This window comes from Halocatena pleomorpha (assembly GCF_003862495.1).
Classification (GTDB): domain Archaea; phylum Halobacteriota; class Halobacteria; order Halobacteriales; family Haloarculaceae; genus Halocatena; species Halocatena pleomorpha.
The window spans coordinates 56,249-98,837 of record NZ_RRCH01000008.1 but is presented as its reverse complement, the minus strand read 5'-3'; the positions used below and the strand labels follow the sequence as shown (position 1 = coordinate 98,837).

Annotated in this window: 26 protein-coding genes, 2 tRNA genes, 3 rRNA genes and 5 pseudogenes; 19 read left to right on the top strand and 17 right to left on the bottom strand. The window is 57.5% G+C overall.

What is annotated here, in order from left to right; genetic code table 11:
- From EIK79_RS04830 to EIK79_RS04815, 4 genes and pseudogenes are all read right to left on the bottom strand, one after another.
- Window positions 1-232: pseudogene (locus EIK79_RS04830) on the bottom strand (phosphate ABC transporter permease subunit PstC); the annotation flags it as partial.
- 31 nt (window positions 233-263) lie between these two features.
- Window positions 264-1,271: a PstS family phosphate ABC transporter substrate-binding protein gene (locus EIK79_RS04825; protein ID WP_124954000.1), complete on the bottom strand. Its 1,008-nt coding sequence runs from the start codon at window positions 1,269-1,271 to the stop codon at window positions 264-266.
- Between the two features lie 171 nt (window positions 1,272-1,442).
- Window positions 1,443-3,281: a PhoX family protein gene (locus EIK79_RS04820; RefSeq protein ID WP_124953999.1), complete on the bottom strand. Its 1,839-nt coding sequence runs from the start codon at window positions 3,279-3,281 to the stop codon at window positions 1,443-1,445.
- Window positions 3,282-3,333: 52 nt separating this feature from the next.
- Complete coding sequence (locus EIK79_RS04815; RefSeq protein WP_124953998.1) at window positions 3,334-4,518, bottom strand: aspartate kinase; 1,185 nt, start codon at window positions 4,516-4,518, stop codon at window positions 3,334-3,336.
- A 145-nt stretch (window positions 4,519-4,663) separates the two neighbouring features.
- On the opposite strand from EIK79_RS04815, the gene EIK79_RS04810 reads away from it, so the two are divergent.
- Both EIK79_RS04810 and EIK79_RS04805 read left to right on the top strand, forming a co-directional pair.
- Entirely contained in the window at window positions 4,664-5,047 is a 384-nt protein-coding gene (locus EIK79_RS04810) for a hypothetical protein (protein ID WP_124953997.1), read from the top strand.
- Window positions 5,048-5,480: 433 nt separating this feature from the next.
- Window positions 5,481-6,248, top strand: coding sequence for a S26 family signal peptidase (locus EIK79_RS04805; RefSeq protein ID WP_124953996.1), 768 nt, complete (start codon window positions 5,481-5,483; stop codon window positions 6,246-6,248).
- Window positions 6,249-6,284: 36 nt separating this feature from the next.
- Here the strand turns inward: EIK79_RS04805 and EIK79_RS04800 are convergent, their stop codons facing one another.
- On the bottom strand, window positions 6,285-7,778 hold the full coding sequence (locus EIK79_RS04800) for a Cdc6/Cdc18 family protein (protein ID WP_124953995.1): 1,494 nt from the start codon (window positions 7,776-7,778) through the stop codon (window positions 6,285-6,287).
- 1,270 nt (window positions 7,779-9,048) lie between these two features.
- Here EIK79_RS04800 and EIK79_RS18690 point away from each other — a divergent pair.
- From EIK79_RS18690 to EIK79_RS04765, 9 genes and pseudogenes are all read left to right on the top strand, one after another.
- Window positions 9,049-9,768, top strand: a pseudogene (locus EIK79_RS18690) (Hint domain-containing protein); the annotation flags it as partial.
- A gap of 3 nt (window positions 9,769-9,771) precedes the next feature.
- Window positions 9,772-10,302 (top strand): annotated as a pseudogene (locus tag EIK79_RS18685) (GTP-binding protein); the annotation flags it as partial.
- Window positions 10,303-10,307: 5 nt separating this feature from the next.
- Window positions 10,308-10,682, top strand: a complete 375-nt coding sequence (locus EIK79_RS04790; RefSeq protein ID WP_124953993.1) for a DUF2073 domain-containing protein — start codon at window positions 10,308-10,310, stop codon at window positions 10,680-10,682.
- Window positions 10,683-10,696: 14 nt separating this feature from the next.
- Window positions 10,697-11,380: an OapC/ArvC family zinc-ribbon domain-containing protein gene (locus tag EIK79_RS04785; protein WP_124953992.1), complete on the top strand. Its 684-nt coding sequence runs from the start codon at window positions 10,697-10,699 to the stop codon at window positions 11,378-11,380.
- A gap of 78 nt (window positions 11,381-11,458) precedes the next feature.
- Window positions 11,459-11,584 (top strand): hypothetical protein, encoded by a 126-nt coding sequence (locus EIK79_RS18955; protein ID WP_267900524.1) that lies wholly within the window; start codon window positions 11,459-11,461, stop codon window positions 11,582-11,584.
- A gap of 85 nt (window positions 11,585-11,669) precedes the next feature.
- Window positions 11,670-13,181, top strand: a complete 1,512-nt coding sequence (gene pheS / locus EIK79_RS04780) for a phenylalanine--tRNA ligase subunit alpha (RefSeq protein ID WP_124953991.1) — start codon at window positions 11,670-11,672, stop codon at window positions 13,179-13,181.
- Between the two features lie 225 nt (window positions 13,182-13,406).
- Entirely contained in the window at window positions 13,407-15,116 is a 1,710-nt protein-coding gene (pheT, locus tag EIK79_RS04775; RefSeq protein ID WP_124953990.1) for a phenylalanine--tRNA ligase subunit beta, read from the top strand.
- Window positions 15,117-15,211: 95 nt separating this feature from the next.
- Window positions 15,212-15,493 (top strand): annotated as a pseudogene (locus tag EIK79_RS19215) (AbrB/MazE/SpoVT family DNA-binding domain-containing protein).
- Between the two features lie 3 nt (window positions 15,494-15,496).
- Window positions 15,497-15,901, top strand: coding sequence for a type II toxin-antitoxin system VapC family toxin (locus EIK79_RS04765; RefSeq protein WP_124953989.1), 405 nt, complete (start codon window positions 15,497-15,499; stop codon window positions 15,899-15,901).
- A gap of 16 nt (window positions 15,902-15,917) precedes the next feature.
- Here EIK79_RS04765 and EIK79_RS04760 read toward each other — a convergent pair whose 3' ends face one another.
- Both EIK79_RS04760 and EIK79_RS04755 read right to left on the bottom strand, forming a co-directional pair.
- Window positions 15,918-16,973, bottom strand: a complete 1,056-nt coding sequence (locus EIK79_RS04760; RefSeq protein WP_124953988.1) for a quinone-dependent dihydroorotate dehydrogenase — start codon at window positions 16,971-16,973, stop codon at window positions 15,918-15,920.
- Window positions 16,973-17,173, bottom strand: coding sequence for an AbrB/MazE/SpoVT family DNA-binding domain-containing protein (locus EIK79_RS04755; protein WP_124953987.1), 201 nt, complete (start codon window positions 17,171-17,173; stop codon window positions 16,973-16,975). Before EIK79_RS04755 ends, EIK79_RS04760 begins: the two co-directional genes overlap by 1 nt.
- 179 nt (window positions 17,174-17,352) lie before the next feature.
- Between EIK79_RS04755 and EIK79_RS04750 the strand changes: the two genes are divergently transcribed.
- From EIK79_RS04750 to EIK79_RS04725, 6 genes are all read left to right on the top strand, one after another.
- Window positions 17,353-17,667: a non-histone chromosomal MC1 family protein gene (locus tag EIK79_RS04750; protein WP_124953986.1), complete on the top strand. Its 315-nt coding sequence runs from the start codon at window positions 17,353-17,355 to the stop codon at window positions 17,665-17,667.
- 710 nt (window positions 17,668-18,377) lie between these two features.
- Window positions 18,378-19,849: ribosomal RNA gene (locus tag EIK79_RS04745) — 16S ribosomal RNA — on the top strand.
- A 101-nt stretch (window positions 19,850-19,950) separates the two neighbouring features.
- Window positions 19,951-20,022, top strand: a tRNA-Ala gene (locus EIK79_RS04740).
- A 213-nt stretch (window positions 20,023-20,235) separates the two neighbouring features.
- Window positions 20,236-23,151 (top strand): 23S ribosomal RNA (locus EIK79_RS04735).
- 98 nt (window positions 23,152-23,249) lie between these two features.
- A 5S ribosomal RNA gene (rrf, locus tag EIK79_RS04730) occupies window positions 23,250-23,368 on the top strand.
- Together the 16S, 23S and 5S rRNA genes with 2 tRNA genes alongside form the textbook arrangement of a ribosomal RNA operon.
- Window positions 23,369-23,561: 193 nt before the next feature.
- A tRNA-Cys gene (locus EIK79_RS04725) sits at window positions 23,562-23,636 on the top strand.
- A 136-nt stretch (window positions 23,637-23,772) separates the two neighbouring features.
- Here EIK79_RS04725 and EIK79_RS04720 read toward each other — a convergent pair.
- The 7 genes and pseudogenes from EIK79_RS04720 to EIK79_RS04690 all read right to left on the bottom strand — a co-directional run bounded on the left by EIK79_RS04720 (window position 23,773) and on the right by EIK79_RS04690 (window position 34,725).
- Window positions 23,773-23,952 (bottom strand): hypothetical protein, encoded by a 180-nt coding sequence (locus EIK79_RS04720; RefSeq protein ID WP_124953985.1) that lies wholly within the window; start codon window positions 23,950-23,952, stop codon window positions 23,773-23,775.
- 185 nt (window positions 23,953-24,137) lie between these two features.
- Window positions 24,138-24,346, bottom strand: a pseudogene (locus tag EIK79_RS19210) (ATP-binding protein); the annotation flags it as partial.
- 174 nt (window positions 24,347-24,520) lie between these two features.
- Window positions 24,521-27,979 carry an ATP-dependent helicase gene (locus EIK79_RS04710; RefSeq protein ID WP_124953984.1) on the bottom strand — a complete coding sequence of 1,153 codons (3,459 nt, stop codon included), beginning with the start codon at window positions 27,977-27,979 and terminating at the stop codon, window positions 24,521-24,523.
- Window positions 27,976-28,881 carry a RecB family exonuclease gene (locus EIK79_RS04705; RefSeq protein ID WP_124953983.1) on the bottom strand — a complete coding sequence of 302 codons (906 nt, stop codon included), beginning with the start codon at window positions 28,879-28,881 and terminating at the stop codon, window positions 27,976-27,978. The genes EIK79_RS04710 and EIK79_RS04705 overlap by 4 nt, the downstream gene beginning before the upstream one ends.
- The gene (locus EIK79_RS04700) at window positions 28,878-30,938 is read right to left on the bottom strand and encodes a DEAD/DEAH box helicase (protein WP_124953982.1); all 2,061 of its coding nucleotides are present in this window, start codon (window positions 30,936-30,938) and stop codon (window positions 28,878-28,880) included. Before EIK79_RS04700 ends, EIK79_RS04705 begins: the two co-directional genes overlap by 4 nt.
- Window positions 30,931-31,974 (bottom strand): hypothetical protein, encoded by a 1,044-nt coding sequence (locus tag EIK79_RS04695; protein WP_221621684.1) that lies wholly within the window; start codon window positions 31,972-31,974, stop codon window positions 30,931-30,933. Before EIK79_RS04695 ends, EIK79_RS04700 begins: the two co-directional genes overlap by 8 nt.
- 63 nt (window positions 31,975-32,037) lie before the next feature.
- The gene (locus EIK79_RS04690; RefSeq protein WP_124953981.1) at window positions 32,038-34,725 is read right to left on the bottom strand and encodes a Piwi domain-containing protein; all 2,688 of its coding nucleotides are present in this window, start codon (window positions 34,723-34,725) and stop codon (window positions 32,038-32,040) included.
- 258 nt (window positions 34,726-34,983) lie between these two features.
- On the opposite strand from EIK79_RS04690, the gene EIK79_RS04685 reads away from it, so the two are divergent.
- Complete coding sequence (locus EIK79_RS04685; RefSeq protein ID WP_124953980.1) at window positions 34,984-36,657, top strand: AAA family ATPase; 1,674 nt, start codon at window positions 34,984-34,986, stop codon at window positions 36,655-36,657.
- Between the two features lie 65 nt (window positions 36,658-36,722).
- Window positions 36,723-36,959, top strand: a complete 237-nt coding sequence (locus tag EIK79_RS04680; protein WP_221621683.1) for a hypothetical protein — start codon at window positions 36,723-36,725, stop codon at window positions 36,957-36,959.
- Window positions 36,960-37,022: 63 nt separating this feature from the next.
- On the opposite strand, the gene EIK79_RS04675 is transcribed toward EIK79_RS04680, so the two are convergent.
- From EIK79_RS04675 to EIK79_RS18410, 3 genes are all read right to left on the bottom strand, one after another.
- Window positions 37,023-40,583 (bottom strand): AAA family ATPase, encoded by a 3,561-nt coding sequence (locus tag EIK79_RS04675; protein WP_124953979.1) that lies wholly within the window; start codon window positions 40,581-40,583, stop codon window positions 37,023-37,025.
- Window positions 40,576-41,862, bottom strand: a complete 1,287-nt coding sequence (locus tag EIK79_RS04670) for a metallophosphoesterase family protein (protein WP_124953978.1) — start codon at window positions 41,860-41,862, stop codon at window positions 40,576-40,578. Before EIK79_RS04670 ends, EIK79_RS04675 begins: the two co-directional genes overlap by 8 nt.
- Before the next feature lie 310 nt (window positions 41,863-42,172).
- Window positions 42,173-42,364 carry a hypothetical protein gene (locus EIK79_RS18410; RefSeq protein WP_221621682.1) on the bottom strand — a complete coding sequence of 64 codons (192 nt, stop codon included), beginning with the start codon at window positions 42,362-42,364 and terminating at the stop codon, window positions 42,173-42,175.
- Window positions 42,365-42,589: the final 225 nt, after the last annotated feature.

Genomic DNA, 42,589 nt, shown 5'->3' with positions numbered 1-42,589 from the left:
GCGACCACGTCGTACCGAGCAGATACTCCGTAAACTGTACGGTCTGTTCGGGCGCGCTGCCGAGAGGTACCGCTGTTGCCCGGAAGAACTCCACTGCACCGAGCAACAACACCCCGATGATCCCGAGAGTGACGACGACAGAGACCGAAGCGCAGGCGAAAAAGAACCATCGCGCGATACGCTCGCGCGGAGCGGTGTTAGTCTGCCGTGTTACTCCCAGTTCGTCGCTCATCGATCCTCACCTGTGGATGGACACAGCTCCATCATTGTTGTTGGACGCTCTCGATCGCTTTATCAAGCTTCGTGAGCTGTTGGTTCATCTCTTTGTCGGTGTTCGGAACGTAACCAACTTGCTCGGTGACGATCTGCTCGTTCGTGCTCTGTTCAACGAAAAACCGGGCGAAGGAAGCGACCTGTGGCTTCTTGAGTGCGGCCTTCGAAACGTACGTGAACAGCGGTCGAGACAGTGGCTGGTAGTCCCCTCTTTTGGCCGTGTCGATCGAAGGGACAACACACCCATTTCCGTCGTCGATAGCGACCGCTTTTACCGCGTCCTGATTCGATTGATAGTACGCAAATCCCAGATACCCCATCGCGTACCGATCGCCCGAAACGCCTTGTATGATGGTGTTGTCTTTCTCGGTTGCTTGGTAGTCGTCTCGGTGTTTGCCCTCCTCACCGACGATAGACTCGGTGAAGTAGTCAAACGTTCCGGAGGTGTCTGCTGCACCGTACAGGTTGATCGGTTCGTCCGGCCACTCCGAACGAACGTCGCTCCACTGCTTTGCGCCGTTTGGCTCCCAGATCTGTCGCAGCTCCTCGACAGTCATACAGTCGACCCAATCGGCGTCGTTGTTCACAACGACAGTGACCGCGTCCGTGGCGACACGAAGTTCCAACGGTTCGACACCGTTGTCCTGACACCGCTTGCGTTCACCGTCTCCGATCGAACGGCTCGCGTTGTTGAAATCGGTTTTTCCCTGACAGAAGAAGTTCTCGAAGCCGCCGCCAGTACCTGTGCTGCTCAATGATACCTCTACATTCGAATGATTATTTTGAAACGCTACCGCGATCGCCTTTGCAAGCGGAAACACCGTTGAACTGCCGGCGATGTTGATAGCACCCGAAAGCGTTTCTGACGAACCATCAGCAACACCACCGTTTGTGTTCCCGAGGTTCGGATTCGTCGTACACCCTGCCATGGCACCAATACCAGCCACGCCAACCCCCGCGACGAATCGTCGCCGTGTCACAGGCCGTTCCGCTGCCATTACATGTATTTGCTCCGGAACGGATTATGAGACTTGCGGATTTTGTATGTAGTTCCTACGTTTCTATATATACCGTGCCACAACGATATATCGATAACAATTGTCATACTGAGATACCGACGTGTCAAGCACTGGTTGCGGCAGCGAAAAAAGACGGAAAGCGTCAGTAGTTCACGCGGAACGGCCGGGGTCGTACACCCACAGCATGTTCGGTTTGTGGATAGCGCTGTCTTCCCCGATGATCACGCGACCGTCTGGTAAGACCACGATGTTGTCTGGGTTTGCGATGGTGTGTTCCGGATCGACCGAGGTGGATCGTTCAGTCAGCGACGCCAGACCGCTCCCGAGAAGCGAGGTTGCTCCGTCAGTCACCCTGTTAACGCCCTTCGAATCTGAGGCGGTCGAGGCGGATGTTTCGTCGTCGGAAGACGGGTTAAACGCACAGTCCTGACAGACGGTAGCGTTTGAGTTAGGGCGGGCGTCGTATGGACAGCCACCGCAGATAGTGGCATGATCACCGCCGACGACGGCCGGCTCCATCCGGTGAACGTCGTAGTTTCCGTCGAGCCGAAGACGGTACACTGCTCCGGCATCCTCCCGGTCGAGGTGAATATCGTCTTGAGGATCGTCGAATTCGTCGGTGTCATCGTTCGAACGCATTGTTTCGTTGAGCTCAGACATCGCAAGATACAGATGGTCGCCGGGTGTCGCGTTCGGACGAACGTTAACGCCCTCCATCTTGCGGAACTCATTGGTTGCGCCCTTCGCAGCAGCGGCTTTTCGGGATTCGAGAAACGCCACGCGATCGTCGGCCGCGTTGCCGTTCGCCCACGCCGTGATCTCGTCGTCGGTGATGTAGGTCGGATCGGTGGACGGTTCCTGATCGTCGTAGTCAGCGATCCACGATTCAACCGCTTTGTCGGTAGCATGGGCTAGCTCGATCCACTCCAGTTTGAACGACACGTCCCGCGGATCCGTGCTTCGGCCTTGCTGTTTGGCCGCTGCGGCGTACAGCGTTCCCGCGGACAGATCTCCCGGCGTGTCCGCGACAAACTTGAAAAAGACCGTACCGGTTCCGTCGTCGCTCATGTACACCGTTCGATCATCAGGCATCACGACGGCGTTCTCGTGAGAGAACCGTCCCATCGTGTAATGTTTGGTCGGCTTCGGATCGTCTGACTGGGGTTCTTCGATCTCAACGACGTATCCGTAGCGGTAGGCGTTACCGAACCGTCCGAGATACGACTCGATCTTCGCCTCTTGGTTGTTGTAGGTTTGCTCGTCCTCGTGGAACCACGCCCGTGCGTCGGGTTCGTACTCCTCGGACGTCAAGGGGGTGTTCCACGGAGTCACTGTCCCGAAACAGTTGTTCCACGTGCCTTCTACGCCGCGGAAATCGACGTTCGTCCGTTCCACAACCGACCACTGGCCACTCGAACGAGACTGTTGGACGTGAAGCCGACTCACCATGCCCGGAACGTCCTCCCAGTTCGTGAAGAGATAGCCCTCGTTAGCTGTCTCATCAGCCAGTATGAACCCGTTGAAATCCGGATCGTTTCCGTCAGTTAGCGGCTCGCCGTCCGGGGAATATGGCATTCCAAGCCGCTGTCCGCTTTCGGTTTCGTCGTCACTCGTTGCAAGTATTTGATATTCACCAGCTGCGGTCGTGACGTATTCGGCGGGGCTTTCCGGCGGTTGAACGCTTTCGAAATCGGCGGGCAAACGGCGCATGTCCACGCCGGCGACGGCACCGATCGCTCCCGGCTGGTACCGCTCTCGGGCGGTATCCGACGGATGCTGGACGTTGAAAAAGAGCTGTCCGTCCTGGGTGACGAACACACCCGTGATTTCGGCCCCGGCGACCGTCGTCGCAAACCGGTTCAGTGTGGCGTCGTCTTCTTTGTGACTGTGTGAGGGAACCGCCCCGACAGACCCGCTCCCGATGATACCGGCCGCCCCGAGGGCAGACAGCAGTTTGAGTGTGTCGCGTCGCGTGTGTTCTTGCGCCATGCATACCGGTTGCTGTTGGAATATAATGAATTATTCCTTCAGCTGTTGGCAATCACTGTGAGAATTCCGCTTGAGCGATTTCGAGCGTCTCCTCCCTGTCATCCCAGTCGACGAAGATCGCAACGCTGGTCGCGCTTGTGATGATGTCGTGGATGTTGATGTGGGCATCAGCGAGTGGGTTGACGATGTCGCTGATCACGCCGGGCTGGTTGGGGAGTTCGCCACCGGTAACGCGGACCACAGCGATCTCGTCCTCGACGGTGATGCTCGACAGCCGTTCGTCATCGATAACGACATCGTGTAAGAGGGTCTCAACGCGTTCAGTGAGCGTCTGATCCACGTAGAAAGTAACCGAATCCATTCCGCTTGCAACCGCGTCGATGTTGATCTCCTGCTCAGCGAGCGAACTCGAAAGCTGGGAGAGAACACCCGCCTGGTTTCTGACAGAGCGGCCGGCGAGCGTGATGCACGCCAACGGCTCGTCCCGGAGATCGATGAGGTTCTCGAACTGGCCCTCAATTGTTGTGCCACCCGAGAGGAGATCACCGTGTTGGTAATGGACGACACGGACACCGAAATTCTCGGTTTTGTATCCGAGTGCGCTCGGGGCAATGACTTCCGCCCCCCGAAACGAGAGATTTCGAAGTTCGTCGACGGTTATCTGACCGACGTTTCGCGCGCCCTCGACAACGTGCGGATCGCCGGTCATGACGCCTTCGACATCGGTGACGATGACGACTTCGTCGGCGTTCATGTGGTTGCCGAGCATGACGGCAGTGCTGTCGCTCCCGCCACGACCGAGCGTGGTCACGTTGCCAGCGTGGTCTTGAGCCAGAAAGCCCGTGATGATCGGGACCGTTCCATCGAGTCGATCCGCGAGCGCCTTCGCGCGCTGTTCGGTTTCGTCTACATCGACTTCACCGCGGGCGTTCGTGATGATCGGCCAGTCATCGCCACCGGGTTCTAAAAAGAACGCGTCGATGCCGCGCGCTGCAAGAGCCGCTTTGAGCATCCGAACGCTAGTGCGCTCGCCCATGCTGACGATCTCAGCACGGTCGGACTCGTCCGCGTCGAACGTGATAGAATCGAGGAGGTAATCGGTTGTCGAACCCATCGCGCTCGCCACCACGGCGATCTCGTGACCATCCTCGACCACGGCTGCAATGGAGTCAGCAGCCCGGTTAACACGGTCGCCGTTGCCGAGGCTGGTACCCCCGAACTTCGATACTACACGCATCGTTTCCCCCCTCTGAGAGGATCCATGTAACTCATTGTCGTGTGTCTCTTGCGCGCAGCCATAAACGGCAGTATAACGCGAAGCCTTGCCGTTCCGGTGTCACTACCGATGAGGCTTTATACTCGTAGGGAACCCTACACTGGATATGCACATTCGGGACGCCACCGAGGCGGACGCAGAGGAACTCGCCGCCCAAACAGGGGCGCCACGAGACGTGATGCGCAATCTCGTTCACGACCGAACAGTGCGTGTCGCCGCTGATCACGACACTGTTCGGGGATTCATCAGTTTCGATGCCCGTCGGAACACCGTTCATATCACGCAGTTAGAAGGGACAGAAGAGATTTGCGAGCAACTACTCGATGAACCGATTCGGTTCGCACACAAAGAAGGCATGAACGTCGAACTACTGGTTCCCGAATCCGACAAACAAATCAAAGAAGCCGTCGAAAACGCTGCGTTCGAACGGGAGGGGAACGGTCCAACGTTCGAAGGAACACGAACGCTCAAATACCGACTGGAATCCTGAGCGGTCGCACTGCCGGTATCGACGTGTATTGACGCGCGCATAGTCGCATACGGTCACCATGTACGAGCGCTCGGGCTGTATGTTCGGAGCCGAGAGACCACGGGCACAGCCGGAGTGAAGCGGAAGGTTTCCTTTCCACCCCTTGGTTTCGTGTGGATTGTTCGAATGCATAGAGGGCTTTCCCCCGGATTTCTCGTCCACACGATACGATAGCCTCCAGTCGAAACGGGGGGTGTGAATCGGTATCGAGACTGACGGGATACGCTCTCGTGGTGGACGAAATCGTTGTTGACGAAACGCGCGTGTGGAAAAATGAACGGGAGTGAACGGGAGCCGACAATCGTGCGAAACTCACGCCGGAGTACGCTCTCACGTCGCAGAAATCGAATCAGAACCCAGAAGGTTCAAACGAGATGAGCAGCAATGAGTCCTAATGGCAAACCCCGGCGATAAGGACAGTCCGGTAGGGCCGATTGGATGGCTTAAATGGTTGTGGACGACGGAGAACGGACTCATCGCATTCCTCAGGGAGGTCACAGGATCTATACTGATAGTACTTCTCGTTGGGGGACTGCTGTTCGGTATAAGTGGGGTATGGCCGCCGATGGTTGCGATCGAAAGCCCGAGCATGGAGCCACACATTCAGAAGGGCGATCTCGTGTTTGTCATGGATGAACACCGCTTTTCGGGAGAAGCAGCCATCAATCACGACGGGAAAAGCACCGGAGTCATTCCGTATCAGCAAGCGCAACAGAACGAGCACAAGAAGTTCGGCACATACGGCGATGTGATTATCTATAAGCCCGATGGATCTGAGCAACAAACCCCGATCATTCACAGGGCACGGTTCTGGGTCGAAGAGGGTGAAAACTGGTACGACAAGGCGAATCCGGATCACGTTGGGAACGCGGAGAGCTGTGGGGAACTCCCTCACTGTCCGGCGGAACACAGCGGATTCATCACGAAAGGCGACAACAAAGAGAAAAACGGGCAGTATGATCAGGTCGTTGGACTCAGTGAGCCAGTAAAACCCGAATGGATCATCGGTACGGCCGTGTTCCGTATCCCGTATCTCGGCTCAATCCGGCTGCTAATGGGAATGATCAGCGGGCAAGTAGCTAGTGCAGCCGGAATGTACGGAGGACTCCTCGGAACGGGAGCTCTCGGCGGGGCGATTGCACTGGATCACGCCCGATCGTAAACTACGTCTCGGGGGGTCGTCCGATCGGAACGGGCGTCAATCGTCGAATCGAGCTTGGACGAATGGTTGTGCTTCTTCGACGTCAGCGAGCCGGGAGTCGCTCAGTAGGATCGTTTCGGTATCCTCAAGCGGTACGGAGAGACTCATCTCCTTGGTCCGCCCGTACCGTCCTTTGCTGACCACGACGGCGTTTACGATCCCGAGCATGTCGAGTTCGCTGATGAGGTCGGTCACGCGACGTTGTGTCAACACATCAACACCTATTTCGGTGCAGAGTCGTTTATAAATGTTGAACACTTCGCCGGTGTTGATATTGCGAACACCGTGGCGTTCGAGGAGAATGATGGCGTACAGAACGAGCTTTGACTGCGTTGGGAGCGTTCTGACGACTTCAACCACACGATCGAGTTCGATCTTTTCTTGGGCCTGTCGGACGTGCTCTTCCTCGATGAAGTCTGTCCGGTCGCGTTCTGCGAGTTCTCCCGCCGTTCGAAGAAGATCGAGCGCGCGCCGGGCGTCACCGTGTTCTTGGGCGGCAAACGCCGCACACAACGGGATCACGTCGTCCGAAAGCGCTCCGGATTTGAACGCTACCTCCGATCGGTGTTGAAGGATGTCTTTGAGCTGTGTCGCGTCGTAGGGCGGAAAGACGATCTCCTCCTCACCGAGACTCGATTTGACGCGTGGATCGAGAAAGTCCGTGAACTTCAGGTCGTTCGAAATTCCGATGATGGAAACGCGCGAATTTTCGAGCTCGGAGTTCATCCGCGAGAGATTGTACAGCGTGTCGTCGCCGCTCTTCTCAACGAGCTTGTCGATCTCGTCAAGCATGATGACTACCACACGCTCGGCGTATTCGACTGCCTCAAAAAACGTGGAGTACACCCGATCAGTGGGCCATCCCGTCATCGGAACGGATTCGAACTGTTCGCGGTCGTCTGTCAACGTCTCGATCCGGTCGTCGATCGCGGTGATCGAGTCGAACTCCGTCTCCGAAAGTTCAGAAGCGGACTCGTTCGCGCGTTCTTTGAGGTCTTTCAGCTCGGACAGTTGCTGATCGATGTACTGCTCGTTCTGGTCGATGAACGTATTTGCGAGTTGAGCGAGAACGCGATACTGCGTGTCCGTGACCTCGCAGTTGATGTACTGTACCTCACAGGGAACCTCGTACTTCTCGGACGTGCTTTCGAGTTCTTCGCTGACGAACTTCGCTGAAGCGGTTTTTCCAGTGCCAGTTTTCCCGTAAATGAGAATGTTCGATGGAGTGTCACCGCGGAGGGCTGTCACGAGGATCGTGGCCATATTGTTGATCTGTTCTTCACGGTGTGGAAGACGTCGAGGGGTGTACGACGGCCGAAGAACCTCTTTGTTCTCGAAAATCGGCTCGCTACTGAGAAGATCATCGAATAGTCCCCGAGAAGCTTCCTCTTCCCCAGGGAGTCCATTGAATAACGCGTTTTGACCGTCGGTGTCAGCTGGCTCCTCGTTGAATATGGTGTCCGAATCTCCGTCCCTGTTTGTGTCTGTCATTCGTTTCGTTCACCCCTCCATTTCAAGTGGAACAGATCCGCGCATTCGTTATAATGATCGATTTCGGGCGTTTAGCGCTGTGTATCGAAGGGGGGAAATTCCCCACGTGTCCACCTGATGCAGGGGAACACGAGGGTGAGATTCCCATTAAACGTTGCGGTTCGAACGGATGAGATCGTGTGACATGATATATGAGACGTAACGTACTGTGTCATCTATTGTCGTGTGTCTGTGTTCTACACGAGCGACGAACTTTGTGGTTGCTGCTACTCTTCACGATATCCGGCGTGATCACCTGTTGTGTGAGTTTGCCCGTTGTGCGTAGTTTGGTGTCTAGGAGGTGTACTGTATCGCATACTGCATGGTATACTAAGTAGCAATACCGAATAGTGTGTTTGAATTGATAGAAATGGATGAATCTATAGAGAGTAATGAATCGTGGCTGCATCTCTAGGGTGGGTGGGATACGTATAATGCGGATCGTGTAGATGCCAGTGTGGATAATTGTGTAGATAGCTGTTGGACGACTGCACGGGAGACTACAATGGAAATTGATTATAGATCACAATCTGAGGGTATTACAGCGAGGGTATTACAGCAACCCCCCCACCCCTTCGTTTCAACTGGAAACCCATACAAGGTCTAGGGGGTAGTGAGAACTACTGAACGAGTACTAGTGTAGCAGAAGATTTAATAGGGCATAGTGAGAAATGCATCCGTAGGATAAAAAGAAAAAGTAATTATTTTGTTCTTTGTATTCGTAGTTTCTTTCTAGGTCGTTTGTTTGCTAGTTCCGCTAGCTAGTTCTAGTTCTTTGTATTACATACTATAAACTACATGAATTATTTTTTCTAGTGTTACTATCGTCGCTGTTTCTTCGGTATTTCGTCTAGGCCCCCCTCCCTCTAACTGTTCCAGTTGAAACGAAGGGGTGGGGGGGTGACGAGATCGTACGATCATTTAGGGATAAGAAAACTATACAGTATCCATAAAGAACAGATAACCTCCTACCGATTACACTGCCGACTACGCCATCGACCACACCATCGACTACATCATCGACTACACCGCTGGCCACACCACCAATCTATGACTGTCGAGTAGTCAAGACGTTCAAGTAATAAATATTTTTGTAGTTAAAATATACTATTACGAGATGTTGCAAAAACAATACCAAAACAAAGATATGGTTGTCTGACGCACGCTTAAGTACATTGGATGGGGAATTGCGGGTATACACGGCCGGCGGCCGTGGGAGGAGCGCGTTAGGATGGGTCTGATAGCGAGCATCAAAGACAGCATTTCAAAGCTGTTCTCGGGAAGCGAACCGAAGCGGATAGGCATCTACGGGCCGCCAAACGCGGGAAAATGCCTGGCAGCAGATGAGGAGGTCCTGCTCTGGGACGGTGCCCGTCGATCGATCAAAGATATTTACTTGTCTGCGCGCGCAACGTGTCCGGACGCGCCTGACGTGAGTGATTCACCTCATGAGCGGTGGATCGAATGTTCGGAGGCGGGCATCCGTGTTCCGGCGCTGACCGAGGAACTGACGGTCGCTCCGGCAACCGTCTCACATGTGTTTCGTCAGCGATACCAGGGTGAGATGTATCGCGTTCAGACTAGCTCTGGCAGCTCGGTCGTTGTAAGTCCGGAACATCCGTTTATCGTCCGATCGGACGGACATGTAACTCAACAGCAGGCCCAAACACTTTCAGTCGGCTCTCATGTCGCTCGATTCCCTACCGCTCCTCGCGATCCCCTCGATCGATGGTCGTCCGGTTTAGGAGGAAACGAGACCGGCGGTCGATTCATAGCCGACGGAGGTGTCCACACGGTCGTTCCGTCTCCACCGACCGCCACAGCCCCTCGTGAACACGTTACGTGGGAACCGGTTGTTTCGATCGATACGGTTGAGTACGACGGTGTTATCTACGATCTTACTGTTCCAGAACATCACACGTTCACAACATCAGACGGCCTCGTTGTTCACAACACGACGCTCGCAAACCGCGTTGCGCGGGATTGGACGGGCGACGCGGTCGGTCCCGAGAGCCACGTTCCGCACGAAACCCGCCGAGCACGTCGGAAAGAGAACGTCGAGATCGAACGGAACGGATCGGCTGTTACCATCGATATCGTTGACACACCGGGGGTGACCACGAAGGTCGATTACAACGAGTTCCTCGAACACGACATGACCAAAGAGGACGCCGTGCGCCGGTCCCGAGAAGCAACCGAAGGCGTTGCAGAAGCGATGCACTGGCTTCGAGAGGATGTGGACGGCGTCGTCTACGTGCTCGACAGTACAACTGATCCGTTCACACAGGTCAACACGATGCTCGTCGGAATCATCGAGAGTCGTGACCTGCCGGTGTTGATCTTCGCCAACAAGATCGATCTGGATGACGCGAGCGTCCAACGCATCGCAAACGCGTTTCCACAACACGAGGTAGTGCCGCTATCTGCCCTCGAAGGGGATAATATGGAGCAAGTGTACGATAAAATCGCGAACCATTTCGGGTGAATCAGATGGTTGATATAACGACGGACGATGGTGTGCAGATCGACCTCGTGAGCCGTGAGCGGATGCAGAATCTTCGGAGTATGGAGAAGATCCGTCTCATTCTCGATGGCGTTCGGGAGGGAAACATCGTCATTCTTGAGGAAGGTCTCTCACCGGAGGAGGAATCCAAACTCATTGAGGTGACGATGAACGAGATCAGTCCCGACGAATTTACTGGTATCGAAATTGAAAGCTATCCGCAACAGGACTCGAATCCCGGATTTTTCAGTCGGCTCTTTGGCCGCGATCCTCCGAATAAACTGACCGTTATCGGTCCAGCCAACCGCATCGAGACGCTTCACAAGGATGAAAACTTGATTCGAGCACTTGTAACACAGTAACGAATCGAGCGCCAATGCCACATCAGTGTACTAACTGCGGCTGTGCGTTTGGAGATGGTTCGAAGGAGATGCTTTCGGGCTGTCCGGAGTGTGGAGGAACGACGTTTCAGTTCCAACCGGACGGCGTGGACGATGGCGACGTTCCAGCAGCCGAGGAGCCGCCGGATCCCCCTAGTGGGAACGTCGGTGGGCGCGTCGGCCGTGCGACTTCGATCGTTCGTGAACTGATGTCGAACGACTCCGCGAGTGGTCCCTCAGATCCGACGACCCCCGAAGAACGACCGGCACGCACTGACGACGGTCGAGACGCCGATGTCATCAATTCTTCCGATCCTTCCCCCTCCGAAGAGGAAGAAGATTCAGCCCAAGCGACCGCTCGATCCGAGTTCGTTTCTCCGGACAGTCTCCCCGCTCACACACGCACCGATCTCCCGCCGTCTGATTCTTCACCTTCGTCTTCTGATCGGCCCTCACCTACCGGTCGTGTTGTCCGTGAACCGACTGGCGAACACCCTGACCTCGCGGAACTTCGGTCGGAACTCAACGATCAGTTCGAATCGATCAAAATCCTCGAACCCGGTCAGTACGAACTCAATTTGATGGAACTGTACGACCGCGAGGAGTACATCATTGCTCTCCAAGAGAACGGCCACTACGTCATTCAAATGCCCGAAACATGGCTCTCTAATGACGAGTAGGGTTGTCTCACGCCCTCTGTGAGCGTTCCGGCACTTCGACCCAGAACGTTTTTCAGTATTCGTGGTTCAAGGGCGCGTATGGCGTCGAACCCCCTGCCAGTGTATCCCGTTATCGGGTGGCAAGCGCGCGGTGATTTGGGGGCCGCTTTTTTCCCGCGTAGGCGGCGGTGGAGCGGCGCCGAGCGGAAACGCGACGCGTCCTGAAACCGACGCCTCTTGTGGATCGCGGTCGAAGCCGATCCGATTTCGAATCACTAACTATGACATTATCGACACGACACTACAACGCATGAAACTCCCACGAACCCAAGTCGCCGTACTCGAAGCGGCGAGCGCGACCGAACCACGACTGATCTCCACGATTGCGGCTGAAACGGACGAGAACGAGACGGCTATCACCCGCGCGGCGTTTGAACTCGCTGACGCGAGTCTACTCGACGTGACCGAGGAGACGACCGAATCCGTCACTCTGACCGAGGAAGGCGAGCAGTATGTTGAACACGGACTGCCCGAAGTTCGACTCTATCGGGCCGCCATCGAACACGGTGCCGAGAACGCACCGGTTTCGATCGGTGAGTTGCTCGATCCGGCGGATCTCGACGGCTCGGCGGTTGAGATCGCGCTGTCGAACTTCGCTCGTAAAGGATACGGCGAAATCGAAAGCGGCTCCGTTTCGATCGATCCTGATCAGGACCCCGATTCGGATGCCGAAGCCGCAGCGCTGTCAGCGATCGATTCGGATGCCGACGCTGCGTTCTCGACGGACGTACTGGCGTCGTTAGAACGTCGGGAACTCCTCGTGCGCGAGGAAACCACAGCCAGATCGGTCACGCTCACCGACGACGGCGTGACTGCGCTCATGGAAGGCGTCGACGTGGCTGACACCGTCGGACAACTTACGCCCGAACTGCTTACAAGCGGGGAGTGGCAGGATGTCGACTTTGCGGAGTACAATGTCGCGGCCGACACCGAGACGATCCACGGCGGTCGAACGCACGTGCTGCGTCGGATCGCAAACCGCGTTAAGCGCGTGCTCGTTGGCATGGGGTTCAACGAAATGGACGGCCCGCACGCGGACGCGGATTTCTGGATCAACGACGCGCTGTTCATGCCCCAGGACCACCCCGCACGCACCCACTGGGATCGATTCGCGTTGTCGGATCCCGAGCGTATCGACGATCTCCCAGACGAGTTGGTTGACCGTGTTCGTGACGCCCACCGAACCGGCGTCAGCGGGGAGAGCGAGGGGTACCACTCCCCGTGGGACGAGGACTTCGCGCGCGAACTCGCGCTGCGCGGCCACACGACATCGCTATCGATGCGATATCTCGCCGGCGAGGAGGCTGGTGATCTCGAACCGCCACAGCGGTATTTCAGCGTCGAAAAGGCGTACCGAAACGACACGCTCGACGCAACCCATCTGTTAGAATTCTTCCAGATAGAGGGATGGGTGATGGCTGACGAGTTGTCCGTGCGTGATTTGATGGGCACGTTCACGGAGTTCTATCAACAGTTCGGGATCACTGACATCCGATTCAAGCCGCATTACAATCCCTACACGGAGCCGAGTTTCGAGCTATTCGGTCGTCATCCGACGACAGGGGAACTCATCGAGATCGGCAACAGCGGGCTGTTCCGTCCGGAAGTGCTCGAACCGCTTGGCGTGGACTGTGACGTGATGGCGTGGGGACTCGCGCTCGAACGGCTCGCAATGCTCATCACCGGTGCTGAGGACATTCGAGACCTCCACGGAACGCTCACTGATCTTGAATTCCTGCGGACAGCGGAGGTGACGTACTAATATGCACCACCTTTTTTCCACTCGGGTAGCAGAGCTACCGCTCGTGCAAAAAATCTGGACCAAAAAAGGCCGCTCACTCCGCTCCGGCTGCGAAAATCAGAGATTTTCGCGCTCCCGAAAACGCGTTGCGTTTTCGAGGACTTCGTTCGCGGAGAGTGTAATGGTCCGAACTGCCACCACACAGCAACCGCTTGCAGTGAGTAACTGCACGGAGGGGACGTACTGATGCCCGTTGTTGATATCGACACCGACGAACTCCGCCAGCTTGCCGCGACCGAGAAAGATGACGACGAACTGAAGCGCGATCTGTTCGCATTGGGGTTGGAGTTCGAGGGAGAAACCGAGGAAGGTGCACTCCAGTTCGAGTTCGCTCCTGACCGACTCGACCGGCTCAGCGTCGAGGGCGTCGCGCGCTCGCTTCGGTACCAGTACGGCCACGATCGAGGCGTGTACGTCCCGACCACCAACGATCCCGAGTGGGTCATCGAGGTTGAGGAGTCTGTCCCCGACGAGCGGCCGTACGTGACCGGTGCGGTCGTCCGTGGACTCGACATGAACGAGGGTGAACTCCAGTCGCTCATCCAACTGCAGGAGAAACTCCATGCGACGATGGGCCGTCAACGCGCGAAAGGAGCGATCGGTGTCCACGATCTCACGATGCTCAAAGGACACCGTGGCAGCGACGATCGCGCGAAGTCGATCACGTATCGAGGCGTCGCACCTGATGGTGACCGATTCGTTCCGTTGGATAGCGACGCCGAACTCACGCCTGCAGACGTGCTTTCGGAGCATCCGACCGGCCAGACGTATGCCGGTCTCGTTGCGGAGTACGAACGATACCCTGCGATTTACGACGACATCGGGCTGTTCTCGTTCCCGCCAGTGATTAACGGCAGACGGACGGAGGTCTCGACCGATTCCCGCGATCTGTTCATTGAACTGACCGGGACCGACCAATGGACGATCGATAAGATGTGTACCATCATCTGCTACGCGCTTGATGCGCGTGGTGGCCGTGTCGAACGGGTTACTGTCGATTATCCTGATCGCCAGCTTGACCGTCCGGATCTTTCAGTGACACACAAAACAGTCTCTCACGAACGTATCGAGTCGGTGCTCGGAAGCGATCTCAGCACCGACAGCGTGATCGACTACCTTGAACGCGCCGGGCTTGACGCCGATGTTGACGACGACCGGACTTACGAGGTCGCTGTTCCGCCGTATCGGGTTGACGTGCTCCACGCGATCGACATCGTCGACGACATCGGTCGGGCCTACGGCTTCAACGATCTCGAACCCCGTTATCCCGACGTGAGCACCATTGGCGGCTGTCACGACCGTACACGACGCGAGGACGCAGTTCGTGACGTGCTCGTCGGACTGGGCTTTGAGGATATGCTGAACTTCCACCTCTCAAGCGAACAGGAGTGTTTCGACCGGATGAACGTGGAGAGCGATCCCGCTGACAGCGACGCCTTCGGTGTCAGTCGACCGCCGACGATCATGGAACCGTACAGCGAGGAGTACACCATCGTTCGAACGTGGGCGCTTCCATCGCTTCTGATGGTGCTCGAAAACAACACTCACCGGAGTTATCCCCAGGACCTCTCCGAGATCGGACTGTCTGCCTCCGTGGACGAGCGTGAACAGACGAAGGTCCACGAACGCCGGACTGCCGCAGCGGTCCTTGCGCGTACCGACGCCAGCTACGAGGACGCAAAAGCCCGTCTTCAAGCGGTCGCTGACGCGTTCGGCGTGGCGCTCGAAACCCCACCCACTGCCCATCCCAGCTTCATCGATGGACGCACTGCTGCAGTGGTGCTCGATGGGGAACGCGCCGGAATCATCGGAGAGATCCATCCCTCGGTGCTCGTCGAACACGATCTCGAACTGCCTGTCGCCGCCTTCGAGTTCGACCTGGCAGTGATCGAGTGATAAGAAGGCGCGTTCCGGGTCGGTAGTGCTCGAACGGGAATACAGATGAATATACGGGAGAGATATAGTATATTCACGTCTAACTCAGAGACACCGTGTCGAAGTCCACGGACGAACGGGGACGACTCTCCCTCCCGAAAGACGTCCGAGAGCGGTTCGGTGATTCGGTATCGCATCGTCGAACTTCCCAGCCACGTCGCCCTCTTTCCCGTTGACGATGATCCGTTGGAAGGGATTCGTGCTGCCGTCGGAGACGCGTTCGACGGATGGACGTGGACGAACTGAAAGCGGACGAACTGAAAGCGGACGCGCGCAAGTCCACCACACAGGAGATACAAGACGAGACCGATCGTCGGTCACGGAATAGTAAGGACTGAGCTATGTACGTCGAAACGGATGTTCTCGTTGCGTTGGTAAAGAACGAGGATTGGCTCCGTGAACCGGCTCTCAGCGCCCTCAAAGAGCACGACAACATTCACACGTCGATTCTCGCCTACGCCGAAGTTCTTGTATTGTTTTGCGATCGTGACACAGTGTCATACGACATCGACGCTCCGCGAGCGATTTCCAACCTTCTAGAACTCGTTCCGATTGTTCCAAAAGCGCACGAGGATGTCGTTCTCGCTGGAGCAGCGTTCATCGATGAGTACCACTTGATCCCATTCGATGCGCTCCACGCTGGTATCGTCGCTACCAGGGGTGAGAGTGTTCTGACTAGTGAACGAGACTACGACGCCGTGGGGTTAGAGCGGCTTTCACTGGAGCCGACGTCGGAGGAGGAATGATCTGTTTGCTCTCGCTTCACTCCAAATCCACTCCGATCGCCTCCTCGATCGAGTCGAAGCCGTCCCGTTCTAACAGTTCCAACAGTCCGCGATTGATGTCGCGGGCGATCGTCGGCCCTTCGTAGATGAGTCCGGTGTACAACTGGACCAGCGACGCTCCGGCCCGGATCTTCGCGTATGCTCCCGCTGCGTCCGACACACCCCCAACGCCGATCACGGGAACATCAGTCCGTTCTGCGACGAACCGGACCGCGCGCGTTGCGCGTTCTTCGATCGGATCACCGGACAGGCCACCGGCTTCTGCGCGGTTGATGCTCTCCAATGAGCTGGGCCGCTCAGTCGTCGTGTTCGTCGTGATCACGCCGTCCAGATCGAGAGCATCCACAACGGCTAGCGCCGCTTCGGTCGCTTCGTCGGTGAGATCTGGTGAGAGCTTCACGAGCAGTGGCGACGCACCAGCGTCTTTGAGTGTACCGAGAATTTCCTCAAGGTGTTCCCGGTTTTGTAGTTCGCGCAACCCTGGCGTGTTCGGACTCGACACGTTGACCACGAAGTAATCACCACTCGATTCAACACGCCTGTAGGTGTACAGATAATCCTCGGCGGCTTCTGACAGCGGTGTCGACTTCGACTTTCCGATGTTTACTCCCACAGGAACGTCCACGCGCGTCCGCGCGAGACGTGCACCGACTGCGTCCGCACCGTGGTTGTTGAACCCCATCCGATTGATGAGTGCTCGGTCTGCTGGTAGCCGGAACAACCGAGGCCTGGGATTTCCCGGCTGACGCTCGGCCGTAACGCCCCCGATTTCGACGTGTCCGAAACCGAGACCCGAAAGCGCTGACGGCGCTTCGGCGTTTTTGTCGAAGCCTGCGGCGACGCCGACCGGATTCGGAACGTCGATGCCGAACACCGTTGAGGAAAGGCAGGGGTCGGCTACCCGGTAGTGCTCTGCCAGCGTTCGATCGATCCCACTTTTCTGTGTGGCCCTGAGCATCGAGTGAACGATGCCGTGGGCTGTCTCTGGAGGGAGTCGGAAGAAAATCGGCTTCACAACGTCGTACAACTGCATCAGAATTCGTGTTCGAGATCCTCGTCGTCATCCGCTTTCTGGATGATGATTTTATTGTCTCGTACCCGGACGAACACCTCATCACCGATCTCCATCCCCGCAACCGTCAGCTCGTCTTCATGGAGGTTTAGGTGTACGTTGTGGTACTCGCCGTTGTCGTCTTTGGCACCGCTCGGACTGAGCGTTTTCTTTCGCACCATCGCGCTATCGTACTGCAATCTTCGATATACGCTATACATAAGTCTGGCGTGCCGGATATTTGGTCAATGAGCTATCACGATAACGGTCTTCTATATAAATGTACTGGGAGCTGGCTCTCGATTTTGGGGATACAGTTATATGACGGTATGTACTGATGTGACATGGAGGTGTGAAAATCATGGCACGCAGTACGGATGACAAACGAAACTTTGCCCTTCGTGAGTCGGGGGGCCAGGAGACGAGCGTTTTTTCCGGTCGAACGCCGCGTCAGGCAGCACTAAAGGCAGCTCGACGGCTTGAGCCAGCATCGTCGGAAGATGAGGCTCAACGCACGACGATCGAGCTCCGAGAGAAGGGGACGAAGAAGGTTCATATCTACGAGGGCTGGGCGTGGGAAGAGGATGCTCCTGACGATAAACCTGATTGGATGCCCGACCGAATCACAGAGGCTAACGTTTCGAAGCAAGGTATCGAACACCTAGAGGAGATCTGATCTCTGCGATCAGTCTCTACTATTTTTCGCATCTTACGTTGTAGTCGCTACGCGCGTTCTGAAAGAGCCATATGATTTCGGAACGCATTGTCGAACGCACGGCTCTCATTCGGCCGGACCACGCGTGTGAGCGCGGGATGACGAGCTGGTCTCCAGCCGTGCAATACTACTGAGACGATACCCACTCACGGACAGTCATGTGTATCATGCGACCGCATTTCATGAAAACGCATGACGAAGCGGCTTCGGTTCGACGGGCTTAAGGTGTCGCTGCCATTCGAATGAAATGCGAACGACGTGGGACACACCCCCCACGGGGGTAGTGAACCACGGTCCGATGCCCTTATATATGTGGGGGCATTCGGATGAAATACGCAGCGAGCATGGGTCTGTTTCCCGGATCCATACTCGATCCGAAGCCCTTATGTGTGTAAGGGCATTCGGATGAAATACGAAGGAGCGTGGGTCGCTGGATACGACCCATGCTCGGATCTGATCGACACGGGTCGTTCGATGGGTTTAAGCCCATCAATGGCCTACGATCAGATCCGAAGGACATGAGGATTCCACCCCTACGGTCCGCCGTTAAGATGGGATCTGATGTTAGCCCTGGTAGTTCGGTGATACTCGGTCGGTTTACGTATCACCGCACGACGATAGTTGGTGCATTTGACATGCATCCCGCCTAACCTCCCCCACTCTGGGGGAACATTCCGGTTGATCCTGCCGGAGGCCATTGCTATCGGAATCCGCTTTAGCCATGCGAGTCGCACGGGTTTAGACCCGTGGCGAACTGCTCAGTAACACGTGGCCAAACTACCCTATAGACGTGGACAACCTCGGGAAACTGAGGCTAATCCACGATAACGCTCTATCGCTGGAGTGCATTGAGCGTGAAAAGCTACGGCGCTATAGGATGTGGCTGCGGCCGATTAGGTAGACGGTGGGGTAACGGCCCACCGTGCCCATAATCGGTACGGGTCATGAGAGTGAGAGCCCGGAGACGGACTCTGAGACACGAGTCCGGGCCCTACGGGGCGCAGCAGGCGCGAAACCTTTACACTGCACGACAGTGCGATAAGGGGATTCCGAGTGCGAGGGCATACAGTCCTCGCTTTTGTACACCGTAGGGTGGTGTACGAATAAGGGCTGGGCAAGACCGGTGCCAGCCGCCGCGGTAACACCGGCAGCCCAAGTGATGGCCGATATTATTGGGCCTAAAGCGTCCGTAGCTGGCCAGACAGGTCCGTTGGGAAATCCACTCGCTCAACGAGTGGGCGTCCAGCGGAAACCGTTTGGCTTGGGACCGGAAGACCCGAGGGGTACGTCCAGGGTAGGAGTGAAATCCTGTAATCCTGGACGGACCACCGGTGGCGAAAGCGCCTCGGGAAGACGGATCCGACAGTGAGGGACGAAAGCTAGGGTCTCGAACCGGATTAGATACCCGGGTAGTCCTAGCTGTAAACGATGCTCGCTAGGTGTGGCGCAGGCTACGAGCCTGCGCTGTGCCGTAGGGAAGCCGTGAAGCGAGCCGCCTGGGAAGTACGTCCGCAAGGATGAAACTTAAAGGAATTGGCGGGGGAGCACTACAACCGGAGGAGCCTGCGGTTTAATTGGACTCAACGCCGGACATCTCACCAGCTCCGACAGCAGTAATGACGGTCAGGCTGATGGTCTCTGCCCGAGCTGCTGAGAGGAGGTGCATGGCCGCCGTCAGCTCGTACCGTGAGGCGTCCTGTTAAGTCAGGCAACGAGCGAGACCCGCACCTCTAGTTGCCAGCAACATCTCGCGATGGTTGGGTACACTAGGGGGACTGCCGCTGCCAAAGCGGAGGAAGGAACGGGCAACGGTAGGTCAGTATGCCCCGAATGAGCTGGGCAACACGCGGGCTACAATGGTCGGGACAATGGGATGCTACCCCGAGAGGGGACGCTAATCTCCTAACCCCGGTCGTAGTTCGGATTGCGGGCTGAAACTCGCCCGCATGAAGCTGGATTCGGTAGTAATCGCGTCTCAGAAGGGCGCGGTGAATACGTCCCTGCTCCTTGCACACACCGCCCGTCAAATCACCCGAGTGGGGTCCGGATGAGGCCACCGTCCGGTGGTCGAATCTGGGCTCCGCAAGGGGGATTAAGTCGTAACAAGGTAGCCGTAGGGGAATCTGCGGCTGGATCACCTCCATAGACCGGGACCAGGTCGCTGACCTGGCCCACCTTATGCGGATCGGTCGTGCTGATCAATTGACCGACCGAGCACCTTAGAACTATCAGGGCTAACAGGTAGGGCCCATAGCTCAGTGGGAGAGTGCCTCCTTTGCAAGGAGGATGCCCTGGGTTCGAATCCCAGTGGGTCCATGTTCACTGGAACGAAACCGGTTCCCTTAAGTGTGGTCCGGCATTCGTTCTGGTAACGACAGATGCACCATCCCGTGACAAGCGTGGATGGGAAGGGTCGATAGCCACCTTATTCGAGGGTGGCGGATGAGACTGTATGTACGTGCGATCCAGGCGCTCACTGGACCCGTTCATCGTGGTCCAGAGCATTATATTCAACGATACCGTATGGTATCAGCGTGGCTACTGTGCCGCGTGGTGAATGGCTCGGCTCGAGTGCCGACGAAGGACGTGCCAAGCTGCGATAAGCCTCGGGGACCCGCACGGAGGGGTAGAACCGAGGATTTCCGAATGGGAATCCCCACAGCAATTGCTTCGCGCAATGGGGAACGTCCGGAACTGAAACATCTTAGTACGGACAGGAAAAGAAACCGAATGGGATGTCGTTAGTAACGGCGAGTGAACGCGACGAAGTCCAAACCGAAGCCTTCGGGCAATGTGGTGTATGGGCTGGCCGCAATCGGTTGATCGACTACGAGAAGTCTTCTGGAACGGAGCGCGATACAGGGTGACAGCCCCGTATCGTAGTTGACCGACCGTGGGCCGGTTCCCTGAGTAGCGGGGGTCGGAAATCCCTCGTTAATATGGCAGGCATCTACTGCCAAGACTAAATACTACTCGAGACCGATAGTGGACAAGTAGCGTGAGTGAACGCTGAAAAGCACCCTGAGAAAGGAGGTGCAATAGGGCCTGAAATCACGCGGTGATGGAGCGATGGAGCGTACAAGGCCGATCGTGAAACGACGTGAGGGCGACCTCACTGTAGGAAGCGATCGGAGCCGACGTTCCATCGTACGTTTTGAAAAACGAGCCAGGGAGTGTGTCTGTATGACGAGTCTAACCCGTTCATCGGGGAAGGCGTAGGGAAACCGACATGGCCGCAGCATTGCGAGGGCCGCCGTGTTCAAGCGCGGGGAGTCATACGGTCACGACCCGAAACCGGGCGATCTACGCGTAGGCAAGGTGAAGCATGGCGAAAGCTATGTGGAGGCCTGTTAGAGTTGGTGTCCTACAATACCCTCTCGTGATCTACGTGTAGGGGTGAAAGGCCCATCGAGCCCGGTAACAGCTGGTTCCGATCGAAACATGTCGAAGCATGACCTCTGCCGAGGTAGTTTGTCGGGTAGAGCGACCGATTGGGGTGACCGCCTCCGAGAGGAGTCGGCACCCCTGTCGAACTCCGAACTGACAGACGCCATTGACGCAGGGAGCCCGGTGTGCGGGGTAAGCCTGTGCACCATGAGGGAGACAACCCAGAGCTGGGTTAAGGTCCCCAAGTGTGGACTAAGTGCAATTGAAGGTGGTCTCGAGCCATAGACAGCCGGGAGGTGAGCTTAGAAGCAGCTACCCTCCAAGAAAAGCGTAACAGCTTACCGGCCGAGGTTTGAGGCGCCCAAAATTATCGGGGCTCAAGTCCACCACCGAGACCTGGCGGCACGCGTTACAGCGTGATTCCGTAGATCGGCGCTCCGGTTGGGTGGAAGCGCGGGAGAGATCTCGTGTGGACCGACCGGTGACGAAAATCCTGGCCATAGTAGCAGCGATAGTCGGGTGACAATCCCGACGGCCGAACGGACAAGGGTTCCTCAGCAATGATCGTCAACTGAGGGTTAGCCGGTCCTAAGTCTCGTCGTAATTCGAGCGAGACAAATGGGAAACTGGTTAATATTCCAGTGCCGTTGTGCAGTAAACGTCGACGCTTTGGGGTCGTCCGAGCCGGGCCATCGCCCGGTCGAACCGTCAAAGTTCGTGGAAGCCGTAATGGCACGAAGCGGACGAACGGCGGAATAGGGAAACTCGGATCAACCTAGAGCCCGTGAAAAGACAAGCACAACGTCCGTACCAAGATCCGACACAGGTGTCCGTGGCTGAAAACGCCAAGGCCTGTCGGGAACAACCGACGTTAGGGAATTCGGCAAATTAGTCCCGTAAGTTCGCGATAAGGGATGCCTGCCCCGGAAAGGGGCAGGCCGCAGTGACCTAGACGCTCCGACTGTCTAGTAACAACATAGGTGACCGCAAATCCGCAAGGACTCGTACGGTCACTGAATCCTGCCCAGTGCGGGTATCTGAACACCCAGTACAATGGGACGAAGGACCCGTCAACGGCGGGGGTAACTATGACCCTCTTAAGGTAGCGTAGTACCTTGCCGCTTCAGTAGCGGCTTGCATGAATGGATCAACGAGAGCGTCACTGTCCCAACGTTGGGCCCGGTGAACTGTACGTTCCAGTGCGGAGTCTGGAGACCCCCAAGGGGAAGCGAAGACCCTATAGAGCTTTACTGCAGGCTGTCGCTGGGACATGGCCGCTGATGTGCAGCATAGGTAGGAGTCATTACCCAGGCGTCCGCTACTAGCGGACCGCCGAGACATCAGTGAAATACTACCCGTCAGTGGCTGTGACCCTCACTCCGGGAGGAAGACACCGATAGCCAGGCAGTTTGACTGGGGCGGTACGCGCTCGAAACAATATCGAGCGCGCCCTAAGACCATCTCATCCGGGTCAGGAATCCGGAGAAGAGCGCAAGAGCAAAAGATGGTTTGACAGTGTCCTGCCTAACGAGGGACGCTGACGCGAAAGCGTGGTCTAGCGAACCCATTAATCCCGCTTGATGCGGGTAATGGCTGACAGAAAAGCTACCTTAGGGATAACAGAGTCGTCACCGGCAAGAGTACATATCGACCCGGTGGCTTGCTACCTCGATGTCGGTTCCCTCCATCCTGCCCGTGCAGCATCGGGCAAGGGTGAGGTTGTTCGCCTATTAAAGGAGGTCGTGAGCTGGGTTTAGACCGTCGTGAGACAGGTCGGCTGCTATCTATTGGGGGTGTTTGGTGTCTGATGTGAACGGTCGTATAGTACGAGAGGAACTACGGTTGGTCGCCACTAGTGTACCGGTTGTCCGAGAGGGCATGTGCCGGGCAGCTACGCGACACGGGGTAAGGGCTGAATGCATCTAAGCCCGAAACCCACATAGAAAAGAGACACCGCTGAGACCACTCGTAGAAGACGAGTTCGATAGACTCGGGGTGTACGCACCGAGGCGACGAGGTGTTTAGCCCGCGAGCACTAACTGGTCGACGCCACTCATTCGTACTGGCCCGATGAACGGGTCCAGGCGCAAACTGGATCGCACGTACGATACACCGATCGTGGTCTGTAACTACGGTTCGATTCCGTGGATCGGCATTGAGGCGGCCACAGCGGCGGGGCAACTCCCGTACCCATCCCGAACACGGCAGATAAGCCCGCCTGCGTTCCAGCGAGTACTGGAGTGCGAGAGCCTCTGGGAAAACTGACCCGCAAGGGTGGCCAAGTGCAGGTCGAGGCTTGCCAGCCACAGTACACGCAGGGTCCGTCCCGGTGGATCTGGCGACCAAGCTGTCGACACCTGTAACTGGTGGTTCGCCGCCTTTCCATTCATACTCAATTCATTCATTTCGGATAGCAACAGCGACCAATCGCTATCCTTATTCGTCTTGCCCGAATAGAGACATCCAGCGCCAAGGTGGCAGAGTTCGGTTGACGCGGTCGCCTGCAGAGCGACTCTACGCCGGTTCAAATCCGGCCCTTGGCTCTATCACGATATCTTAAAGCCCAAGATAACTATGTGTTGGGTCTATCCACTTTTCCATAGCCACATCTATAGATACTGACAAAATAAACCCGTGGCCGATAGGAAGTACTCGTCAGGACTCTAATAGGGGCTTTCGTCATATCTCGCGGTCACTCGTCTGGAACGAGAGCTTTCGAGAGAAGTTCTCCTCCCCCTCCTCGAAGACACTGCCCCACCGACCGGGCATATCATCGGTGTCGTACACGCCTTCGTTCGCCAGCTCCAAGATCCGGATGGCTTCGTCGTCGGTGAGGTTCTGAAGATTCAATTCCTCCATTACCCGTTTTCGCGCTCATTCAGTACTCATGGGGTGGTCGCGTCGGATCGCGTCGTGCTGTGTAAGGTAGAGCCACCCGTGTATTCCAATGTTGCTCATACAGAGAGACAACCGCATAAATCGTCGGGAGAGGCGTGTTCATGACACCTTATCCAATCCGCTCAATAGGTCCTCGGCTACGCGACTGCGATCTGGTCAAGGAACTTCTCTCGCTGTCTATGCTCGGCCTCCTGTGCGGCGAAGGAGTAAATGTGGGGACGATTAGCACAGAATTCTTTGAAGAGCTCCGTCTTCCCGACTCGACGTTGCCCGTAAACAACGATGAAGTCCGCACCAGGGATTCCACCGCGTCGATGAGGGTATCGAGTTCCGCGTCTCGGTCGTAGAAGGTCAGACTCTGGGTAATGATTACTGCGATAATGACTTAAGCATTCGATCAACCAGGCTCAACCGAGAGTTGCTCGGACTGCGAACAGAGTACCGAACCAAGCCCGGTAAAAGATTCATGCGAAACAGGGCTGGAGAGACGGAATGCCGTCCGTCAATTCAATCGCGCGGCTTCGACTGGTCACTCCTTGAATCCTGGACCGACAGTGAACGAATCCGGCGTGCAGGCCAGTTGGTTGTGTTGACACCACTGACAGTGCTCACCAGCAGTGTACCGACCGAACGAGAACTCGGCAATGCGGGTCATTGACGCCGTCACGTCGTCCCTGACCGCCGCCAGGTCACCGTCGTTGAACGTCCGCGTTTCGACCTTCGGCCCGATTTCGCCGACGTACGCGTACCCAGCACGCGTCACTGGCTTGTCGTACAGGTCACAACACGCTAACAAGTAGATCGGGAGTTGCTTATCGTCCTCCAAATCGCGGTGACGTTCAGTTGCCTTGTAGTCGATGACAAGGAGCTCATCGTCCGGCGTCCGGTAGACGGCGTCGATGTAGCCAACGAGTTCGTGCCCGTCGATGTCGAGTTCGAACTCCCGCTCCGCGTCGATAATCTCGTAACTGGGAAGATCTAACTCGAAGTATCGGTCAATACACTGCTTTGCCGCTGGGAGCGCGTCCTCGGAACGGCGCTGGCTGGCGAGCCGGTCACAAATCTCATACCAGCCCTCACGGTTGCTCACACCCTGATTCGCGGCTTGCTCTGCAGAGTCGTGGAACAGTAACCCGATTTCACGCTGAGACACGCCATCACCAGATCCGTTCGTAGCCGCTGTTTCCTGATAATCGGGGAATGCGTTGACTACGTAGTCCAAGTAGTGGCTCCGCGGGCACTCTTCGTAGGCTGCTAGCGACGTGTAGCTGTGTGAGAGCGACGGTGCTGGCGTCGATTGGCCGGTCAGCGACGCAATCTGGATTGTCTCCCGCTCGGCTCTCGACGAGAGATCCCCGTTGAGGGTGGCTGTTGCGAGGTCAATCACGCGGTCGTGCGCCGCTTCGACTGCGAGTTCTTCTCCGTCGTGATTGATGGTACCACCAACGTGCCCGACAGTCTCGCTGGCCAGTGTCTCAGTCCAGTCTACCGCTTCATCTGTGAGACACTCCTGCACGTCGGCCCAGAGCGGGAGCTGTCCTCGCTCTGGCTGCCACGGGATTCGGGGCGGGAGAATCTCGTCAACCATCTCTGAAACCGGGTGCACGTCCACAGCATCGTCGTCCTCGCTGCCGCCCTGAAGCACGAGGACGTCTTCGGCGCGCGTGATGCCGACGTGGAGCACGCGGCGAGTCTCACGGGCGTCACGCTCTATGAAGTCCTCAGCAAACGCAGCCTCTGGACCATCCGAGAGGCTGGTTTCGAGCGCGTCGTAGGTGCGTGAACTCGGTGCCCACTCGTCGGCTGTGACTTGCGGGATGAGGACGACCGGGAAGTCTAGGCCCTTACTCTTGTGAGTGGTCATCACGTTGACCGCGTCGGCGGCGACAGCTGGCTGACTCGTCGGGGAAGAGCCGCTCTCGTCGAACAGAGTGTCGTAGTGTTTGAGCGAGTCGATGAACGCCGGCGTGAGCGGTGGTTGGACAGCACTATCCCCGTACTGTTCGATGACGTCCTCTAGCTGGGCGAGGTCCCTGCGCTCCTGCTCGCTGAGATACCACTCGATATTCGTGATGTCCGTGAGTTCGCGGTACAGGTGGCTGAGAGACGTTGAATCTCGGAGGTCAAGGAGTTCCATGACGTGATCACGGGCCTCCGCGACGCGGTCGTGCTCCTCGAATTCTTTGAGCGGCGTCTCGCGGAGCGTGTCCACAAGGCGGTCGTCGCCCGCGTTGAGCGTGCGGAGATCCGCATCGCAGAGCTGGTACCGCATCAGGAGGACGCGATTCCAACTCACCTCATCTTTCGGCCGCGCGAGTGCCTTCAAGTAGGCGGTCACGGTGCCGACGCCGACTGATTCTGTGGTCAGATCACCAGCAACCTGGTACGGGATGCCAGCGTCTTCGAATTCCTCGATGACCGGTGTCGCATGGTCGTTTTTCCGGACGAGTAACGCGATGTCGCCCGGATCATACGCTTCGTCGAGGTTCGCTGCTGCACCGCTCAGTAAATTCTGGACGACGGTGCGAAGTTGGGTCGCGCCGTCCTCGTCGTCTTCGTCCGGTAATTCGACGGTAGCGACAGTGTCCCCGTCGTACGCGGGTTCGTCGACGCGTTTCAGTGTCTTGTGTCTTTGCCGGTGATCGAGCTTCTGAATCGCCTCGTTCGCTAGGTCGAGAATCGGCTGTCGAGAGCGGAAGTTCTCCTCTAACGGTTCATCTTCGAGCGCGGCGAATGCTCGGTCGAGTTCGTCGGTGATGTTGGCGACGTGCGCGCCGCGCCACTCGTAAATCGCCTGATCGTCGTCGCCGACGACGAACAGGTTGTCGTCGGTGACGAGTGACGTGACGAGGTCGAACTGAAGGCGGTCGGTGTCCTGAAACTCATCACAGAACACGTAGTCCCATCGATCAGCGATTTCCTCGTCGACCGGCGACTCCATCAGTGCAGCCGTTTCCACAACGAGGCCGTCGAAGTCGATGAGATTCCGCTTTTCGAGCTCACGCTCGTACGCGGCGTACCCCGCAGTCAGGTCACGGGCAGTGAGACAGTCCGAGAGGAACGAGTCAAGATGGTCCGTGAGTTCGAGATCAAGATTGTCCGGAATGCCTTTCGGCGCACCGCTCGCATATCCACCGAGCAGGTATTTCGGGAGCTTGTACGCGTTGTCCGGCAACTCTTGGTCACCTGCCTCGTGGGCTTCGAACGCCGCTTCCAGCGCATCGCAAAGATCCACGAGGCGGTCAAGGAAGTCTCGCGCGCTGGCCTCTATCCTGTCCATCCCAAGCGTGTCACGTTCCTCAACCAGATCGGCACGTGCATCCGGGAATGAGTCCAGCACGCTCGACACGGACCGGCCACCCAGATGATCGCTAGCAATAGCCTCGACGTGCTCCGAGAGGTCAGCGAGTTCGTAGACACGGTCAGCGGGCCCGAGGAAGGCGTCGATGTCGCCGGGCGTGATGCCGCTTCGCTTCATCGACCCGATGAAGTTGAGCAGCTTCGACGCGGCCCCTGACGCGTACCCGTCGCTCCCGTACACGTTGGGTTTTACAGACCGGTACTCGATGTCGTCCAAGACGTCCAGCACGATGGCGTACTTCTCGGCGTCCGTGGCGACCTCGAAGTCCGGATCGATCCCGGCTTCGTACGCGTAGTCGGTGAGGATCTCGTTACAGATCGAGTGGTACGTGTACGCGTCGATGTCGTACCCGGCCGCGCCGAGCTTCGCGTTGAGTTTCTCCCGCATCGAGTCAGCGGCGTTGTTCGTGAACGTCAACGCGAGAATCCGGTCAGGTGACACGCCCTCCTCGTTGATGAGGTGCTCGATCTTCCGTACCATCGTGAACGTCTTTCCCGTCCCGGCCCCGGCGAGCACACGCATCGGGTACGCGTCGGAGTCGATGATCGCTCGCTGTTGGGGTTCCGGAGACACGTCGTCTTCCGGAACCGGGAACCACGACGGGTACTCGTCACTGTCACCGCTCATCGTCGCACCTCCGTCGACAGGCGATCCGCACACATCTCTTGATAGTCACAGCCCGGGCACGCCTCCTCGTTGAGGAGATTGAACGGTTCTGGCTCGTGGTTTTCGTTCGTGATGCCGTCGTGCGCAGCGCGAATGAGTCCCCAAATTGTCTCGTAGTGGTCTTCGTAGATTTCCGTAGTTTCCTGTGGCCACCCGCGTGCAGACACGTCATATCCAGACGGTGTGCTCTCAAACGACGTTTTGTTGAGGAGGCCGTAGAAACTGAATCGGACCTTCATTCCGTCCTCGTAGAACGGTTCGTTCTTCACGCCCTCGATGTACGTCGCCGTCTGGAACGCGTTCCGCACACGCTTCGGCTCGTGGGCCTCCCCGTCAAGATGGTCGCCAAGGTACTCAGCTGTCCTATCAGAGAGCATCCCGTGTGTTTTCCGCTTGTAATCGACGATGTGGAGCCCCTCGTCTGTCCGGATGACGTTGTCTGCTTTCCCGTGAAGCCCTCGACCATCTACTTCACATTCTACCCAGCATTCGGTTGTGATTGAGCGGCGTGCGTGGTCAATGCCGACCCCGCCGTCGGGATCGAAAAACGACTCGATGGCAGCCCGGTTCTCAGCGCGCTGGTACTCCCGATGTGCTCGTGATTCGTAGTCGTCCGCGCTGCTGTGTTCGTCCCATTTCGTATCGAAAATCCGCATCGCTCGGTCGTGAATCACCTCTGGTGGATCGTCGCGATCGGTCCTCTCACACGTGTCTTCGACAGTCTCGTGGTAAATCGTTCCCTGGTTGAGGTAGAGTTCAGTCCTGTCCGGCGCGTTCACCTCCTGAACTTCCCGATAGTCGTAAAGCCGTGGGCACGTCGCGTACGTCGCTAACGCTGACGGAGAGAGCGACTCCTGACTCATCGCCGCACCTCCCCGTTAGCGAATTCGACACGAGCACGCAACGCTTTCCGGAGTTCCTCGCCACGCGCCCCACTCTTATCGAGCAGGTCCTGAATCTCGCTGAGTTCAGCTTCCACTTCGTTGAGCGACACCGTCACCTCCTGACTGTTCGCGCGGCGCACCGCCGCGAGCGCGTCGTCAACCCGCGACAACAGGAAGTCCTCCGCGGCTTGCTCGCTCGTGATGTGTGGGCCGTCGGATTCGGTGACCCACGGCAGGCGGTCATACACTGCTGTTAGGAACCGCGACGCCTGTGCACGCTCTTCCAACGCGGTGTCCTCGTACTCATAGAGACAACAGTACAGGTGCTCGTCCGCTGCGCCAGCCCCAATCGCCAGGCGTCGCCGCGCGTGTTCTGTGTGATACCGCACGAACGGCCGACTCGACGCTGTAGACGTCGTCGAGAACGTCGCATCCACGTCCAGCTCGTCGAGTTCCGTGACACCGGGGTAATCCGGCATCGACGCGACCCGCTCGGTCGGGAACAACCGCGTCAGGAACGGGTCACCAGGGTACTCACTGTCGACGAGATTCACGAGAAAGACCGCGCGGAAGGACTCGTTCTTGATCGCTTGCAAGTGATCGACGCGGACACCACCGTTGAGGTCGGTCGCGCTCGTCTGGTTTTGTTGCGGTGCGTACTCGTGGGCGCGTTCGAGCATCTCCTCGAAGGACTCCCACGTCGCATCCGCGAACTCGGTCTCTTCGAGGAACTCGGCCATCCGGAATGCCCGTCGGACGTTCCCGAACTGCGAGCGCGCGTCGAGCGGTGACGCGCGCTCCGCAATCCGCTCTTTTAACCCCGAGTCTGTCGCCCACCAACGAACCCCCTCTTCGAGACTGTCCATCCCGCGGACGCGATCCAGGCGCTCCGTATTGAGGTCCGGCCCGTGGTCGGGTACCTCATCCTCCTCTTCTGCGGCGAGATGCCGAACGGCAGCGAGGAGTTCCCGAATCGCAGGGTCGTCACCGAACCCAGTGACGGTCATCGATTCCGTCGGAATGCCGGCGCGTTCGAGTGCTTCGATGGTATCTGTAACGGAACTCCCACTTTGCTTCGTGGCAACGGCGACGTCGTCGTCGTTCCAGTCCGTCTGCGCGACGAGGTCTTCGATCTCGTTGGCAATCTCGGCGAGTTGTTCGTCACTGGAGTCTGTAGCGAGGACAGACACCGATCCAGCTCCCGGGTCTTCCGGGACCGTTTCCTCGGCGAAATATGCCGCTGTGGCAGCTGGTCGCGTCGACGGCGCTCCCGCTGTCCCGTGACGGGTCTCGCTGAACGAGACGTAGTCCGTAACGGGCCCTGTTTCGATCCATGTGCGGCGCACACTCGCGTTCTCTTCGGTGATACAGACAAGCTCACAGTCCCCTGCGAGCGCGTCAAGATACGCCCGGTCGAGCGGGAAGAACTCCTCAAACTCGACTGCGAGCACCGCCTCGAAATCGACGACATCGTCGCGGGCTTCCCCAGAGAGGACACTGAGCGATTCTGCGATGAGTTGTCCGCGTTCCATGTGGCCGTGCTCGGTCAGCCACTCGTGAAATGCGTCAAGCGCAGCCGTGATGTCACGGAGCTCCGGAGTCTCCTCGGGCGTGACCGTCTGCCAGGAGATCGTTCCCATCATGGCGTCCACGTCCTCACTGAACGACGGCTGTGCAGACGCCCGTTGGAGGTACTCTGTTTCCCACTCGTAGTCTGCGAGGAATCGGTGGAGGAGTTCTCGCCGTAGCGCGTCGGAGAGAATAACGCGGTCATCGGTCTGATTGAGGACATCGGTCGCGTGCACGACGAGCGACGTCACGTACGGCGTCGCCGCACCCGGCAGCTCCGCACCCAACGTCTCCCGAAACGTGTCCGTACTCGTCGGCGCACCCGTGACGACGAGCACATCCTCAGAATCGTGCCCGTCAAGGAGCGTTCGATATTCCTCCCGCGCTATCCGTTCGACGTTCTCGCCCCCGAACGGTGCCGTGACTAACGTCCCGTCGAATCGCCGGCGAGATGAGTGGTCAGACATGGCTGTTGCCCTCGGACGAGTCGCGTGACCCGAGACAGAACATGGGTGTTTCAGCGGGTGTTTCAGTGTCGCGTCGTGCATCTTCGATGGCGAGCCGATCCGACTGGTCTGGAAGCGAGATATCCCGCTGCAAGAATAGGTGGGCGAACCACGGGAACAGGTTACAGCTGTCCGCCTGGCCCGCGATCTGCGCAGCGGCTTCGCGTTCGTCCTTCTCCAGTTCAGAGACGTTGACGTTGAAATCCAGCGCCTTCATGCGGGTCCGAAGCTCGAACTTAGGCTTTGTCGAGTCGTTCGAGGAGAAGATGAACGTTGGCGTCTGGATGGAGCCGTCCCACTTCCCCTCCCAGTACGACTTGATGATGTCCCGGTCGATCTTCGACTTCGCCACGTCGCCAACGATATACAGGAAACCGGTGTCCGACGCACGAGCACGCTTGATGTTGTTTTTGATGAAGTCGTCGCTAGTTGTGACCTCCTGCACGTACCCGTTCGAGATGAGTCGCGCCCCGCCCCGCAAGAGCATGCCCTTCCCGCTGTCGCTGTCGCCGTGAAGGAACGGGAACGGCAGGTCCTTGTCCAGTTCCGCAGATTCGTATTCGGCGTAGTGATGGGCGTAGTAGTTGACGAACGGAGCCCAGCAGAAGTAGATAACACCCTCATAGAAGTACGCCTGCGTTTCCTTCGTCGTTCGCGTTTCGCCGAACCTGCCGACCGTTTCGACGTACTGCTCGATCAGGTCAAGCGCGTCAGCGACTTTCTGCGGATCGTCCGGAAGAGGAGCCGTTAATTCGAGGACGGAGTCGTCGTGCTGGTTGTCCCCGACGATAACCTCCAGAGAATCCACTGTGAGGTCCTGGTTCTGAAACATCTTGTAGATGAACGCCGGGGACTGACTGTACGTGACGCAGTAGACGTGTTGGGCGTCACCGAAGTAGTTCAGGAAACTGTCCCACGATTTGTCGGCAGCCATCTCCAAGTCGGCGGTACTATCGTCATCGAACTCGACTGTTGCTTCGAATTCAGTCTTGGGCATGCAAGGGTTACCGGTATGTTGACGAGTGCGTGAGTGGTTGCGTGGATCTGTACTGGCGCATGGTTAGATGTACGGGGCACCGTGGATGACGCTCCCCTTGGTGAGGTAGCCCTTCATGGCGAAGTCGGCGCACTTGTCAGCGTAGTACGTGGTGATAGGGAGTCGGGTGGACCGACTCAGCGAACCGACGTGCGCTTCAGACAGCCAGTAGGTCTGTTCCGCGAGCGTATCGTGGTCTGTCGATCCGTAGCGTTTCACGATCTGCAGCGGCCGCGGCGTGCCTGGACTGCCCTCCTTCCCACCGGTCGTGGTCAGGTAGGAGTGGTCGCCGTTATGGACGTGGAAGGCGACGCCTTTGTCCGCGATATCGAATCGTGATCTCGATTCGTTGTACTCGGCGATGCGGGGATTCCCGGATTTCCGGATCTCGATGAGGTCGAACCGCTGAATGAGATCCCGGGCTTTGTCGAGACGGTTGATGAGGCTCTCGACGTCGAGGTAGAACTTCCCGTCCCGATGGATGACCACGTGCCGCGGCGGTCGGCCTTCCTCTTCGGCGAAAATTTCTAGAACGTGCTTGATGACGTTCGCTACGTCGTCCTCGTCGAACGTCTCGCCCGCCTGCTTCGTGACGGCCTCGGACGCGAGGATGGTTCCGTCGGCCATGATGACGTTTGCGGCCGCGCCGAGGTGTTGCTTGGTCGCGTGGTCGTACGTCACGTCGAGCCCGACGAACGCGTCAACGCCCCCTGGGATGTCGTCGATCCGCCATGGCATGCCACCCGCTTTCCCGATGAGGGACGAGCAGATGTTCCCGCGGTAGTTGTCGTTGCCGAGATTGTCGACGGAGATCATCTGACTCGGCACGCCGAGTTGTCCAAGTCGTCGCTTAAACTCGGGATACGGATCGTCGTAGTCCGCTGTTGCAGCCTCATCTGCATCCGGCACGACAATCAGCGCGGCATCGTAGTCACTCGCTTTCTGCGCGTGCTGGGAGTAGTGGAACTCCGAGCCGAGTTCATACGTCTCTTCGTCGAATGCTGTCGGACTCGCGCCGTAGTCTGCGAGTTTATTGAGCAGCGTGAGGACGTACCGGTGAGCCGGATCTTTCTCTTCCTCAGGATACAGCGCGATGATGTCGAACGGCTCGGGGGGCTTGTACACGTCGTACCCCTTACGTTCGAGCCCTCCGGCACCGTAGAATCCGGTCTGTCCATCCCCAAAGCGAAGATTCGGTCGATTCCGTATCTGGTGTTCTCGGTACCCGGCGTTCGTTGGCTGGGGGACCGGGTCGAAGCCGAAGTACGGTGTCGGGCCGAGTAGGTCGACGAACGACGTGACGGCGTTGAACCGTTCCTCGGGTTTCATCCGGCTCTCGTTGTGGATGACGTTCAGGAACGTCTCATCGACACGGCCTAACTGGTCGAACGTCGGGATGACCTTGCAGTACGCCAGGAGCTGCGGGAAGATCGAATCCTCACCGCTTCCGTACTGCAGATCAGCGATGATCGGGTCGCCAGCCCGCATCGAGTCAATGACGTCCTGTTCGACGTGCTTCTTGTGGTACTCCGACATCGTGACGCCTGGCCCGTCTAGGACATCATCGTAGTCAATGTCGATGATCTCCTTGACCGTCGCCGTGCGCGCACTGCCGTACAGATCCGTGTCGTGCTCGACAGTCACCTCGGCGATGTCGTGCCCACGTTGCACCCACTCAGCGGCGGAGAACGTCGATTCCAGATGGTACGCGACGTTCACGCCGCAGATTACGGTCCCGTCAGCATCGACGCGAATCCGGCACTTGTACTTCCGATAGGCTTCGAACAACCCGCTGTTCGCGGTTCGCTGTGGGGTGGGCTCGATGATCGAATCGATCCCGGACACCTCGAAGCGACCAGTAACGGCTCGTTTCACGTCCTGCTTGACGAACTCCTGGAGCGGCCCGTCGTCCGTGTACGAGCGCGCCTCCAGCGTTGTATCGCCCTGATGTACCGGCTTGACAGTGTACCCGTGAATCGAGATGGTTCCGTGGAGTTTCTCGGTCGCGTAGATACGCCGCCGGGATGCCTCGGCCATCGTCACGGGACGCCCGGTCCGTGACTGGTAGTAGTTCGCCGCTTTAGCCGTGAACCCCTCAATGCCGTTCGTGAAATCGTCAGGGTCGATTCCGCCACTCCCGGTTGCCCGGAGTTCGTACTCATGGACTGTTAGGTCCGGCAACGATCCGAGTTCGAACTGTAGCAAGTAGTTTCCGTTCGAGAGCGACTGTTGACGCAGGAGTTCGCCGCCACCATCAGCCGTCGGCCGCGAACTACCATCGATCTCGCTTCCGCGAACGAATTCCTCGTGATCGGACGTATCCGATGTCGTCGTTGCAGCACCACTCGAACCCCTCTTCCCCGACTGCTCGACCGGTTCTTCCGAGGGGTCACTTTCGGCTGACTCGTCATTCTCAGCAGCGGCGGGAGGGTCGTCTAACAGCGTGACGGTGAGGTCATACCCCGGGTTGAGTTGCATCTCGCCCCGGAACTCGTTCCCGACGACGTTCTCCAGGAGATACCACTCCCTGATCTGCCACTCGAAGTCCGCGACCTCGTTGTTATGAAACACTGTCAGATCCACTGCCGCGCCGTCGATGTCCTCCAACTGGATTTTCCGAGCGATGGCATCGTGCTCCCACTCGTCAATCCCCGTGACTCGCAGCGCGATGTCGATCTCTTTCTCATCCTCGATATCGGCCTTGACTGCCATCTACGCCGACCAACGAACGCCCGGAATAAATATGTTTCCACTAGAAGAATCTCAAACACGGTAAATCAAATTTAGCGCTAACTCACTCCAAGTAAGCGTCTCAACCGTGCCAATGAGACACTTCTGATGGAGTATCGAACGACATCCAGGGTCGAAAATCTGCTATACCGGGCCTAATAGACAGCGGGACTACAGTAGAATATGAATAGGGACATTGAGATGCGTGAATATTTGTACTAGCCCATAATAATCGTCTCTATGCTTGCAGGGAGCGCAGAAGAGTTCATCGACGACGCCGAACACCACAACCAGTGGTGGAATAACGGTACCTCTCCAAAACTATCGCAAGCCACAGACCTTACCCCTCGATCTGATTTCCACCGTGTTCTCAAAACGACGAACACCCACTACACTGACGGCGTCGAGCGCCTCGTCTACGCAATTCACGGTCAGACCGGCATCGGCAAAACCACCCTTCTCCACCAACTCGTCGCAGCGCTCCTCAACACGACGGACTTCCCACACCAAAACACAGACCTCGAACTAGCCTCCGCAATCGAACCGCGGCAAATACTTTATATTTCCTTAGAAGATTCCCTATACCAACTCGAACGCGCAGGCGACGGCATCAAACGTCTCAGTCAGGTCATCGATTACTTCCAGACGCACGTCGCACCCCGTCAAGGACAAAAGTTCATCCTCCTCGACGATGTCCAAGCCCTTGACCTCGACGAGGATCGGAAAGCGGAGCTACTCGACTTCGTTGACGAGAACACGTACGTATTCCTGACCGGCATTGTCGCATCTCAAGTCCATCTCTCCACTACCGAATCCGACGACACCGTTGAGGAATTCGAACTGTGGCCGATTCTCCCGATGAAATTTGTTGACACCATTCAAATCGGTGAAGGCCTCGGCGTCAATTTCGATGACGAATTCCGAATCCAGCTCGAACAATACCAATCACCTGACTTAGACGGCCCGTCACCGATCAAGACGATTCGAGCCGGGCTGTCTGGAAGAGATTCCGAAACCAGTCTCGACACTGCTGTCGAGACACTCTCAGAACTCTGCTTCGACATTTTCGACACGAACAACCGAGACAACCTCCACGACGCCGCGCGCGCATACCTGCGAACAGGCGGCACCCTCCATCAGACAGACGACCCGTCGATCCGGAACGAACTCTCCAAATCTCACTTCCTTCTCTTCCTCTACAAAGGGCTCGCCAAGTACCGATCCGTCCAACAACCCGAAAATCTCCACCGCCTCAGCGCCATCGCTGCCACCAACGCCGGTGAAGAACTCCAGTACACAGCCCTGAGCGACCAGATTGGTGTCGACAGGCGAACCGTCGATAGTTACCTTGATGTTCTTGATGAGGGGATCGCTGTCACTGAATCGCACGACTACTCTCTCCGCCGCTACCGCCGCACCCGCCTGTATCTACGCAATCCACGTCATCTCGTCCTCCTCTCCCAACGACAGGAACACCACGGCTTCGAAGGCTACGAACAGCAAGATACGCTCAACCACGAATTCGAGTACAAACTCGCCCGCACTGTCGCCTTCGACCACGCTAAACGTCTCGCATACACCGTCGGAGCATACGACGTCGAATACACAGAAACCGAATCCGGCCTCATTGACTACATCCTCCACCGCAACGGACACGTCCTTCCTTTCATCCTCTCCTACCACCCACACACTGGTAACGCCGAAACAATCGCTGAAGACTTCGACCCCGACTCCGGCCAACATACCGACTCCGACACTGAAGATCTCCGAGAATTAGACTACCGAGCACCGTACCGGTTCATCATCACCGACAGCTTATCGAAGGAAGTCAGAGAGGACAGATCATTGACCGTTGAGAACGATGGTATCAGTGTCTGCTATCTGCCATATTGGTTGTTCTTGCTCATCTGTTGACTTCGGGAGGCTCTATGGGATAGCTGACGGAGGACAAAGTACTTATTACGGATATATGACATGATGTGGCGGTAATAGACGGAAAAGCTGTCCAAGGCAAGCACATCGGGGAAGTCCTCGGCGACAAATACGTGCAAAACGTCGAAGCCGGCATCGGACATACCAGCGTCCACCGCGAACTCACACAACTCCTCGAAGACTACTGCAGTAGCGACGTCACAGATCTCATCAACCTTTGCACCGCACTCGGTGGTCTCAGATTGGACGATACCTACCGCCGGCCCGCCACCGACATCGTCTGATCCTTATTCTTCCCGTTATCCTAATGATCAGGATAACGGGATAGTTTTGAACTGGGGGTGCTCTCAGTCCGCTTTCTTACTCGGGTCGGGGACTGCTGAAATCCGATCAAGGAGTCTATCTGCGGTCGTTGCTGCTGTGGATGGTTCGAGTCCGTGCTGACAGTACGTGTCGACTACTGTTGATCGGATCTGTTCGTCCGGTCGCGTCGGGCGCGGATCAAGGTAGTTCTTATCGCGGAAGTACTCTCGCAGTTCCTCAATTTTATCTTGGCGGAAGTGGCTGACATCCGGTAGACCATCAAGGATCTCCTCTGGATCCCCGTCGACACTCTCTGCCAACTCACTCACCTTGTCGATGAACGTATTGCTGATGGCACCACTAGCTTCCAAGACATCGCGGTCAACCGCCTTCCCGCGTCCGACCGTGTACGCCTCGACGAACGATTCTATTGCCGCACCGTGTCGGCGGACTTGTTGCCGGGCCGACTGCGACAGGAGGCCATCAACGGCACCGACCTCCAGTAACGATCTGAGATGCCCCCAGCGTTCGACACCTGTTGACCGCAGTCGGTACAATACTTCTGGATCCTCGGTCACGTACCAGAGCGGTGCCGACGCCGCTCCTTGTCGTGCGTCGAACGTGGGCACATCCAGTCGCTCACGGTACGACCAGTGATCGTCGCTGTCCGGGACTGGGACGTTGATCGCATCGGCGGTCTCAACCGCTGGGGGCTCCGCGACGGGATCGCGTCCGTCGCTCGCCGTCAACTGCTGGAGACTGTACTCGACATCCGACTCTTCAAGACGAGTCTCCCACCGCGCGCGTTCGTCGTGCCGGGCCGTGAAGTAGAATACTTGCCGTCCTGCCTGGGCTAGGTCAACTACGGTGTCAAGGACCGTTTCGGCTCGTTGGTCATCGAACGGTGCCAGCGTCTCGTCAAGCAATAACGGGGGCGCAGTCTCCTGCTCTCTATGTTCGACGAAAGCAACCCGAACCGCGAGCAGGACCTGCACGCGCGTCCCACTTGACAAATCATTCAAGTCAACGCGCCGCTGTTCACCCGTATCGTACGCCCTGAACGTACCATCATCGAGTCTGAGCTCAAACTGCCCATCAGTAATCCGCCGCAAGAGATCATCCGCACGCTGAAACACCGGCTCCTGATTGCTGGAAACCGTCTCCACCCCGACGAACTCAAGGAGTGTATCCGTGACCGCGTCGGCCACGTCCGCTTCAAGCACTTTCTCAAGAGCTCGCATGGCTTCACCTCGTTCTTGAACAGCGTCAGCAATCTCCGTCGACGCCTTCGCGTCCTCGATTTCCTTCGCCAGCGTCGTTTTCTCCCGTAACAGCTCGTCGTACCGCCCCGCAATCTCCCGTTTTTCGTCTAACTCTTTTTCCAAGTCGTCCCTTTCTCGCTCTTCGACCACTTCCTCGTAAGCATCGTGGTCACGAAGGTCTGAATGCCGATTCTCAAGGGTGGTCGCAGCAGTTCCTTTTGCCTCAACGGCTGCTTCGTACTCCGAGTGTTGCTCACACAGCGTTGCAAGCAGCTCCCGGTCGCCACGCTCCAAGCCACGCTCGGTGAATAGTAACTCTCGTTCGGTCCTATACTGGTCGAGTTCCTCGTGGGCCGCAGCGACGTTCCCATCTACCTCTACGAGTCGCTGGGTCGCATTCTCGTAGTCGCGCTGTCGCTGTTCGAGACTCGTAACGGCAGCTGTTGCGTCCGCACTCGTTTCGACCGTGTAGGAGTACGCGTCGGTCGTGTAAGGCTCGATCGTCGCGCGGAACTGCTCCCGATACGTCTTAACCTGGTCGCTTGCTTCCCGTAATGCCGCCTGTTTCCCAGTGACGGTTTCATCAGCAGCTTGCCAGCGCTCGACACGTTCAACTGTCACCGCCAGTTCAAGGTCGTCCTCAACCTCCGTGTCGAACCGGTCCCGAAGTCGCTCACGCGCCGTCTCCAGTTCATCCCTGACGGCATCGATGTCAAACTGCGCATGGAGCTCATCCCGTTTCTGAGCCTCCTGCTCGTCAACTTCGATGACCCGTAGTCGCTCACGAAGATCAGCTACCCGGTCCCTGACGGCATCAGATTCCCACGCAGTCGGCTCCGCAAGCCCAGTCTGCCTGAACGTCTCCGCATGGGTTGCTCTGGCAGTATTGTCAGTTCCAGCATCGTTACTCCTCGCGGAGAGAGCCGCGTAGCCAGCGAGGGCGAGCCCGAGGACAGTCAGCAGGCCCCCAGCCGGATTTACTGCCAACGCGATCACAACGCCTGACAGCGCCGTCAGGATCCCCGCCGTGATGGCCGCTGCGACAGGGCCTCGACTACTCGGCTCGTTAGTATCCTGTTCTGGCGGGGCTGCGAGCCAGTTCTCAAGCGCGTTCCGGCCGCTTTCGAGCGTTCCACGATCCGCTGATTCCTTCGACTCCCTAGCGAGCCACTCGTCGATGGCAGCTTCGACCTGCGCCTTCCCTTCGACTTCCGCCACCATCGTGACGAACGAGCGAAGTTCGGCAAGGTCGTCCGTATCAACCTCGCTGAGGGTTTCGCCGTCAAGATTCAGAGGGATCTTCTCCCGAACCTCGCCGCGCTCAGCGTTTGCCTCAGCCACTTCCCGCTTTAACCGATCCTGATCGTCTTCAGCGTCATCGAGTTCATCCCGGTACTCTCGAAGCGTCTGTAACACCCCCTCGGTAACGCCGTCCTCCGGGAGTTCCGTCCCGGCCAGTTTGTCAGCGGCCTCACGGTGTTTTTCGGCTGCCTCCTGTTCAAGGCGCTTCTGTTGTGCTATTTGCTCGCCAAGGTCATCGAGTTGGTTCAGTTCATCACCGTCGAACGACGCCAGCTCGTTCGGGAATGAGGCTACTTTTTCGGCCCGCTGGTCGTGGGCGTCTTGCGCCTTCCGGTACTCGATTGCCGTCTCAAGCAGATCGACGCGCTCACTCGCATCAGCGGCGGCCGCGAGGTCCTCTTCGAGTTGACTGAGACGGGTCCGTTCTGCTTCCAGATCCGGCGCGTCCCGCCGTAGTTCTTCAACTTGCTCGATGGCTGCCGCCACCTCTTTCGTGGCACTAATCCCTCGTGTAGCGGGGCTGGCCCCGTCAGTCAGGCCGAACTCGTTCTGGATCGCGTCGATATTGAACCCGCCAGTCGACTCACGCTGAATGACGCTTGCAAACTCGCCGCCGTCCGTTTCATCCTGCAACATGTCGTGCAACGACAATGCGTACCGACGACCACCATCCAGTGACGGAACCGGGATCGCGTCAGCGGGTTCGCCATCACGAAAGTGCTCGCTGACGCCACCGTGCAGTTCGATCCGCCGCGACTCCCCATCATAGATAAGCTCAGTCCGAACAGTCGCGGAGGACGGTGCCTCATCAGGCCACAATGACCAGCGGATCGCCTCCGCAAGCGTCGATTTGCCAGCCGCATTCGCGCCGTACACAACATTGACTCCTTGCGAAAACCCATCAAGCGAGAAGCCAGCCGTCTCAAACCCCGGTGCACGGTCGAGAGTAACAGTGTTAATGGCGACCGGAGTCTCTCGGCTTCCTTCTGTGTCATGGTCAGTATCGGGCTGATCAGCCTCAGCCGGGGCCGGCTCACTCATCAGCGGGCACCCCCTGCTGCTCAACGAAAGCGTCGACGAGTTTCCGAGCCTGTCGGCGGAGTACCTCCTTCGTTTCAGCTTCCGTCGGGCGAGTGTACGACTCGTCATGGCTCTTGAGCTCCCGATACGCGTTCGAGTCGTGGGTCTCGCGGACACTCGTGTGAGCGGCCTCAATGACACACCGGTACGGGTCCAGCGGTTCGTCACCGTCGAGTGCACGCAACAATCCAGCCAAGTACCCGATCGGATCATCATCGCCAGCACGATCAGCGAGATTGATCGACGGTTTTGTATCGACAGTCACGTCGGTAACACGCACTGTCGTCCCGCCGTCCGTGAGTTCGACCTGTTCAAGCTCCCTACGTCGGCTGCGTAGATCAGTGTGCGCGTCCGTTCGTCCCGAGATCGTTACAGTGACGGCAAGGAGCTCGGTCCTGGGACTGCACTTTGTGGCTGTCTCATGTAGCTGCTCGTGGGTAGCATCGACGATATCGTGGAATCCACTGTCGGGATCCATTGAGACGACAACCTCCTCGTACTGCAGCGTCGCTGACCTAAGTGGCTCTTTCTCTACTGTCCCGTCAGTCTCGACCGAGACGAGCCACGCACCATGACCTCCGGTCTCGTTCGTGTCCAACGGTTGCAGCGATCCCGGATAGAGGATTAGCGGGTTCTCGTTGCGGGGCCCTGGGACGTGGAGGTGGCCAAGAATCCACGCCGCGTGCCCGCTCGTTGCCAAGTCGTCCACGGCGACCGGTGCGTACCGATCCTCACTACTAACGTCTGCGTGGACGACGCCAAGGCGCGGCACCCCCTCGTCGGTCAGGTCGTACGTAGCTAATGGACTTTCGTGGTGGTACCGGCTTGGGAACGACCACCCATCGACGTGGAGGGACGGCTCACCGTTGGCGTCAGTGAGGGCTGTTCGCTCCCAGTATCCATTCCGGCCGAGCAACTGGAGATTATCGATTGCCTCAGCCAAGTCTGGGAGAACGTCAGCGTCGTGGTTACCAGCGACAGCAACGAGAGGAATACCAGCCTCTGCGAGTGCGGTCGCTACGGACTCAACGGCACCGAACGCCTCCGCGTACCTGTTTTCTCGGTCAACAAGGTCACCCGCAACGACTACCGCATCCACTCCCTGAGTAACAGCCGATTCCGCGAGATCAGCCCAGATCGTCCGGGGAGAATAATCAGCCGGATCGAACCTATCTGGGAGCCGACTTGGACGACGCCCGATATGAATATCCGCTACACACAGAACCTCTACTGTTGCCATCTGATAACCACGTCTGAAGAGATTAACATAAACCCAGCGGTCAAATTGGTAGCAGTCGAGGAATTTCGTCAAACTCCACCGTCCTGACAGCGACTCGCTGCGTGCGAGCGAGATTCCGTCCGCTGTGAACTGACTCACACCCACGCAAGCGCCGCGTGATGCGTCTTACTGAGCGCCAGCACGTTCGGTCGTGCCGGGACAGTACTGTTGCGCAGAACTCCGGATCAACCAACCGTGCGTGGACAGTCGTTTCGCACGTCCCAGCACGCATCCCAGCATCGCTCACCGACGGTGTCCAATCCGAATCCGCTCACTTCTCCACCGCACTCTCAACGAACCGAAATCCGTCATTCGTCAACGCATACTCATCGCCGCGCTTCTCAACGAGGCCCATGGTCCGCAGCCAATTCACCCGCTGCTTCGCCATATCTGTCTCTCCACGGCTCCACCCTAACGCGGGATGCGTATCGAGTTGCTGTTCACTCACCTCTGCGAGTGTCATCGACCCAGCAGCCAACGCATACATGAGACTCCTCAGTCCGACGTTCCGATCACATATAATTCACAGCAGCGTCGCTACATCACCCTGCTCAACGCACATGGGATTCCACGGCAGATCGTAGTTGAGAATATCCTCACATTCTTGATGGATCTGTGCTTATATGTTGATTTTCTGGGCTTCAACCCTTAGCCCTAAAGCCGTCCGTGGCTTCGATTAGCTCTTTCA

Bases quoted from the DNA above. Each gene is read 5' to 3' on its own strand.
- EIK79_RS04825 (WP_124954000.1), bottom strand. From the start codon at position 1,271: ATGGCAGCGGAACGGCCTGTGACACGGCGACGATTCGTCGCGGGGGTT.
- EIK79_RS04820 (WP_124953999.1), bottom strand. From the start codon at position 3,281: ATGGCGCAAGAACACACGCGACGCGACACACTCAAACTGCTGTCTGCC.
- EIK79_RS04815 (WP_124953998.1), bottom strand. From the start codon at position 4,518: ATGCGTGTAGTATCGAAGTTCGGGGGTACCAGCCTCGGCAACGGCGAC.
- EIK79_RS04810 (WP_124953997.1), top strand. From the start codon at position 4,664: ATGCACATTCGGGACGCCACCGAGGCGGACGCAGAGGAACTCGCCGCC.
- EIK79_RS04805 (WP_124953996.1), top strand. From the start codon at position 5,481: ATGGCAAACCCCGGCGATAAGGACAGTCCGGTAGGGCCGATTGGATGG.
- EIK79_RS04800 (WP_124953995.1), bottom strand. From the start codon at position 7,778: ATGACAGACACAAACAGGGACGGAGATTCGGACACCATATTCAACGAG.
- EIK79_RS04790 (WP_124953993.1), top strand. From the start codon at position 10,308: ATGGTTGATATAACGACGGACGATGGTGTGCAGATCGACCTCGTGAGC.
- EIK79_RS04785 (WP_124953992.1), top strand. From the start codon at position 10,697: ATGCCACATCAGTGTACTAACTGCGGCTGTGCGTTTGGAGATGGTTCG.
- EIK79_RS18955 (WP_267900524.1), top strand. From the start codon at position 11,459: ATGGCGTCGAACCCCCTGCCAGTGTATCCCGTTATCGGGTGGCAAGCG.
- pheS (WP_124953991.1), top strand. From the start codon at position 11,670: ATGAAACTCCCACGAACCCAAGTCGCCGTACTCGAAGCGGCGAGCGCG.
- pheT (WP_124953990.1), top strand. From the start codon at position 13,407: ATGCCCGTTGTTGATATCGACACCGACGAACTCCGCCAGCTTGCCGCG.
- EIK79_RS04765 (WP_124953989.1), top strand. From the start codon at position 15,497: ATGTACGTCGAAACGGATGTTCTCGTTGCGTTGGTAAAGAACGAGGAT.
- EIK79_RS04760 (WP_124953988.1), bottom strand. From the start codon at position 16,973: ATGCAGTTGTACGACGTTGTGAAGCCGATTTTCTTCCGACTCCCTCCA.
- EIK79_RS04755 (WP_124953987.1), bottom strand. From the start codon at position 17,173: ATGGTGCGAAAGAAAACGCTCAGTCCGAGCGGTGCCAAAGACGACAAC.
- EIK79_RS04750 (WP_124953986.1), top strand. From the start codon at position 17,353: ATGGCACGCAGTACGGATGACAAACGAAACTTTGCCCTTCGTGAGTCG.
- EIK79_RS04720 (WP_124953985.1), bottom strand. From the start codon at position 23,952: ATGGAGGAATTGAATCTTCAGAACCTCACCGACGACGAAGCCATCCGG.
- EIK79_RS04710 (WP_124953984.1), bottom strand. From the start codon at position 27,979: ATGAGCGGTGACAGTGACGAGTACCCGTCGTGGTTCCCGGTTCCGGAA.
- EIK79_RS04705 (WP_124953983.1), bottom strand. From the start codon at position 28,881: ATGAGTCAGGAGTCGCTCTCTCCGTCAGCGTTAGCGACGTACGCGACG.
- EIK79_RS04700 (WP_124953982.1), bottom strand. From the start codon at position 30,938: ATGTCTGACCACTCATCTCGCCGGCGATTCGACGGGACGTTAGTCACG.
- EIK79_RS04695 (WP_221621684.1), bottom strand. From the start codon at position 31,974: ATGCCCAAGACTGAATTCGAAGCAACAGTCGAGTTCGATGACGATAGT.
- EIK79_RS04690 (WP_124953981.1), bottom strand. From the start codon at position 34,725: ATGGCAGTCAAGGCCGATATCGAGGATGAGAAAGAGATCGACATCGCG.
- EIK79_RS04685 (WP_124953980.1), top strand. From the start codon at position 34,984: ATGCTTGCAGGGAGCGCAGAAGAGTTCATCGACGACGCCGAACACCAC.
- EIK79_RS04675 (WP_124953979.1), bottom strand. From the start codon at position 40,583: ATGAGTGAGCCGGCCCCGGCTGAGGCTGATCAGCCCGATACTGACCAT.
- EIK79_RS04670 (WP_124953978.1), bottom strand. From the start codon at position 41,862: ATGGCAACAGTAGAGGTTCTGTGTGTAGCGGATATTCATATCGGGCGT.
- EIK79_RS18410 (WP_221621682.1), bottom strand. From the start codon at position 42,364: ATGACACTCGCAGAGGTGAGTGAACAGCAACTCGATACGCATCCCGCG.